Genomic DNA, 56,734 nt, shown 5'->3' on the forward strand with positions numbered 1-56,734 from the left:
CGACGCTTCCGGCGAGCGGCGCGGGGATGCCACAGAAGTCGACGAGACAGACCTGCGTGCCCCCGAGGTCAAGGACGGTCCCGCCACCGACGCCGCCGGGTGCGACGAAGACCCCGAACACGACGAGTATTGCGACCGGCCAGCCGTCCACCGTGAAGCGCAGTGCGGTCTCCGCCGAGGTCGCTCGGGCGAGAGGTGTCCAGACAGCGTCTGCCGCGAGCTCCGGGTTGGCACGCGGCCGGAGACGGTTCGAGCGTTGCTCGATCGAGGTGAGCGACGAAGCGAAAAGAGACCGACCGTCGGCGGGGTGTTCAGAAGGACTGCGGGGTCGGACCGTTCTCGCCGAGCGTGTACGCGTCGCGGTCGCTGTAGAAGCGTCGACCGATGGCACCGTGGGAGACCGCCGTGTACAGCGCGGTCGTGATGTCGTCCGCACAGGTGTAGGTCTCGGGCCCCATCCGACCGAGCACCTCGGCGACCGTCTCGCTCCCGTTCGCGTGCTCGATGACGTGGTCGCCGTGTTCGGAGACGAACTCCTCGCTGCTCAGTGGGTACTCGGTCGCGTCAATGATGGCCTGGGTGCCGTTGAATCGCATTGTATTCGTCCGAAATCCCCGCTCAACTATAATGGTTTTCCATGTATGACCTTAGTCCGTGGGGTGCCCCTTATCGTCTTAAAATGTCATGGACTGTCATGATGTAGTTTCTCTCACCGAGTGGAGACGTGAGATATTCGTCTCGGCCGACCGACACAAAGCGCTTTGCGTGCCGACGCCGGACGGTCGGCATGAACACGGCAGGAGGGCCGGAGCTGGACCTCCACGTCCACACGACCGCGTCGGACGGAACGCTCGACCTCGACGAGGTGCCGGCCGCGGCGCGGCGGGCGGGCGTGACGACGGTCGCGGTGACCGACCACGACCGGCTCCACCCGGGGATCGACACGCCCGTGACGACCCGCGACGGCATCCGTCTGATCCGGGGTGTCGAACTCCGCGTCGACGCCGGCGACCAGCGCGTCGACCTGCTCGGCTACGCCGTCGAGACGGGAACGGGACTCGACGACGAACTCGCCCGCCTCCAGCGGAACCGGATCGAGCGTGGTCGCGCCATCGTCGACTGCGTCGAGGACGAGACGGGTGTGACCCTCGACGTCGACCTCGCCGACGGGATCGGCCGACCCCACGTCGCCCGCGCGGTCGAGGCGAGCGAGGCACCGTACGACTACCAGGGCGCGTTCGACCACCTCATCGGGAACGACTGTCCGTGTTACCGCGCCCGCGACCTTCCGACGTTCGAGTACGGTCACGAGCTTCTCGCCGAGGCGTGCGCCGTCGTCGCGCTCGCCCACCCGTTCCGGTACCCGGACGTCGCCGGCGCGCTCGACCTCGCGCGCGCCGTCGGGGGCGTCGAACGATACTACCCGTACGACCGGCCGGTCGCGACCGAGCGCGTCGAGCGGGTGGCACGCGAGGCGGGGCTGGTGCGGACCGGCGGGAGCGACGCACACGACCGGGTGCTCGGTCGCGCGGGGCTCGACGGGGAGGAGGCGCGGACGTTCCTCGCACGGCTCGACGAGTGAGCCGGGAGCACCAGCCTCGCGCGCCCGCCGGACGAGGGAAGTGCCGGAGAAGGCAGACTTATCTTTCGTCGGGTCCGACGTGAAAGTATGCGCTGTCACTACTGCGACCGCGAGGCCGCATACGCCGCCGAGAAAGACGGTGTGAAGGTCGGCCTCTGCGAGGAACACTTCCGCGAGCGGCTCGAGACGCTCGCGGAGTCCGACGAGCTCTCCGCCCTCCAGGAGCAGCTCGACATCGACCGGACCGAGTGAAGGGTCGCGGTCCCGTTCGCCGGCGACGTACTGTCCCACCCCGCTCTCTCCCCCCGTTCCGAGCGTCTCTCCGTCCGCCGTCCCACCGTGTGATCGTGCGACGTCGCCCGGCGTCACGTACGAACGTTTTACACGCTGGCCGGTGTGTACCCTGCCAATGTGTCCAGGCAACGCCGGTGAACCCCCGACCATCGGACGGAGACGGCCGGACCGCGGCGACCGCCAGGAGCCACCTGGAGACGGTCGGACCGACCACGGGGCGCTGGTGTCGCCGTGGTAGCCGTCACGTTCTGGGCGCTGGTCGTGCTCGCGACGCTGACGGGACTCGCGACGGCGTGGGCGCTGGGAGCGAACAGCAACTCCCCACCCTTCGCGCCCGCCATCGGCGCGAACGCGATCTCGACGATGCGAGCCGCGTTCCTCATCGGGATCCTGGCCGCGCTGGGCGCGCTTACACAGGGTGGCAGCATCTCCGAGACGGTCGGTGCGGGGCTCATCAACGGCGTCTCGATCTCGTCGCTCGCCGCCACGGCGGGGCTGTTGAGCGCGACGGCGTTCATGGCGTTCGGCGTCTACACGGGCTACCCGGTGCCCGCCGCGTTCGCGACCACGGGTGCGATGGTCGGCGTGGGTCTCTCGCTCGGCGGCGACCCGGCGTTCGACACCTACCGTCGGATCGCGACCTTCTGGGTGCTGGTGCCGCCGGTCTCCGGGGGACTGGCGTACCTCACCGCGACGCTCTTGCGGCGCGACGACATCCCCGAGACGGTCGGCGTGCCCCTCCTGGCCGCGGTCGTCGGCGGGATCGTCGCGAACGTCCAGCTGGGGGTGATCCCGTCACCCAGTGGTGGTGAACAGGGCTCTCTCGCGGCGTTCTTCGGAGGGTTCGTCGAGACCCCCGTCGTCGCCGCCGGGTTCGAACTCGACCACGTGCTGGTGACGCTCGTCGTCGCCGCCGTGAGCTTCCAGTTCATCCGCCGACGAACCCAGGAGTCCGTCGACCGCGGCGTCCGGACCTTTCTCGTGTTGCTCGGGAGCGTCGTCGCCTTCTCCAGCGGGGGGAGTCAGGTCGGCCTAGCGACCGGGCCGCTCGAGAACCTCTACCGGGCCGAACTCGGACTCCCCGGGATCGCGCTGCTCGCCGTGGGCGCGACCGGAATCCTCGGCGGGGCGTGGATGGGTGCGCCGCGGCTCCTCCAGGCCACGTCGAGGGAGTACGCCCAGTTGGGCGTTCGGCGGTCGATCGCCGCGCTCGTCCCCGGCTTTATCATCGCCCAGACCGCCATCGCGCTCGGCATCCCCATCTCGTTCAACAACATCATCATCTCGGGGGTCATCGGCGGGGGGCTCGCCGGTGGATCGGCAGGCGTGTCGCGCCGGAAGATCGGGGTGACGCTCCTGTTCTGGGTGCTCACGCTCGTCACGTCCGTGGGCGTGGGGTTCGGCCTCTACCGGCTGTTCGCGACGCTACTCGGCGTCTGAGTCGGGGTCGGACCCGGCGTGCGACGACCGTCGTCGCCCGAACACGCACTTCGCCGACGGTGGACGCTGTTCTCCCGAGTTCAGGCGTTGTGGACGTTGATGCGGGCGGGGAGTTGTCTACGTGTGGATGGGAAACCGTCTACGTGTGGGTGACCGCTCTGATGCCGTCGGAAACGGCACGTGGTATGTATGTAGTATCTAAAGAAGCGGTTATTATTACGTAGATTATGTTTTCGGACGATGGAGGACCCTTCTGATCTACACCGGCGCGCACGGACGTCCACCGGCGAGAGTCCCGGTGATCCGGAGGGGCTGACGCGTCTCTTCGAGGCCGCGATCGAAGAGGTGGACGACGTCTTCCTCGTCCTCGACCGGAACGGGGAGCTCGTGGTGTGGAACGCCCGGACCGTGGCGGCGACCGGCTACTCGGACGAGGAACTAGCCAGCATGGCGCCGGCCGACCTCTTCGTCGGGGACGGGTACGCCCGAATCGAGGAAGTGATCCGGGGAACACGCACGGACGGCACCGGGTTCGTGCAGGCCGACCTTCGGAGGAAAGACGGGGCGTCGGTCCCCAAGGAGTTCACGCTGAGCCGGCTCGACACCGATGACTCGCACAGGGTCGTCGCGGTCGGACGGAACCTCGACAAGGGGAGTCGCTACCAGCGTCAGTACTACCGCCTGCTCGACCGAATGACCGACGGGTTCTGCGCGCTGGACGCGGAGTGGCGGGTCACCTACCTCAACGAGCAGGCGTACGCGGCGTACGGCGAGACCGACGACGATCCGATGGGACGGGTCATCTGGGAGGTGTTCCCCGACATCGTCGGCACCGAACACGAGAGCCATCTCCGGGCGGCCATGGAGGAACAGACGACCCGACAGTACGAGACCTACTACGAACCCCACGACCGGTGGTACGACATCCGTCTCTACCCCGACCGCGAGGGCGTCTCGATCATGTTCTCCGACGTCACGGAGCGCCGCGAGCGCGAGCGGGAACTCGACCGGGCGAACGAACTGCTGTCTACGCTGCTGAACGGGCTGCCGGTCGGTGTCCTCGCCGAAGACGAGAACCGACGTGTGGCCGCCGTGAACGAGGAGTTCCTCGACCTGTTCGACGTCTCCGCTGATCCGGAGGCGATCGTGGGTGCGGACTGTGCCGTCTTCGCCGAAGAGGAGAAGGGGACGTTCGCCGACCCGGACGGGTTCGTCGCCGGCATCGATGCCAGGATCGACGCCGGCGACCACGTCGCCGGCGAACAGCTCGAACTCGCGGACGGCCGGGTGTTCGAGCGCAGCTATCTCCCCGTCGACTTCCCCGAGAGGGATGGACACCTGTGGGTGTACCAGGAGACGAGCGAGCGGCACGAGTACGAGCGGACGCTCGAGCGGCAGAACGAGCGCCTCGAGCGGTTCGCGAGCGTCGTCAGCCACGACCTGCGGAGTCCACTGGAAGTCGCGCAGGGACGGGTCGAACTCGCCCGAGAGGAGTGCGACAGCGAGCATCTCGAGGCGGCCGAGGAGGCGCACGAGCGGATCGGACACCTCGTCGAGGATCTGCTCGTGCTGGCTCGACGGGGAGAGGCGGTCGGCGACGGGGAGTCGGTCGAGGTGGCGGAGGCCGTCCAGCAGTGCGCGAGAACGGTTGGGATCGACAGCAGTCGTCTCAGAGTCGACAGTGATCTGACGGTGCGTGCGGACAGGAGCCGGTTCCGGCAGTTGCTGGAGAACCTCCTCCGCAACAGCGTCGAGCACGGCGGGGAGGCGGTGACGATTACGGTTGGAGACTCCGAGGGGGGGTTCTACGTCGAGGACGACGGCCCGGGAATCCCCCCGGAAGAGAGGGACCGGGTGTTCGACGCGGGATATTCGACGAACTCGGAGGGGACCGGATTCGGGTTGAGCATCGTCAGCGACGTCGCCGAGGCACACGGCTGGAACGTCACCGTGACCGAAGGCCGCAGTGGTGGGGCGCGGTTCGAGATAACCACCGAGTAGTCAGTGCCCGGAGAGACCGACGGGAGAGACGACGGTCTATCGGCCGGAGCCCGTGAGCGAGGGTCAGCGAACGACCGTCACCGTCACGGCCGCCTCGCCCACGACCGCGGTCGCCACCGTCCCGAGGAGCCGTCGGGCGAGTTCGCTGCGATCGCCACCGTGTCCGCCCATGACGACGTGGTCGACGTCGTGGGCGTCGACGTACGCGAGGATGACGTCGGCGGGGTCGCCCGTCTCGACGGCGGTCTCGATCCGCCGGTCGGCCTCGGCGGCACGCCGTTCCGCGCGGTCGACGAGCGTGTTCGCGCGCTCGCGGGCGTCCGCTCGCCGCGCCTCGCCGGCGTCGAGGACGCCACCCTCGCTCATCGACGCGTCGAGCGGCTGGACCACGTTCAGCACCGTCGTCCGGCAGTCGAACGTCTCGAGCGCGTGCACCAGCGCCTCGTCCGCGAGGGGTGAGCCGTCGAGCGGGACGAGCACGTGCGAGGGAGCCATGCCGGTGAATGGAGGCGCGAACACAAGGCAACACCGCTTTCGGTGGAGCCGAGAGCGAGTCAGAACAGGAGCGACGACCCTGCGAGGTAGAGGCCGGCGAGCGCCGCCTCGAAGACGAGCGTGCCCGTGGCGGAGTAGAGGAGAAACCGGCGGTCGTCCATCTCGGCGAACCCCGCGGGGACGGTGAGCATCCCGCGCGTGAACAGCAGCGCGTTGCTCACCGGCACCGCGATCGGGCCCCAGCGGTCGAACCAGCGGTCGAACCGGTCGAGCCGGTCGGGCGAGATCCGGAACCACCGCTTCTCTTCGAGGTAGGCGCGGCCGCCGCGCTTCGCGGCTAGGAAGAGCGCGTACTGGCCGAGCGTCGCGCCGAGGACGGCGACGGCCAGGACGGGGACGAGCGCGTCCGTCCCGAGGAGGACGATCGAGCCGGGGACGATGAGTTCGCTCGGCATGAAGTACATCAGCATGGCCCCCTCGAGCACGAACACCCCGAAGAGGGCGACGAGCGCCCACTCGGAGTCGAGCAGCGAGCGCAGGAGGGAGGGCATCTCGTCGACCTGTGCGACGACCGCGACGGAGTTCATCGTCGGTGGTCTGTGGGCCGAGTGGCAAATCCGTTGTGGTCCGGGACTCGGTTCTGCGAATCACGCTGGAGCCGATCGGGTGGCTCTGGGCGGTGGACGACGGCGGAGTCGAGGACGGCGTCGGCGGACGAGCGTTCACCGTGAGACGACAGCGGACGGGACGGCGGCGATCGACGAGACGAACACGGTCGTGGCAGAACGGTCGCGGCACCGTCGCCCGGTTCGGATCGATTCGAGTGGGACGACGCGGTCGTGGGACGTCGACGTGGATCGAGGCACGTCGAAGGCGGGGGCGAACGGCGTCGCGCACGGAACGATGCGCCTTTGACGCGCTCTCTCCAATCCGAACGTATGAATCCGACAGACCGCCCGCGCCGGCTCCGGACGGACGGGATCCGTCCGGTCGTCTCGGAGACGAGTCTGGACGCCACGGACCTCATGGCGCCGGTGTTCGTCGATGCGACCACGGACGAACGGGTCGCCATCGAGTCGATGCCGGGCCACGAGCGCGTCCCCGTCGAGGAGGCCGTCGCCCGCGTCACGGAGGTCCAGGAGACGGGGGTCGAGGCTGTCATGGTGTTCGGCATCCCCGCGTCGAAGGATCCGGAAGGGAGGCGTGCGTGGGCCGAGGACGGCGTCGTCCAGGAGGCCGTCCGTCGGATCACCCGCGAGACCGACGTCTACGTCGCCACGGACGTCTGCATGTGCGAGTACACCGACCACGGCCACTGCGGAATCCTCGAGCGGGGCGCGCGCGAGGACGCCCACCTCACCGTGGACAACGACGCCACGCTCGACCACCTGGCGCGGATCGCGCGCTCGCACGCCGCGGCCGGCGCCGACATGGTCGCCCCCAGCGGCATGATGGACGGGATGGTCGGGGCCATCCGCGAGGAACTCGACGCGACCGGGCACGCGGAGTGCGCGATCATGTCGTACGCCGCGAAGTACGAGTCCGCCTTCTACGGCCCGTTCCGCGACGCCGCCGACGGCGCGCCCGCGTTCGGCGACCGCCGGCACTATCAGATGGATCCCGCGAACGCCCGCGAGGCCCTTCGGGAGGTGCGCCTCGACGTCGAACAGGGAGCGGACGTGCTGATGGTCAAACCCGCCCTGCCGTACCTGGACATCGTCCGACGCGTGCGCGAGACGTTCGACCACCCCGTCGCCGCGTACAACGTCTCCGGCGAGTACGCGATGCTCCACGCCGCGAACGAGAAGGGGTGGCTCTCGCTGGAGGAGACCGCCCTCGAGTCGCTGCTGTCGATCAAGCGCGCCGGCGCGGACCTGATCCTGACGTACTTCGCCGAGGACGTCGCCGACCACCTGTAACGACGGTTGCGGGGTCGACGGCGCCTGGCCGTGGTCCAACTGTCACCACGGTATCTTGAATGCCCCCGTATGGTCGGGGTAATACTCTTACACGGGAGTCGTGAGAATCATCACTATGGATCGTGATAGATTACGATCACTGACGCGACAGACGCAGCGACGGGCGTTTCTCCGGCTGCTCGGCGCTGGGGGCCTCGCCGGGCTGGCCGGCTGTGGCTCGCAGCAGTCGGAGACGACGGAGACGGCCGCACCGACGGCCGAGCCGACGGACACGGCGACGGCGACCGAATCGCCGACCGCCACGGAGACGCCAACCGAGGAGCCGACAGAGACACCCGAGCCGGTCGGCGACCTCGCGTACCTCGCGCCCCGGGAGGCCGACGACTTCGACGCCGTCGTGGAGGAGCGGAAACTGGCGGCCCTCAGACAGATGCTCGCCGTCGACGACGTCGCCTCGCGGATCGAGAGCGCCGTCTCCTCGACCGCGTACCACCGCATCCTCCAGGGGTACGACTTCGTCGAGATCCTCGCGCCGCAGGAGATGACCGTCGAGGGGAGCCTCGACCCCGACGCGGAGAACCCCGGGAGCCACACCATCGAGTTCTCGGAGATCACGAGCGTCCGGGCGCTCGTCGACCGCGACGCGGACCAGCTGGTGAAACTCCACACGTCCACGCGCGAACCGCACGTCATCGAACGGTCGTACGAAGGGCTGAACATGAACACCGTGAAGGCGGCGATGGCGAACGAGCGGATCCAGTCGGCGCTCGAGGGCAAGGACTGGTACCTCCTGGCGGCGGACTACTCGATCATCACGGCGTACGACGAGGAGCACCCGATCGGCGTCGTCACGCCGGTCATCTTCAACTGGAACGACAGGGGCGACCAGTTGCGGGGGATCTCGGCGGCGGTGACCACGACGACGCTCAACGACGTCGCCTCCGAGAACGAGGTGCTCGACGTCTACACGCCGACGCAGGAGTCGCCGGACCCGCTGACGGGGCTGATCTCGGAGGCGTCGGGGAACGACCCGGGCACCTACCGGACCGGGAGCATCGACGTGCCCGGCGAGATGGACGACACCGACTGGCAGCTCCGTCGCCCCCCGCAGACCATCGAACAGGACGACTGGACGGTCACGTGGGAGAACACGCTCCACGACGCCTACAGGATCCAGGCGAACTACAAGGGGAAGCCGGTGCTCGGCGACGAGTCGAAGGTGCCGTGGATGCTGAGCGACTACGAGCCGTTCGGCATGTCCAGCCCGGGCACTCCCTCGGGCCGGCGCAACTGGCACTTCTGGGACACGCTCGGCTTCACCGGGCCCGGCGTCATCGAGAAACACGACCTCTCCGACGGCTTCCGGATCCGCGGCTCGTATCACACGGGATCGCTCGACCACTGGGAGTGGCGTTTCGGGCAGAACTGGGGACCCTACCGATACCTCATCGACTGGAACTTCCACGACGACGGAACGATCGACGTCACCTCCCGGCACCCCACGACCGGCTTCAGAACGACGAACGGCTACCCGAAGTACACCTTCCACTTCACCGCCGAGCCCGCGTTCGACGCCGCGACCGTCCACACCCACGACGGGAGTTCGTGGTCGAAGGTGGCGAGCGAGGGGAAGATGCGGTCGGGGGACGTCGAACGCGTACGGATACAGAACGCCGACGGGCCCGAACGGCTGGTGGTCGAGCGCCCGGGCGACGTCTGCTACGCGCTCCAGTACGACACGGAGACGATCGAGTACGAGCAGACGCTCGACGGCGTCGTCAGGGAGATGATCCAGCACAAGCAGTACCTCGACGGCGACAACTACCTGCAGGGCAAGTCGATCGACGGCGAGCGCGTCTTCCTGCGGATGTACGCCTCACGGGACACCGGAGAAGGGACGCACGCGACGACCGACCCGTTCGCCTTCCGCTTCACCATGCGGGCGGAGAACTACTGAGCCGTGTCGGCCGCCCGCGACGCCCGGTCCCGTTCGGCGACGCGGGAACGGCCGCTCCCGAGACGACCCGCGGAACGATCAGCGAGACAGAACGACGACACGTGACAGGACTACGATACGTGACAGGACTACGATACGTGACAGACGCAGACGATCCGACACCGACGACGAGACGAACCGCACTCAAGCGCCTGGCGGCCGTGGCCACCGTCGCGAGTCTCGCCGGCTGTGCCGGCGGGTCGGGAGGGACCGAGACGGCCGGGAGCGATGGGTCGGAGGCGGCCGGTGGCGGTGGGGCCGACACTGCCAGCGGCGGTACGGCCGAGACGACGACACCCACCCCGACGCCGACCCCGGAGACGACCGACAGCCCGACGCCGACGAACACCGACGCCGGGGGAGGAACTCCCGGACCGGCGACCGAACGGGGCGACTACACCGTCGGGATGTACACCGAGCTCTACTTCGACCCCGTCGGACTCCACGTCGAACCCGGCGAGACCGTCTCCTTCGAGCTGGTGAGCGGTGCGCACTCGGCGACGGCGTACGATCCGTCGAACGCCAACGCACTGAGCCGGCGGATCCCCGAGGGGGCGCCCGCGTGGAACACCGGGACGTTCGGTGACGTCGGTCAGTTCCGGAACGTCACGTTCGAGACCCCCGGCACGCACGACTACTACTGCATCCCCCACAAGATGGTGGGGATGATCGGTCGGATCGTGGTCGGCAGCCCCGACGGCCCGGCCGAGGACTCCGAGAACCCCGACCTCCCGCTGCCCGACTCGGCGCGGATCGTCGAGGAGGGCGAGATCGCGTGGGCGGACTGGGAGTCGAACGTGTAAGCCCGTCCGGAGTCGGATGCGCGCGAGCGACGGCCGTCGTCGTCGTCGAACGAGGGTGGACGCGCGTCAAGATACTCGCGCAACATTTGCGCGGAGACGCCACAGAGAACGACCTTATACACATTGTATTGTACCCCAAATCTGACGATCGTCTACCGAACAGTAGCAATACGCGCATTTGTTAACCCAGTAATTTATATATTACCTGTTCTTTCCGTCGAACCGTGATGTGGTACACTGACCAAAGCCAAATCGGCGTAGAAGTAGACAAACGTGTGAGACGGAGGGCAGGTTCATGACGGTCGACCTGCTCTTGCAACTCGACGCGGGGACCATCGCCAACGGCGTCAACAACGTCTGGATCCTCGTCGTCTGTTTCCTGATCTTCTTCATGCAGCCGGGCTTCGCGCTGCTCGAATCGGGGCAGGTGCGGGCGAAGAACGTCGGCAACGTCCTGATGAAGAACATGACCGACTGGACGCTCGGCGTCCTCGTGTTCTTCATCATCGGGGCCGGCATCAGCTCCATCGTCGGCGGGCTGACCAGTCCCGGCGGGTTCAGTATCGGGAGCGCGTTCGCGTACATCAACGATCCGACGGCGTACATCGGCTGGTTCTTCGGCGCGGTGTTCGCCATGACCGCCGCCACCATCGTCTCCGGTGCCGTGGCGGGCCGGATGAACTTCTCGGCGTACGTCTTCATCGCGGCGGCGATGACCGCAGTCATCTACCCGGTCGTGACGGGGATGACGTGGGCCGGTGGCCTCCTCTCGGGGGGTGGGTACATCGGTCAGGCGCTCGGCACGGGTTACCTCGACTTCGCCGGCGCGACCGTCGTCCACATGGTCGGCGGCCTCGCGGGGCTCGTGGGCGCGAAGATGGTCGGTCCGCGGAAGGGCCGCTTCGACGCGAACGGAAACTCCCAGCCCATTCCGGGACACTCGATGCTCCTGGCCGTGCTGGGGACGCTCTTCCTGGCGTTCGGCTGGTACGGCTTCAACGTCGGGACGCAGGCGACGGTGCTCTCCGCCAGCGACGGCGGCCTCACGTTCATGGGTGGCGCGCTCGGCCAGGTCGTCCTGAACACGACGCTCGGCATGGCCGCTGGCGGCGTGGCCGCCATGATCGTCTCGGCCAGCTGGCAGGGCAAGCCCGACCCCCTGTGGACGGCCAACGGCCTCCTGGCGGGACTCGTCGCCGTCACCGGCGCAGTCCCTCACGTGACGTGGTGGGGCGGCGTCATCCTCGGCGGGATCGCCGGTGCGCTTGTGCTGCCGACGTTCCGCTGGGTCGTCGACTCGCTGAAGATCGACGACGTCTGTGGCGTCTTCGTCGTCCACGGCAGCGCGGGTGCCATCGGCACCATCCTCATTCCGGTGTTCGGCGTCACCGCGACGGGCGGCTACACGTTCCTCGGTGTCAACCAGCTGATCATGCAGGTGGTCGGTGTCGTCGTCATCGGTGTCTGGACGGTGCTCGCGACGATGGTCGCGTTCTCGATCGCCGAGGCGCTGTTCGGGCTCCGCGTCTCCGACGAGGAGGAGGAGATCGGGCTCGACGAGAGCGAACACGGCGTCTCCGTCTACCCCGAGTTCACCGTCGGCAGCACTGGCGGCCGCGAGGGGCCGGCCATGAGCGCCGACGGCGGGACCCGCACTGACGGGGGTGTCGACGAATGAGCGAGAACGACAGTGGCATCGAGATGGTCGTGGCGATGATCCGTCCCGAGAAGCTCGGCGCGGTCAAACAGGCGCTCGCCGAAACGGGCGCACCGTCGCTGACGGTGACGAACGTCTCCGGTCGCGGCTCACAGCCCGCGAAGAAGGGCCAGTGGCGCGGCGAGGAGTACACGGTCGACCTCCACCAGAAGGTCAAGGTCGAGTGCGTCGTCGCCGACATCCCCGCCGACGACGTCGTCGACGCCATCGCCGACGCCGCCAACACCGGCGAGAAGGGCGACGGCAAGATCTTCGTCCTCCCCGTCACCGACGCCATCCAGATCCGCACGGGAACCGGCGGCGTCGACGCGGTCTGAAGCCGCGAGACCGACGGGACTCCTTTTCGGAGCGGTCGTGCGTCGTTCGGAGAACCACGTGTCGTCGCCCGGAACCGGGCGAGCCCGGGCCGACCGCTGTTATCCGGTGGATCGAGAGCGAGCTGTCGCTGTCTGCGGATCGACTGTTCGGCCGGTGGGATCGGTCCACGTCGTCACCGCCGGGACACACGGAGTGGAACGAAGCGGCCGCGACGAACCCGGGCGTCGGACCCACGCGGCGAGGGGCGCGACGAGCGGGCGATCCGTGTCGACAGCCCCGACACGCGCCGCGAGCCGGGATCGACGACCGTGTACGAACGTCCAGTTCTGTGGCAACACCTGCCGTGAGAGTGCGAGGAATATGACCTTATACACCATATATTTGATTCCAGATTAGACGGATGACCATTAAGGGAGAGATATATCCACGTTTGTAAAGACTAACCCTTATATGCCCCGATGTGAATAGCTACCGACGTGATCCGCGGGAGAAAACCGCGGAAATCAGTGTAAATCATGAACGACTGTCCAAGCACCACCGTTGCACCACTCGCGGAGGTATCGTCCGAATGAACGAACTCCTCATGCAGTCCGACCTGTCGGCCGTCGTCGAGGCGGTGAACCTCGTGTGGGTTCTCACCGTCACGTTCCTCATCTTCTTCATGCACGCCGGCTTCGCCATGCTCGAAGCCGGACAGGTGCGCTCGAAGAACGTCGCCAACCAGCTGACGAAGAACCTGCTCACCTGGTCCGTCGGCGTGATCGTGTTCTTCCTCGTCGGGGCCGGGGTCTCGACCCTCGTCGGCGGACTCACCGGCGGCGGATCGTACTCCGTCATGGGATCGTTCACGGACGTCTGGTACCCCGGTGAAACCACGGCGTGGGTCGGCTGGCTCTTCGGTGCCGTCTTCGCCATGACCGCCGCGACCATCGTCTCGGGGGCGGTGGCGGGCCGCGCGAAGCTCCGCGCGTACGTCACCTACACCATCCTGCTCGCGGCTGTCATCTATCCGGTCGTCACCGGTCTCACGTGGGCCGGCGGCTTCCTGGTCGACTTCCACGACTTCGCCGGCGGCATGATCGTCCACGGGATGGGCGGCATCGCCGGCCTCACCGCGGCGTGGGTCATCGGCCCGCGGATGGACCGCTTCAACGAAGACGGCTCCGTCAACGTTATTCCCGGTCACTCGCTGACGTTCGCCGTCCTCGGCACGCTCGTGCTCGCGTTCGGCTGGTACGGCTTCAACGTCGGCACGGCCGCCGCGCCGCTCGCGATGGCCGACGACGGCAGCGTCACCCTCGGCTCGTTCTCGTACGTGGGCCGCGTCGCGCTCACGACGACGCTGGCGATGGGTGCCGGTGCCATCGGCGCCGCGGCACTCTCGACGATGAAGACCGGCAAGGTCGACACGCTCTACGTCGCCAACGGTCTCCTCGCAGGGCTCGTCGGCATCACCTCGGTGACCGACGCGGTCATCTGGCCCGGCGCGCTCGTCATCGGCCTGCTCGCCGGTGCGCAGCTCCCCATCGTCTTCGAGTTCGTCGAGAAGCGCCTCAACATCGACGACGTCTGTGCGGTCTTCCCCGTCCACGGCTCCGCTGGTGTGCTCGGTGCGCTGCTGTTCCCGTTCTTCAGCACGAGCGGCTTCTCCGTGGGGACGCTGGTGAACCAGGTCACGGGCGTCGTCGTCATCGCCCTCTGGACGTTCGCCGCGACCGCCGTGGTCTTCACGGTCCTCAAGTCGATCGGACAGGCGCGTGTCACCCCCGAACACGAACAGGCCGGGCTGGACTCCTCCGAGCACGGCGTCGACACCTACCCCGAGTTCGGCAAGCCAGACGTCGCTGCTGACGGCGGTAGCTTTGAGTTCGACTCCAGCGTCCGTCCCGACGGAGGCTCAGAAGAATGAGCGAGATCGAAATGGTGGTCGCGATGATCCGTCCCGAGAAGCTCGGCGACGTGAAGAAGGCGCTCGCCGAGGTGGGCGCACCCTCACTGACGGTCACGAACGTCTCGGGACGAGGGTCTCAGCCGGCCAAGAAGGGCCAGTGGCGTGGCGAGGAGTACACGGTCGACCTCCACCAGAAGGTCAAGGTCGAGTGCGTCGTCGCCGACATCCCCGCCGACGACGTCGTCGACGCCATCGCCGACGCCGCCAACACCGGCGAGAAGGGCGACGGCAAGATCTTCGTCCTCCCCGTCACCGACGCCATCCAGATCCGCACCGGCAAGCGCGGCCCCGAGGCCGTCTGAACGGAACCGCGACCGACCCCCTCGTTTTCTTCCACCGCCGCGCCGTCAGCGACCGCACCCGCGACGCGTGACGTGAGAGGAGATCCATCGACGGTACGCGGACGCGCCCGACACTACCAAGTCGGGGCCCGTCGAAGCGGGGATCATGAACACGTCCCATCGAACCGGCGGTGTCCGCCAGTGAACCACGACCGTTCACGAGCGCTGTACGACCGGGCACTTTCTGTGATCCCCGGCGGGGTGAACTCGTCGGTCCGCGCGACCCGACCGTACCCGTTCTTCGTCGACCGCGGCGACGGTGCCCACGTCGTCGACGCCGACGGCAACCGCTATCTCGACTACGTGATGGGCTACGGCCCGCTCCTGTACGGCCACGACATGCCCGACCCCGTGCGCGCGGCGGTCCAGTCGTACGCCTCGGAGGGACCGATGTACGGCGCTCCCACGGAGATCGAGGTCGAACACGCGGAGTTCGTCGCCCGCCACGTCCCGTCGGTCGAGATGATCCGGTTCGTCAACTCCGGGACCGAAGCCACCGTCTCCGCCGTGCGCCTCGCGCGTGGCTACACGGGACGGGAGAAGATCGTCGTCATGCAGGGCGGCTACCACGGGGCCCAGGAGTCGACGCTCGTCGAGGGCGGCCCCGACAACCCCCGACCGTCGACGGCGGGCATCCCCGAGTCGTTCGCCGAACACACCCTCCCGGTGCCGTTCAACGACGAGGCCGCGATCGAGGCGGTCTTCGAGGAGCACGGCCACGACATCGCCGCCGTCCTCGTCGAACCGATCCTCGGCAACTACGGCATCGTCCAGCCGATCACGGGCTACCACGAGACCCTTCGAGAGCTCTGTGACGACCACGGCTCGCTCCTCGTGTTCGACGAGGTCATCACCGGCTTTCGCGTGGGTGGCCTCGGCTGTGCGCAGTCGAAACTCGGTGTGACCCCCGACGTCACGACGTTCGGGAAGATCGTCGGCGGCGGCTTCCCCGTCGGCGCCATCGGCGGCCAGGCCGAGATCATCGAGTCGTTCACGCCTGCAGGCGACGTCTTCCAGTCCGGCACGTTCTCGGGCCACCCCGTGACGATGGCGGCGGGACACGCCTACCTGACGTACGCCGCCGAGAACGACGTGTACGACCACGTGAATCGGCTGGGCGAGACGCTCCGGGCGGGGATCACGGACCTCTGCGAGGAGCGCGCCCCCGAGTACACCGTCGTCGGCACCGACTCCATGTTCAAGACCGTCTTCACGCGCGAGGGGCCGAGCAGCCTCGGCGACCAGTGTTCGAGCGGGTGTGAACAGCGGACGGACTGCCCGCGGTACGACTACTGCCCCAAGACCGGACACGACGTCGCCGACGCCGAGACCGAGCGGTGGGAGCGGATCTTCTGGCAGGAGATGAAGGATCGAGGGATCTTCCTCACAGCGAACCAGTTCGAGTCGCAGTTCGTCTCCTACGCCCACACCGACGAGGACGTCGAGGCGACGCTGGAGGCGTACAAGGAGGTGCTCTGAGGTCGGCGACTCGGCGGTCGGAGACGAACCCGCGCCCGCGCTTCGAATCCGGACTGGAGACGGGCTACCCACGAGTCGGTTCGTCTCGCTCCGACCGTTCGGCGATCATCGCCGTCGCCGTCTCCGCCCAGCCGCCACGACGGAACCCCACGACGACGACGACGGCCCAGCAGACGTACGAGAGCGCGAGTCCGGCCAGCACTCCCGGCAACCCGTAGCCGAGCGTGACGCCGAGGAGGTACGACGTGCCGAGCAGGAACACGGCCGAGCCGAGCAGTCTGGCGTAGAACGGGGTCCGCGTGTCGCCCGCACCGCGGAGCGCGCCGGCCAGCGGGAAGAACACTCCGAACGAGACCGTCGAGACGGCGAAGACACGGGTGAACGCGACGGCGTGGCGGATCGTCGTTCCGTCGCGCGTGAACAACCCCACGAGCGGTTCGGCGGCCACGAACAGGACGACGCCGGCGGTGCCGAGCGTCCCGAGGCTCAGCGCGAGGATGCCGCGCGCGGCGGCGCGTGCGCCGTCGACGTCGCCCTCGCCCAGCGTCTGGCCGACGACGATGCTGGTGACCGTGCTGAACGCGCGGTAGAACGGCCCCGTGAGCTGCTGATAGAGCCGGCGGCCGATGTGATACGCCGCGTTCACCTCGGTCCCGAAGAGCAACAACAGCGCGTTGAACGGGAAGTTCGCGACCGAGGTGCTCATCCCCTCCGCGAAGGTCGGGACGCTCACGGCGACGAGCTGTCGGGTGATCGTGAGATCTCGCGGGCGGGACAGCGAGACGGGGGTTCGGTCGCTGGCGATCGCCGCCGTGATCGCGACCGCTTCCACGGTCCGGCTGACCGCGGTGGCGATGCCGACACCGACGATCCCCAGCGCGGGGGCGAACCAGAGTCCGAGCCCCAGCCCGACCGTCAGGAGGATGTTGAGCACGCTCGCCCCGCCGTTGACGAGCATCGGCGTCCGCGTGTCGCCCGCACCCTGCAGGGCGCGCGCACCGACGAGCCCGAGGATGCGCATCGGTGCGGCGACGAAGACGATCGTCAGGTAGGTCCCCCCCAGTCGGACGACCGTGGGTTCGGCGCCGAGCAGGTCGATCAACACGGGGCCGAACACCACCCCGATGACGACGAACGGGAGCCCCGCGAGCGCGCCGATGAGGAGCGCCTGTGTGACCGCACGGTCGCGGCTGAGGTCGGCACCGCGTCCCGTGTCCTGGCTCGAGAGCGCGATCCCGCCGGCACCGATGCCCAGTCCGATGCGGAGCGGGATCTGTGCGTAGAGGTCGGCCAGTCCGATCGCGGCGACGGCGGCCGGCGAGAAGAAGCCGGTGACGACGATGTCGACCGTCCGCATCAGCGTGTTGAGCGTCTGCTGGACGGCGATCGGCCACCCCAGTCCGATCGTTCGCCGCCAGAGGGCGCGGAGCCGCGTCGAGAACGGGACCATCCAGTTCGTCGGTCGGGAGCGACGCGCAACAAGACGCCGGTAGGAGCAAACGAGACGGGCGGGAGACGAAACGGAGACGCGCGGTGGACGAAGAGGATGACGGCGCGTCCGACGACGTGATCCGACCGGAGACCGTACGACGATGCCACCGTGAGAGTTGAGTACCGCCGCGTCGTGAAGTCGGACGTGAGCCCTCCAGCCGACGAACCGGACGACATCGACGACGGCGGCGTGAGCGACGGGACGGACCACCCCGTCGAGTTCGACGCCCCGACCGGAGCGACCGACGACGGCGGCACGGTCGACGACACCGGCGGGGACGGTCCCGACGCCGTGTCCGCGTCGACCGACACAGCCGGGTCCGACGCGCCGGAGACGACCACCGAGAGCCTCCGGCGGACGCTCGACGACCTCCTCCCCGAGGCCGACGCCGACTCTCGCTGGTGGTACTGGATCGCGGCGGTCCCCGTCTACTTCCTCATCGCGCTCGTCGGCGGGGCGGTCGCCGCCGGGCTGTTCCTCTTCGCGGGGCTCCTCGACGTCGTCGGACTGAGCGGCCTGGCGAGTTTCTCGACGTTCCTCGTGCTCGGCACGGTCGCGAGCCTGTTCGGGATCGTGGGACTGGTCGTCGCAATCATGTTCCCCGTGGCGACGTATGTCGACGCCAGAGCGATCGAGGCGCTCGACGGCGAGTGGACACCCGACCCCGTGCTGTGGAGCCTCCTGGCCGTGGTCGCCGTGCTCGTGACGAACTTCGTGGTGAGCGTCCCGCTCTCGCTGTACTACCTCTACCGCCGACACGAGGCGCTCGGGACGCCCTGACGACGAGGGAGAAGCGGTGGAACCGACGGGAACGGATCGAAGCGGTCAGGGCGCGACCGCTCGCTACGACCGTGGGCGAACGAGCACCCGGTCGCGGGCCCGCCGCCACGCGGTCGGCGAGGTGAGCACGACGGCGAGGCCGAGCGAGAGGAGCCACCAGCCGAGGACGACGGCGCCGGTGACGAGCCCCGTGCCCGCGTCGAGCGAGAGGAAGACGAACCCGACCGCCGAGAGGACGGCGACGGCGATGCCGACGACCCAGACACGCCCGACGAGCCGCCAGGAGACACGCCCGGCGACCCAGTAGACGGCCGTCGCAGCGACCGCTGCGCCAACCGGCACGAGCCACCGCGGGGCCTGTCCACCGGTGAGCGTGCCGACGACGGTCTGGAGCGGGACGACCGCGGGCCCGAGCCCCGCCCAGAGGAGGACGAACCGGAGGAACTCGCCGACCTCCCGGGCCACGGGGTCGAGCCAGTCAGGCGCCATCGCGGATCGGCGGACGACGGGACGTGATCACGCGGCGGGACACGGTCGGGAGTCACGACGGGCCGACAAGAACGTACCGACCCGGCCGCCGACCGAAGTGGTGCGCTTTTCACGGTCGGTCGCACATCCTCGCGTATGAGTAGACGGACGCTCCGACTGGCGACACGCGGGTCGGACCTCGCCCTGCGGCAGGCGGCGAGCGTACGGGAGGCGCTCAAGGACCGCCGGTACGAGGTCGAACTCGTCGAGGTGGAGACGGAGGGCGATCGGATCACGGACGAACTCATCCACCGGCTGGGGAAGACCGGGGCGTTCGTCCGCGCGCTCGACGAGCGGATCCTCGCGGGAGAGGTCGACGCCGCGGTCCACTCGATGAAGGATATGCCCACCGACGCGCCGGACGAGCTCGTCGTCGCCGCCGTCCTCGAACGCGGCCCCGCCAACGACGTGCTCGTGACGCCCGACGGCGTCGACCTCGACGAGCTTCCCGAGGGGGCGACGGTCGGGACGTCCTCGCTCCGCCGCCGGGCACAGCTACTCGACGCTCGCCCCGACCTGACCGTCGAGCCGCTCCGGGGGAACGTCGACACGCGCGTCGAGAAGCTGCTTGCGCCGTCGTTGCAGGCCGAACACGAGGCGCGCGTCGAAGCCGACGAGGACCGGAAGGGGCACATCGGTGAGGACGACTACGAGCCCGCGTACGACCGGCGGCCAGAGGAGTGGTTCGACTCCCTCACGGAGCTCGAACGGAACGCCCTCGGCCGCGAACCCGACGTCGAGTACGACGGCATCGTCCTCGCGGAGGCGGGCCTCCGGCGGAGCGGGCTCGACCACCACGTCGAGTTCAGTCGCCTGCCGACGAAGACGTTCGTCCCCGCGCCGGGGCAGGGGGCCATCGCCGTGACGGCCACGGCACGCGCCGAGGAGCTCAACGAGCAGCTCGACTTCCCGCGAACGCGGGTCGAGACCACGGTAGAGCGGACTCTCCTCGCCGAGCTCGGTGGGGGCTGTATCGCCCCGATCGGCGTCTACGCCGTCCTCCAGGGGTCGTACGTCCACGTCCGGGCCCAGGTGTTCGGCCCCGACGGGGAGCTGGTGGAGGGGTCGCGCGACCTCCCCGTCGAGAAACACGCGACGGCGGCCGCCGACTTCGCCGCGGCGCTCCGCGAGCGCGGGGCGGCCGACCTGATCCAGCGGGCGGCGGAGGCGAACGAATGAGCGACCGGACGTCGGCAGGGTCGAAGGAGTCGGGCGCCTCGGCGGGATCGAGAGAGTCAAGCGCCGCAGAGGGATCGAGAGAGTCAAGCGCCGCAGAGGGATCGAGAGAGTCGAACGCCGCAGAGGGATCGAGAGAGTCGAACGCCGCAGAGGGATCGACGGCGACCGGCCACGTCTCGCTCGTCGGCTCCGGTCCCGGCGATCCCGAGCTCATGACCGTGAAGGCACGCCGCCTGCTCGACGAGGCCGACGTCGTCCTCCACGACAAACTCCCGGGGCCGGAGATCATCGCACTCGTCCCCGAGGACCGACGCGAGGACGTCGGCAAGCGCGCCGGGGGCGAGTGGACGCCACAGGAGTACACCAACCGGCGATTGGTCGAACTCGCCCGCGAGGGCAAGCACGTCGTCCGGCTGAAAGGTGGCGACCCCTTCGTCTTCGGGCGCGGTGGCGAGGAGATGGAACGGCTCGCGCGCGAGGGGATCCCGTTCGAGGTCGTCCCCGGCATCACCTCGGCTGTCGCGGGCCCCAGCGTCGCCGGCATCCCCGTCACACACCGCGACCACGCCTCGTCGGTGTCGTTCGTCACCGGGCACGAGGACCCGACGAAAGACGAGTCCGCCGTGAACTGGGAGGCGCTCGCCGCCACCGGCGGGACCATCGTCGTGCTGATGGGGGTCGGGAAACTCCCCGACTACACGACCGCACTCCGCGAGTCGGGGATGGCCCCCGAGACGCCCGTCGCGCTGGTCGAACGGGCGACCTGGCCGGAGATGCGGGTCGCGACCGGAACGCTCGAGACCATCGTCGACGTCCGCGACGCGACGGGAATCGAACCACCGGCCATCACCGTCATCGGCCCGGTCGCGGCGACGCGCGATCGGGTGAAGGCGTTCCTTCGCACCGGCGACACCGACGCGCCGACAGACGGGGAAGACAGATGAGCCAGGAGGTGCGCGTCGCGGTGTTCCGCCCGGCCGACGAACGACTCGCCGACGCGGTCGAACTGCTCGAGTCGCTCGGGGCGACGCCCGTGGCCGATCCGATGCTCGCGGTCGAACCGACCGGAAACCGCCCCGAGGAGGCGTCGTACGTCGTGCTCACGAGCAAGACGGGTGCGGAGCTCCTCGCCGAGGCCGGCTGGACGCCCGGAGAGGCGACGCTCGTCTGTATCGGGCCGACGACGGCCGACGCCGCCCGCACGGCGGGGTGGCACGTCGACCGCGTCCCCGCGGAGTATTCGTCGGCGGGCCTCGTCGACCTCCTCCGAGACGAGGTCTCGGGCGAGCGCGTCGCTGTCGCCCGATCCGATCACGGGAGCGACGTGCTCCTCGATGGACTCCGTGCGGCCGGCGCGGAGGTCCACGAGACGGTGCTCTACCGGCTCGTACGACCAGAGGGAGCCGGAGCGTCGACCGAGATGGCCGCCGGGGGCGAACTCGAAGGGGTCTGTTTCAGTTCGTCGCTCACGGTCGAGAACTTCCTTTCGGCGGCGGCGGAGCGGGGGGTCCGCGAGGCGGCCGTCGCGGGGCTGAACGACGCCGTCGTCGGCGCGATCGGTGAACCGACGCGAGAGACCGCGGCGGCGAACGGGATCGACGTCGACGTCGTTCCCGACCGTGCCGCGTTCGACGCGCTCGTGTGTCTGGTCGTCGAACGGGCGGCACCGACGTACCACGACTGAGCCAAAAAACGGAGACTGAGGGCCGAGCCGGACGTCAGGGGTGGGGACTGACGGCGTGTCTCGTCAGGCCGAGTCGTCCGTCGTCGTCTCGGTGGTCTCTGTCGCTGTCTCGTTTATCTCTGTCATTTCGGTCTCGGTCGCTGTCTCCGTCTCCGTCTCTGTCTCTGTCTCCGTCTCCGTCTCTGTCTCCGTCGCTGTCTCTGTCTCCGTCGCTGTCTCTGTCTCCGTCGACTCCCCGCCAGACGATCCACCGGACGAACCACCGCTGCCGTCTTGGTTCGCCGCGGTGCCGTCCTCGGTGCTCGTCACGCCGGTACTGTCGTCGCCCGTGCCCGAACAGCCGGCCACGGCTGCGGCCAGTGTGGTAGTTACGCCGGCAGCGAACGTCCGTCGAGAGATGATTTTCTCGGTCATGTCGCAGGCGAGACCGACAGACGGAGCGGGTAAAAGCCGGGGCGATCGTCCCGACTGTTCTCTCGATGAAACGGGACTGTTTCGGCGGTTTCGGGCGAGAACGGTCGAGCTTAGCCGCTCGATAAACGAACCATTAAATCACGTGTAATTGAATATACGTTGAGGGGGGTCGAATGAGCACACGAACTGCCGTTTCGTCCCGAGTGACCGCGATAGTCGTCGTGGCGCTCGTGTTAGCTGGTGCTGTCCCGGTCTCGGGTGCCGGTCCGGTGGTGGTCGATCGCATCACAGTGGCCGGTCCGGGCGTCGTCACCGGTGGGGACCAGCCGTCGGTCGCAGCGTGGCGACCGGTGGACGTCACCGCGTCGATCGAGACGGGTTCCGACGCGTACGACGTCTGTTTCGGGGTGACGAGCACCGGACAGTCGATCGACCTCGGCTGCCAGCGCATCATCGGCACGGACACACGGGAGAACGTCACGGTGGGGCTCGACAGGATGCCGGAGAACGTCACGGGGACACAGCGACTGACCGTGAGCGTCCGCCGGGCGGACGTCACGACGTCGCGGAACGAACCCCTTGTGCAGGCCAGCCGATCGATTCGGGTGCTCACCGCCGCCGGCGACATAGACGACGACGGGCTCGGCAACCGACAGGAACTGACGATCGGAACCGACCACACCGTGCCGGATACCGACGGCGACGGCCTCGCCGACGGTCCCGAAGTGAACACGTACGAGACCGATCCCACGAACACCGACACGGACGGCGACGGCCTCGCCGACGGTGTCGAGGTGAACGATCAGGGTACCAACCCGATGGAGATCGACACCGACGGCGACGGTCTCGACGACGGCGTCGAGGTCACGACCCACGGAACCGACCCGATGAACACCGACACGGACGACGACGGCCTCGCCGACGGTCCCGAAGTGGACGTCCACCAGACGTCCCCGACGAAGGCCGACACGGACGGCGACGGCCTCCACGACGGCCCCGAGGTGAACGTCCACGAGACCGATCCCACGGCGCCCGACACGGACGGCGACGGCCTCGACGACGCGGCAGAGGTCGAAAGGTACGGGACCAACCCGACGGAGGCCGACACGGACGGCGACGGTCTCGTCGACGGACGCGAGGTGAACCAGTTCGGAACCGACCCGACCCGGGCGGACACCGACGGCGACGGTAAGAGCGACGGCGCGGAGATCGCGAACGGGAGCGACCCGGTCTCCGGCGGCTCGGACGGGTTCGGCACGCCCGACGTCGATCCGACCGTCATCGTCGCGCTGGTCGTCGGCATCTCGCTCGCACTCGGTGGCGTGTTCGTCCACCGACGGGGCGAGTCGTTGCTGGGCAACGGCGACGACGGATCGGCGGATGACACCGAGGACGCGACGGTGCGGGACACGTCGATGCATCCCTCGGACGCGCTGAGCGACGAGCAGCGCGTCCACGCCATCGTCGACGACCGGGGTGGCCGAGTCCGACAGTCGGTCATCGTCGAGGAGACCGGCTGGTCGAAGTCGAAGGTGAGCCGGGTTCTCTCGGAAATGGCCGACGAGGGCTCGATCGAGAAGATCACCATCGGACGCGAGAACCTCATCGCCCACCCCGACGCGGTGCCGGAGGGAGCAGGGTCGCCGTTCGAACCGACGGAGTCGGAGTGACCACCGGCGAAAGTCTCGTCGGCCGCCGAGCCGGCGCAAACGCGACGGAGTCCGAGCCCGAGTAGCGTCACTGACCGGGAGGTAGGAACCGCAAAGGCGGTCGAGCGGGGAGACAGAGGTTTATACGTGATCCCGCAGTAAGGAGCGTCTATGAACGCCGACGTCGACGTCGAGTCGGAGCGCGGGCCGGTCCCGGCACTCCACGACCGGGCGGTTGCCTGTGCTGATCACCTCCACGACGCCGACCGGGTGCTCCTCGCGTCACACATCGACGCCGACGGGCTCACGAGCGCAGCCATCGCGTCGCGTGCGCTCGAACGTGCGGGCATCGCCGTCGAGACGGTGTTCGAGAAGCAGCTCGACCGGGCGGCGATCGAACGGCTCGCCGCCGCCGACTACGACACCGTCCTGTTCACCGACTTCGGCAGCGGCCAGCTCGACATCGTCACCGAGTTCGAGGCCGACTTCACGCCCGTGATCGCCGACCACCACCAGCCAGCCGACGCCGACACCGAGTACCACCTCAACCCGCTACTCGAAGGGATCGACGGGGCCTCGGAGCTGTCCGGCGCGGGCGCGAGCTACGTGCTCGCGCGGGCGCTCGGGGGCGAGTCGAACCGGGACCTGGCCGGGCTGGCGGTCGTCGGTGCCGTGGGAGACATGCAGGACGGCGACGGGGGACTGTCGGGGGCGAACGAGGCCATCGTTCGAGAGGGGGTGGCAGCCGGCGTCCTGTCGGAGGAGACGGATCTGCTGCTGTACGGCCGACAGACCCGACCACTCCCCAAGCTCCTCGAGTACGCGAGCGAGGCGCGCATCCCCGGCATCTCGAACGACGAGGCGGGGGCGGTGTCGTTTCTGGCCGATCTCGACCTCGACCTGAAGAGGGACGGAGAGTGGCGGCGATGGGTCGATCTGACCGGCGAGGAACGACGGACGCTCGTGAACGCGCTCCTCCGGCACGCCATCTCGCGGGGCGTCCCCGCCGACCGGATCAACGCGCTCGTCGGGACGACGTACGTCCTGCCCGACGAGGAGCCGGGGACCGAACTCAGGGACGTGAGCGAGTTCTCGACGGTGCTGAACGCGACCGCCCGGTACGAGCGAGCCGACGTCGGCCTGGCCGTCTGTCTCGGCGACCGCGGCCCGGCGCTCGACCGGGCGCGACACCTCCTCCGGACCCACCGACGCAACCTCTCCGAGGGGTTGCAGTGGGTGAAGACCGAGGGCGTCACCGTCGAGGAGCACGTCCAGTGGTTCGATGCGGGGTCACGAATCCGCGAGACAATCGTCGGCATCGTCGCCGGGATGGCAGTCGGATCGAGCGGCGTCCGGCACGACCTGCCGATCCTCGCCTTCGCCGACGCCGGCGACGGGGAGCTCAAGGTCTCCGCACGCGGGTCGCACGCGCTCGTCCGCCGGGGGCTGGATCTCTCCGCCGTGATGCGCGAGGCGTCTCGCGCCGTGGGCGGCGACGGCGGCGGACACGACGTGGCTGCCGGCGCGACCATCCCGGCCGACGCACGCGAGGCGTTCGTCACCCACGCCGACCGCATCGTCGGCGAACAGCTGTAAGCTCGTTCACGCGACGGTGTCGTGCGTCCGAGACCGCGCGACGTGACGGGGACAGGGCGAACCGGAGACGGGACGAGTGGAGACTACTGGCGCGCGCCGACCGAGAGAGTAACTGCATTTGATTACAACAAGCTTTTTTGTGAATCACATCCGGTTCACAGTATGGAACAGCCGTCGGCCGGTCGTCGACACGTCCTCGCCGGAGTCGCCGCGGGGATCGGCGGAATCGCCGGCTGCACGGGCGTGCTGAACGTAGCTGGACCCCGCTCGGAACGGGTGTCGATGCTCGCCGCCGGGAGCCTGAACAACGCCCTGGAGAACGGGCTCAGGGGAGACGTCGACGCGACGCTCGACGTCGAAGCCCGCGGCTCCGCGACGGTCGCACGGCTCGTCGCGGAGGGACAGAAGGACCCCGACATCGTCGCCCTGGCCGACATCGCGCTCTTCGACTCGCCGCTGCGACCGTCGTGGTACGCGGAGTTCGCGACGAACTCGGTCGTGATCGCGTACGACTCCGACTCCGACGGTGGCCAGCGGCTCGCGGCCGCCGGATCCGACGAGTGGTATCGGCCGCTCCGAGACGGCGAGCTCTCGCTGGGTCGGACGGATCCGGATCTCGACCCGCTCGGCTACCGCACGCTCTTCGTGCTCGAACTCGCGACCGACTACTACGGAACCGCGGTCGACCTCCGGGAGGCGATCCCCCGCCGCGACCAGGTGTACCCCGAGACGCAGCTCGTCAGCCAGTTCGAGACCGGATCGATCGACGCCGCCGTCACCTACCGGAGTATGGCGGTCGAACGCGGGTACGACTACGTCGAGCTGCCGCCGGAGATCGACCTGAGCGACCCGGCGTTCGTCGATCGGTACGCCACGGCGACGTACCGGCTCCCCGGTGGAAAAGTCGTGCGCGGCGGCCCCGTCAGCTACGGGGCGACGATCCGACACCGGTCGCCGACGGTCGACGACGTGTTCGAGGCGGCGACGACGGGAGCGTACCTCCGCGAGTTCGGTCTCGTGGTGCCCGACGACTACCCACGGTACACGGGGAATGTTCCGGACGGGCTCGCGGGCTGAGGCCGCGACTGGGCGGTTCGACTGGCTGTCCGTCGCGTTCCTCCTCGGCGCGGTGTTGCTCTGTTACTACGTGGTGCCGCTGGTCTCGCTGGTCGTGACACAGCCGCCCGGTGCCGTCGCCGCGCGACTGGCCACACCCGAGGTCCGCGCCGCCGCCTGGACGTCGGTGCTCGGGGCGACCGCGAGCACGCTGATCGCGACGGTGTTCGGCCTCCCGCTGGCGTACTGGCTCGCCCGGACGGACGGACGGATCACCACGTTCGTCACCGCGCTCGTCGTGCTCCCGCTCGTGCTCCCGCCGATCGTGAGCGGGATGGTGCTCCTGACCGTGGTCGGACCCAACACGCTCGTGGGCAGCGCGGCCGCGGCCAGTGGGCTCTCGCTGACGCGGTCGTTGGCGGGCGTCGTGCTCGCACAGACGTTCGTCGCCTCGCCGTTCGTCGTCGTCACCGCGAAGGCCGCAATCGAGGGCGTCGACCGGCACCTCGAGTACGCCTCGCGCTCGCTCGGCAAGCACCGGTTCACCACGTTCCGTCGGGTGACGCTCCCGCTCGCGTGGCCGGGGGTCCTCGCGGGGATCACGCTGGCGTTCGCGCGGGCGATGGGCGAGTTCGGGGCGACGATCATGCTCGCGTACTACCCGCGGACGATGCCGGTGCAGATCTGGGTCTCGTTCACGACGCTCGGGCTGGACGAGGCGTTCCCGATCGCCGTCGTACTCGTCGGCGTCGCCGTCGCGACGCTCGTCGTCCTCAACGCGCTCGGGAGCACGCCCGCATGAGCGGACCGCTCGATGTGACGGGGCTCGCCAGGTCGTACCCCGGTTTCGACTTCGGCCCCGTCGACCTCTCGGTCGCAGAGGAGGTGCTCGCCGTGCTCGGACCCTCGGGGAGCGGGAAGACGACGCTCCTCTCGCTGATCGCCGGGATCGTCCAGCCCGACGCGGGGACCGTCTCGCTCGGGGGCCGATCGCTGGTCGGGCGGCGGCTCGAAGCGCGACGGGTCGGAGTAGTGTTCCAGGACGGTGCGCTCTTCCCGCACATGACCGCCCGGGAGAACGTCGCCTACGCGGCCACGGATCCGGAGCGAGTCGCCGACCTCGTGGCGCTGCTGGAGATCCAGGACGTGCTCGACCGGCGGCCACCGTCGCTGTCCGGTGGGGAACAGCGCCGGGTCGCGCTGGCGCGGACGCTCGCGGCCGATCCCGACGCGCTCCTCCTGGACGAGCCGCTGTCGAGCCTCGACGCGCCCATCCGCCGCCGACTCCGCGACGCGTTCCACGACCTGTTCCGGACGCTGTCGATCCCGGTCGTCTACGTCACTCACGACCAGCGCGCGGCGACCGTCCTCGGCGACCGGATCGCGGTCCTCCGTGACGGTCGCGTCGAGCAGGTCGGGACGCCGACGGAGATCCTCGACCGTCCCCGAAACGCGTTCGTCGCCCGGTTCACCGGCAGCGAGAACGTGTTCGAGGCGCGGGTGACGACGCACGAGGGTGAATCCGCGCTCCGCGTCGGCGACCACGTCCTCCGAGCGGAGACCGACCGGCCGGTCGGAACGTGGGTGACGGCGTGCGTCCGCCCGTCACGGCTGCGGCTCGTCGGGGAGCCGCGTGCGGGCGGCCTCGAAGCGGCGGTCACGCGCCGTCTGAACGAGGGTGACGAGTACCGGCTGTCGCTCGCGGTCGCGTCGAGCGACGTCGAACTGACCGCGCGGGTTCGCCCCCGAACGGTCGAGCGCCTGGGGCTGGAGCCGGGAACGACGGTCCACGTCGCCATCGCGCCGACGGCAGTACACGTGTTCGACTGACCGTCGACCGAGGGGCCGCGCGACGCCCGACGCCTGACCAGATCGATCGCGCTCTCGGTGGATCGCGACAGCAGACGGCTCGTGGCCGTTCCTCCGTAGACCGTTCCTCGCGCCAGCGCGCCACCGTTCGGGTGCCGAAAGCACGACTTCGGGGAGCGTGCGCGGAGAGTGCCATTACTCGATCTCGGGTGTCCGTCCCACGGACCGAAGAGGGCGGCAACGGGAGGAGACGAGTCACAATCCGACCCCAGGCGTGGCCCGGGAGCGGTTTGATATCGCGATCGATGGTTTATGACAGCTGCTCCCCGGGACCAGTCCAGACGGGAAAATCGACGGACCGAGCGACCGGGTATCGGCTCACTTTTGTTTCTGTCCCGAGAACAGCGGCTATGGCCGCGTTCGACCCCGAGAAGTTCGAGGACAAGTACGCGAACTACTTCGCCGAGCTCCAGCGGGCGTACAAGAACGCCTTCGAGACGATGCGGGAGTCGTACGACTCGGATCTGGTGCACGCCATCGACCAGCGCGTTCTCAACGAGTCCGAACCGTTCTACGAGGACGGAACGTTTCGAGTGGAACTCCCCGACGACCCCGCGAAACGGCTCGAGGGGAGCGGCGTCCCGGTCGACGAGGAGACGCTCAGCGCGGCGCTCGACGACTACACGGCCGCGATCGAGGACGAACTCTACCGGATGCTGGGCGTCGACCGCGAGGAGTGAGTCGGATCGGTGGTGTGAGCGTCCGCTTGGTGTGACGAACAGCGACCCGGCAGCGTGAGGAACAGGGGGCCGAAAGCGGCGAACGGCGACCGACAGGAGCGACCGCGCGGTCCCCGGTGCGCACCGAGCAGCTTCGTGCCTCCACAGCCGTACGGGCCGGCCGGTGGGAGGGGAGTCGGTGGGTTCGACGCCGGCGTGCCACGCGCGGTGGGACAGTTCGGGACGCCACTCGAACCGGTCGCGCACCGCTCGGCGTCCACCGTCCGGCGGTCTCCGCGTGAAGTGGTCGCGTCGACACACCACCGGGTCCCCGGATGGGGGCCGACCCGGACGCGTGAACCAAAGGCATAAGCACCGCCGTTTCCTACCTCCTCGCATGAGCACGGACGCCCAAGAGGCCGACGACGACCTGAAAGAGCGGGTGTCGAACTTCCTGCGCCGGAACTTCCCGCAGATCCAGATGCACGGCGGCAGCGCCGCGATCCAGAACCTCGACCGTGAGACGGGTGAGGTCACCATCATGCTCGGCGGTGCCTGCTCCGGCTGTGGCATCTCCCCGATGACCATCCAGGCGATCAAGAGCCGCATGGTGAAGGAGATCCCCGAGATCGAGGTCGTCCACGCCGACACCGGGATGAGCGGCGGCGGTGGCCACGGCGGCGGGATGTCGCCCTCGTTCCCCGGCGACACCGCCGAGGACTCCGACAGCGACGAAGGCCCGCAGGCGCCGTTCTGACGGCGCGATAGCTGCTCTTTTCGCGAGCGACGCGACCGTTTCGATCCGATTCTGCCGATTCGTCAGTCGAGACGCATGGTTACGGCCGATGCCGTGATCCGATCCGATCCAGCCGTAAACTGTATGTCGCGATACGAAATCGGTGGACCGTCGCCGTGAGTGCTCGGAGAGACCGCTCGACTCGAGACACCGCCCGGAGTCACGCCGTCCGAACGTCACGTGCTCGAACGCGGGCGGCGGTGAACGGCGGGGTTTTATTCTCCGGAGCGCGGAAGGGTCGACATGCCAACCGAGTCGCCCACGAACGTCCTCTTCGTGGTGATGGACACGGTCCGGAAGGACCGGCTCACGCCCTACGGCTACGACCGGCCGACGACACCCGGGCTAGAGGCGTTCGCGGCCGAAGCGACCGTCTTCGAGCAGTGCGTCGCCCCCGCACCGTGGACGCTGCCGGTGCACGCGTCGATCTTCACCGGCATGTACCCGAGTCAGCACGGGGCCGACCAGGAGAACCCCTACCTCGACGGCGTGACGACGCTGGCGCAGACCCTGTCGGAGGAAGGGTACGACACGGCCTGTTACTCGTCGAACGCGTGGATCACCCCCTACACCCACCTCACGGACGGCTTCGACGACCAGGACAACTTCTTCGAGGTGATGCCGGGCGAGTTCCTCTCGGGCCCGCTGGCGAAGGCGTGGCAGACGCTCAACGACAACGAACGCCTGCGCGCCATCGCCGACAAACTCGTCAGCATCGGCAACACCGCACACGAGTACCTGGCCGGCGGCGAGGGGGCGGACTCGAAGACGCCCGCTGTGATCGACCGGACACAGGAGTTCGTCGCCGACTCGCAGTCGGAGTCCGGCTGGTTCGCGTTCATCAACCTGATGGACGCCCACCTCCCGTACCACCCGCCCGAGGAGTTCGCCGCGGAGTTCGCTCCCGGAGTGGATTCGACCGAGGTGTGTCAGAACTCCAAGGAGTACAACTCCGGCGCACGCGACATCTCCGACGAGGAGTGGGCGGACATCCGGGCGTTGTACGACGCAGAGATCGCCCACATCGACGCCGAACTCACTCGCCTGTTCGACTTTCTCGAACGGGAGGGCGAGTGGGAGGATACGATGGTCGTCGTCTGCGCCGACCACGGCGAACTCCACGGCGAGCACGACCTCTACGGTCACGAGTTCTGTCTCTACGACCCCCTGATCAACGTCCCCCTCATGATCAAACACCCGGCGCTCGACGTCGGCCGGCGCGACGACCAAGTGGAACTCGTGGACATGTACCACACCGTGCTCGACGCGCTCGGCGTCGAAGGAGCGACGCCGGTCAGCACGGGCGACGAGGTGGTGTCGCTCGACCGGACGCGCTCGCTGCTGTCGGAGTCGTACCGTCGGTTCGACGGGCTCGCGACCCCCGACCCCGGACAGCGTGCGGCTCCCGGCGGAGAGTACGCCTTCGTCGAGTATTCGAGGCCCGTGGTCGAACTCAAGCAACTGGAGGAGAAAGCCGCCGACGCGGGCATCTCCCTCCCCAGCGAGTCGCGCTTCTACTCGCGGATGCGAGCGGCCCGCCGCCCGGACGCGAAGTACGTCCGCATCGACCGCATCCCGGACGAGGCCTACCGCCTCGACCGCGATCCCGGCGAGACCGATCAGATCGACGACGACGACGAACTCGTGGCGGCGACCGAAGCGGCGCTCCGCCGGTTCGAGGAGGACGTCGGCGGGGCGTGGACCGACGCGCTGGACGACGAAGTGCGCGACGACACGGTCGCGGAGATGGACGACGAGGCACAGGACCGCCTGCGCGACCTGGGCTACCTCGAATAACGGCTATGGGTGGCCGAACGAGCCGCTCGAACCGTCGAAGGATCGACGAGGCAGACCGCTGGACCGGTCCGAACCGGGATCTCTCCCTCGTGTCACAATTCGAATCGTTGGACTCTGAGCCACGAAACGGGCATCGAAGGCCGCTGCGACGAAGACGACGACTCCCGTGTCGAAGACAGGTGGTGACAGTGCAGTGCCGGACCAATTGTCGAGCCCGAGCACACTTCGAGTGTCGAAGTTAGTCGTCGATCAGTCCTCGGCCCAGTAGTACAGTTCCTCTCGGGCGGCACCGCACGCGGGACACGAGTCGGGGAGGTCGCCCTCCAGACGACCCATCTCGCCACACTCCCAGCAGCGCCACATCACGTACGCCTTGCCGAAGACGTCGCGCGCCTCGTCGAGACCGACCCGTCCCGTGCCTTCGACCGAACGGACGTAGAAGCCGACGTCGTCCAGTCCACGGACGGTCCCGAGTTCGTTGCCCGCCTCGTCGTACACCGTCGTGCCGATCTCGACGTCGACGATCGCGTCGTCGGTCGGTTCGGACGCTGACTTCTCGGACATGCGTAGTTATAGGACCGCTGACGACAAAAACCGTGGTATCTTCTGTCACGCTGACTGGAGAACCGCGGTCGTCGACCGACGGCGGGCCGCCGTGAGCGGGCGACGGGCGCGCCGCCCGTCCAGCGTGAGGCGGTCGGGTCTTACATGAAGTCCGCGATCCCGCTCTGTTTGTTCTTGTCGTTCTCGAAGACGCTCTCGATGGACTTCTTCAGCACCTCGAGGCGCTGTTTCGTGTACGGTCGGCAGTCGTACTCCTCGGCGACTCTGATCGCCGGCTCCATGTACTTGTTCACGGACCCCTGGTGGACCGTGAGGTTCACGCGGCCGCCACAGTCGCGGCAGTCCCCCGTCAGCGGCACGCGCCGGTACTTCGTGCCGCAGTCGAGACAGCGCGTCTCCTGTCTCGAGAACGCACGCAAATTACCGATCAGATCGGGGAGGAAGTGGTACTCGATGACGCGCTCGGCGACGTCGGTCTCGTCGACCGCACGGAGCTTCCGCGCGAGTTCGAGCTGGGCGTCCATCTTCTCCATCATCGAGCCGAGCGTCTTGTACGCCGAGAGGTCCGGCCCCAGGGCGATGTTCGAGGTGTCGTGGCTGTGTTCGAAGCCGTGGTACTCGTGGTCGGTGTCGAGCGTCTCCTCGGCGATCGTGATGTCGACGGACTCGGGGTCGGCCAGCTCCAGCGAGGCGAGGTAGAACTCCCGGGGATACTCGCGGACGATGTCGACGTTGTGCGCCTCGTCGTCGATCTCGGTCGGGTCGATGCGCGAGGACATCACGAGCGGGGCGTCCATGCTCCCCCCACGCTTGTCGGGGAGGAACTCCTTCGAGAAGTTGAGCAGACCGTCCATGAGGAGCATGACGCAGTCCTCGTCGCCGTCGCAGTTCCGCCGCTTCGCCGCGTGGAAGTACGGGTGGGCGTATCCCACCGCCGCCGAGGTGAAGCCGACGACGCGGCCGACGACGGCCGCAGAAGTGTGAGGAGCCATCCCGAAGACGAGTTCGCCGACGAGGTCCTCGCGCTCGTCGACCCCGTAGAACGGCGGGAGGTCGTAGAACTTCGTGAGGAGGTCGTCGACGAAGTCGGCGGTCTTGAGCATGTGCTCGGCCGCGCCGTCGGAGAGGACGACATCCTGCACCTTCAGCTCGACCAGCTGGTCGTCGAACCGGAGCGGATCGCCGTCGACGTCCGTCTCGTAACCCAGTTCGCGCAGGTCGGCGGCCGAGACGTCCAGTTCGGCGGGGCGGACGGCCGTGACGGGCAGGTCCGTCATGTCGTAGCGGACGGTGCCGTCCTTGAACGAGGTGACACCGTGTTTCGCCCGGAGGACGCCCTTCTGGATGGGTTCGGGCGTCTTGTTCGACGACATCAACCCCTTGACACCCTTGAGGATGTCGAACGACGACTCGCGCTCGCCGACGTCCGCGAGCGCCGCGTCGAGTTCTTTTTTGAGCGCGACCGACTGCCACCCGGCCGCGGTGACGTCGCGGTCGCACCGGGTGCAGTGGACCCGCCCGGCGTCGTCGGGTTCAACGACCTGTCCGCAGTCGTCACACTCGTAGTGTGGCTCCGTGTGGGTCGCGCACTCGGGACAGCGCGACTTGTACGTGTGCCCCCCACAGCCCGGACACAGCCGACGGCCGAGCTGGACGTCGACGCGACCGCGGCGGCCGTCGTCGCTCCGTTTCCGTGCCGCGGCGCTCACGTCGCGCTGACTGCCGCCCGCCTCCGAGATCGGGAACAGCGTGTGGACCGCCGGCGAGAGGTCGCGGCTCTCCGACTTCTCGGGACGGCCCATCCGGGCACCGATGCGGGTCGGTGCCCGCTCGCGGATCCGGAAGGGAGCCACCTCGTTGACCGCCGCGACCGCGTTGTCGCCGTCGGCCCACGTCCGGGCCTCGGCCGAGAGCGTCTCCCAGGTCCGCTCCAGGTCGGGCGAGAAGCCCAGCGACCGGACGAACAGCCCCCACGTCGGCACGCGGAGTTCCTCGTCGGTCTGTCGGTGTTCGACGAGGAGCGACTCGAACACCCGCGTCGTCGACTCCGTGCGCGGGAGGACGAGCACGCCGCCGAGGTCGGTTCCGTCCGGCTGGAGGGCGACGCCACCGTCGGTCGTCGCCGCGTCGTCCGCGCTCGTCGATTCGACGTGGCCGGCGTCGACGGCGTCGGCGAGCGCCTCGAACTCCTCGACGGAGACGTCGTGCCACAGATACGTGTACGCCGGGTGGAGTGGGCAGTCGTAGTCGGTCGCCCACGCGAACGCCTCCGCCTCCGTGGGGTTCGCGAGGTCGACGTGCGGGTCGTCCTCGAGCGCCTGGAGGTCCCCGCCCGCGTGGGCGAAGTCCTGTCGCCACCACTCCACGGTGTAGGAGGCGGGTGCGAGCGGGTGGTTGTTCTCGACGAACTCGCCGTAGTTGACGAGGTATTCGCCGAGGTCGAGGATGGCCTCGACACCGTTTCTGATCGCGAGCGCCTCGGCGGGGTCGTCGATGCGGCGGACGTCGCCGTTCGCCAGTCGCACGGTCGGTCCTTCGATGGAGTCGACCGGGACGACACCGGCAGCCTTGCCCGGCCGTTCGGTCTTGATCTGCGTGCCGGTCGCGAGGAAGTCGTCGACGAGGTGCATCGTCGCGGGGTGGACGCCTGCAGTGGCGAAGCCGTGGTTGCGGGCGCGACCGTACCGGAGGCGGAACCCACCGGACATGGACGGATGCCCGAAGACCGGACGGCCGGCGATGAGGTCGCGGAGGAACTTCGTCGCGGGTTCGACCCGGGGCGGACCCGCCGGTTCGTCGTCGGCCGCGTGGTCGTCGTCGGTCGCATCGTCGGGGTCGGCCTCCGCCGAGTCGGGCTCCGCGTCGTCGTCGCCGATGGTGCCGTCGATGAGGTCCTGCAGCCACGGCCAGTCGACCTCGTCGAGTTTGCGGGTGTAGCGCTGGATCTTCGGCGCTTTCAGCGCGATCCCCTCCGCCAGGACGAGACACATCCCGCCGCGGGGGTTGTTGGTGTCGACGCGCTCGAGGTCTCGATACCCCGAAACCTCCTCGTCGCCCGTCGCCTCGCCGTCGAGCATGATCGGCATGTTGCGCGCGATGAAGCGCGTCTCCTTGTCCTTCGGCGAGTACTGCAGCCCTGTGTCCTTGTCGTAGAGGGTGACCTCCTCGACGTAGCGTTCGACCTCCTCGGTGCGGGCCTTGTACTCGTCGATGTCGAGGAGCGTCCGGGCGTAGTCGGCCACGAGCACCGAGAGCGCCTGGGCGGTGCCGCCCGCCGAGCGGATGGGACCGGCGTAGTAGACGTTGACGAACTCGGAGCCGTCGTCGTTGTTCAACACCTCGACCCGGTCGATCCCCTCGATCGGTGCGGCGACGACCCCCTCCGTGAGGAGCGCCACCGCCGTCCGGACGGCCCCCTCGATCTTCCCTGCTTTGGATTCGTACTCCCCCACGCTTCCCTCGACGAAGTCGGTGACGAGCGCCAGCGCGGCCTCCTCGCGGGACATCTCCGCTTCGAGCTCGCGGACGCGCTCGGCCACGCCGGAGATCTCGAGGATGTTCTCGACGCGGTCGGCCATGTCCTTCGCGACGGGGATCTCGACGTCGACCTGCGGATCCCACCCCTGCGACCGGGCCGCCTCGGCGCGCTCGAACGCCTCGTCGAGCCGGGACTCGATGCGCTCGAAGTAGCGTTCGTCTTCGGCTCTCATCCGTCCACTCCGCTCACAGCCAGAGGTCCAGGTCGGTCACCGCGTCGTGTTCGCGCTCGAGCGGCTCCTCGAACGCCCGGAGGTACACCTCGCCGGCGAAGACCGTGCCGGCGTTGAGGTGGCCCGCGAGCGACTGTCCCGAGGGGCGCGAGAACACCGCGTGCGTGTGGGCGAACGGTTCGCCGTCGAGGAGCGCGACGTTGCCGACGCAGGCGGCGACCTCGAGTGGCTCGTCGAACCGGACGGACTGGTACTCCGTCTCCGTCTGGTCGTAGAACCAGATCTCGGCGTCCTGGACGGCACCCATCGCGGTGAACCACGCCGACTCGATCCCCTCGCGCGCGGCGAACTCCTCGATCTCCTCGCGCCAGTCGCTCCCGTGCTCGAGCGAACAGAGGAACTCGCGCGTCGGGGTGACCTCCCGGTAGTTCATGCTGACAGGGTGACGGGGTGAGGGCAAAAGTCTTGACGCTCGCGGAGTCGGTGATGGGGTCGGAGACGGCCCGCTTCCCTGGCCGGTCGCACGCGAGGACGGTAAGCGTCGCCCGACCACGGGCGATCCCCAGTCACAGCGCGTCGAGGACCTGCGTCCCGCTCACCTCCCTCGTGGCTTGCCACCTCGTCGGCCCCGGCGCGTCGCGCGAGCGACTCGCGCAGTCTCGTCGGCGACGCCGACGTGCAGTTCGGTGCCGTGAGGTCGAGGGATCAGAACAGTGCGTCGACCACGCCGGCGTCTCCGAGCGAGGTGACGCCGACGACGTCGGTGACCACGTCGTGTAGGAAACGCTGTGGAGGACGAAACCCGATCGAGTCGGCGTGAACCGTCGTGCGAACTCTGCCGCCGGCCGCGACACCGACCCCCGAGCGAGTCACCGGCCACGGACCGGCGACAGTGCGGGGAACCCACCCACAGCCGACCCTACCGACTCCATCCACAGCCGACACCAGGGTCGGAAGTTTTTGGTCCAGCTTTTTCTGGCTCGACCGCGGCTCCGCCGCGTGTCGAGCCCCGAAAAAGGTGGGGGTTCAGCGCCACTCCGGAAGCGCCGATGCCTCCTCGAGTCGGACTGCCATCCACGCGTCGTCGCAGGTTACGTCCGCGATAATGAACTGCGACCGACCGGGGGCAGAGTCCACCGAGGCCATGACCTCGGTGCTCGAGGCGTCGACGGGAGTGGTCGCATCCGTCATGTTTGGTACGAGGTGACACTCACATATAAACGCGTCGATGTATCGAGTAGAATCTGCCCAAACGGGGACGAGTTTCCAGACAAGCACTCGTATATCTATCGAAGCTTTATCTGAATCTAAACAAATTTACGGTGTACTCGGCTACTCGTCTATTTCGCCCGGGGTGAGGCGGTGATCGGTCGGCCGGACGACGAGGCACGGTGGGTGGAACGTGAACCGGTCCGCTCCACCTGGTCGACGGACACCAGCCACCGGATGCGCCGACACGGGAGCGACGGTCGAGACACCCGATCGATCGGTGGGGTGCAGATCGATCGGTGGGGTGCAGCGAGACGACCCCGTCGGCGCGAAAGCCGAACCGGGCGGGTCTCGGTCTGTAGCAGAGGCATATCGCTTCGCAGAGTACAAGAGGAGGGGGCCTGTAAGCGGGGGTATGAACGTAGCCGACGCGATGACTCCACGGTCGGAGGTGGTCACGGTGGAACTGCCCGGCACCCGTGACGACGTTCTGACCTACCTCCAGGAACGTGGCTTCTCCTCGGTTCCCGTGATCAAGCAGACCGACGACGGGGAGGAGTACCGCGGGCTCATCTCCCGGGAGGATCTCATCGAACACCCGGACGAGGACCAGCTCGCGCTCTTGCTCCGGGAGGTCCCGACGACGTCGCCCGAGGCGACGGTCGAAGAGGTCGCCAAGCTGATGGTCGACGCCGGGACGCGGCGCGTCCCCGTCGTCGACGGAGAGCTCGTCGGCATCATCACCGTGACCGACGTCGTCCACGCCATCGCCAGCGGGGAGGCCGACGGTGACGCCGCGGTCGGTGAGCTGGCGGCGAAGGACGTCAACACGACCTACGTCGGCACCCCCCTGACGGTGGCCGAGCGCGAGCTCTACTACGCCAACGTCCCCTACGCCGTGGTGCTCGACGACGACGGCCGGATGTGCGGCATCCTCACGGAGGTCGACATCATCGAGGTCGCGCGCGTGGTCGAGGGCGAGGACGACACGGGCGACTCCATCGCCAACCAGGACAACGACTGGATGTGGGAGGGGATCAAGGCGGTCGGCAACCGCTACATCCCGACCCGGAACGTCGAGATCCCCGCCGAGCCGGTCGAGACGTTCATGACGACCGACCTCGTGACCGTCTCGCGGACGCGCACGGCGAACGACGCCGCGAAGATGATGATCTCGAACGACATCGAGCAGATCCCGCTCGTGAGCGGCGACGAACTCGTCGGCGTCGTGAGAGACATCAATCTGCTGGAGGCGCTCTGACGATGCCGGCGTCCGAGGGCGAGAAGATCGCCGAACTCGCCAAGCGGCGTGGCTTCTTCTTCGGTGCTGCCGGTGCCTACGGCGGGGTGGGTGGCTTCTACACGTACGGCCCGCAGGGCGCCTCGCTCAAACGCAACGTCGAGGACGCCTGGCGCGAGCGCTTCGCCGTCCAGGAGGGTAACCTCGAGATCGACGGGCCCACGGTGATGCCCGAACCCGTCTTCGAGGCGTCGGGCCACCTCGACGGCTTCGACGACATGCTCGTCGAGTGTCCCGGCTGTGGGGAGTCCCACCGCGCCGACCACCTGATCGAGGACTCGACGGGCATCGAGGAGGCCGAATCCATGCCCATCGAAGAGGTCGAGGCGCTGATCGCCGAACACGACCTGGCGTGTCCGAACTGCGGTACTCCCCTGAAAGGCGAGGCGGTCGAGGAGTTCAACCTCATGTTCGAGACCACGATCGGTCCGGGGTCGTCGACGCCGGGCTATCTCCGCCCGGAGACGGCCCAGGGCATCTTCGTCGAATTCCCTCGGCTGAAGGAGTACGCCCGGAACCGGCTGCCCTTCGGCGTCACCCAGATCGGCCGCGCCTACCGCAACGAGATCTCCCCCCGCAAGAGCCTCGTCCGCACGCGGGAGTTCACCCAGGCCGAACTGGAACAGTTCGTCGACCCCGAACGCGACGAACCGGAGCTCGCCGCCGTCGCAGACATCGAGGTGCGGCTCTACCCCGCGACCGAACAGACCGCAGACGACGGGGAGATCGTCGAGACGACGATCGGTGCGGCCGTCGAAGACGGGGTGATCGCCAACGCGTGGATCGGCTACTACCTCGGCATCGCCTACGAGTGGTACGAGTCGGTGGGAGTGGACATGGACCGGTTCCGGTTCCGCCAGCACCTCTCGGGCGAGCGCGCTCACTACGCCGCCGACTGCTGGGACGCCGAGGCGGAGGTCGACGGCGACTGGATCGAGATCGCCGGCTTCGCCTACCGGGGCGACTACGACCTCTCGAAACACGCCGAACACGCCGACGACGACTTCACCGTCTTCCGGCAGTACGACGAGCCGAAGACGGTCGAGACGGCCGTCGTCGACCCCGACATGAGCGTCCTCGGTCCCGAGTTCGGTGGGGCTGCCGCGGGGGTCGCCGACGCCTTGCAGCGGCTGGCCGAGCGCGAACCAGCGGCGTTCGAGGGGGAGGAAGTCACCGTCGAGGTCGGTGACAGCGAGTACTCCGTCCCCACGGCGGTGGCGAACTTCCGGATCGAAGAGCAGACCGAGTCCGGCGAACACGTCACGCCACACGTCGTCGAGCCCTCCTTCGGCGTGGACAGAACGGTGTACACCCTCGTCGCCCACGGGATGCGCGAGGACGAAGTCGACGGCGAGACGCGGACGTACCTCGACCTCTCGCCGACCGTGGCCCCGACGGACGTGGGCGTCTTCCCGCTGGTCTCGAACGTGGACTACCTGATCGAGCACGCGGAGACGGTCGCTGCGGACCTCCGTGGGGCCGGCTTTTCGGTGGCGTACGACGACTCCGGCAGCATCGGCCGGCGCTACCGCCGGCAGGACGAGGTCGGCACACCGTTCTGCGTGACGGTCGACCGCGACGGCCTCGAAGGAGACGGGCCCGACTCCGTGACCGTCCGCGAGCGCGACTCGGCCGCACAGGTCCGCGTCCCCGTCGACGACCTCGTCTCCGTCCTGCTGGACCTCCGGGGTGGCGTTCGAACGTTCGACGACGTCCTCGACGAGTACGACGCCGTCTCCACGAGCGCCGAAGCGTAGAGAGAAGACGTGAGCGAACTCCAGCGGCGTCTCGTCCACGCCAGCGGGAGCCTCCTGCCGCTTTCGTACCTCGTCGGGCTCCTCCCGTGGGGCGCAGTCGTCGGCCTGTTCGTCGTCGGAGCCGTGGTGGCGACGGTGCTGGAGATCCTCAGACTCGGTGTCGGTCTCGACTGGGCCATCTACGACCGGCTCACCCGCGACTACGAACAGGACAACCCGGCGGGATACGCGCTGTACATGTACAGCATGGCCCTCGTCGCGCTGGTCTTCTCGCCCCCCGTGGCGGTCTCGGGCATGCTCATGCTCGCCATCGGCGACCCGATCTCGGGGTTGATGGGTTCGCGGAGCGTCGGCGAGGTGAAGCGGGTGACGACGCTCCTCGCCATGTTCGGGGTCTGTCTCGCGCTCGCGCTCGTGGCGTTCGTCGCAGAGGGCGTCGGGCCGCGTTCTGTCGTGGTCGCCGCAGGCGTCGCGGGCGCGGCGGGCGCGACCGTCGCCGACGGGGTGAAGCCAGTCGTCGCGGGCTACGTCGTCGACGACAACCTCTCGATCCCACCGGTTGCGTGCGGGGCGATGTGGGTCGTGTTGTGGGCGGTCCGGTGAGCGTGTCGGGTTTCTCGACCGTCTGAGAGGAACGGAATACGGCAGACGGGGCGCGTCTCGGTCGCAGCGTTCTCTCGTGCTCGTGCGTGGTGGGCGCCACACGTGGAGAGCTGCTCCACAGGGGACTTATTCCACTCCACACAGGTGGATAGCGTAATGTCTGAAACGAACGACGAGCTCGTCTCGTCAGTCTCGGAACTCGCTGTCGCGATCCCGAACGCGGGCGAACTGACAGCTAAAGACCTCTCTGATGGGTTGCGCTCCCAGTTCGACGACGCGACGGTCATCGGACTGGGCGAGTCCTAGCATGGCACCCAGGAGTTCTTCGACTTGCGGTTCGGACTCATCCGCCTCCTCGTCGAGGAGTTCGGCGTTCGGGCAGTCGGGTTCGAGGCCCCTTTCGATCCGCTGCACCGGATAGACGATCTCGTCGCCGCTGGCGAGGGCAACATCCGACACCTCGTCGCGGAGATAGACATCTATCATCCGATCAAAAGCGAGACCATGGTCGAGCTCTTCGAGTGGCTGCAGTCGTTCAACATGTCGCGGCCGCCCGAAGACCGAGTCCACGTCTACGGGTTCGATATGACCATCATCGAGGCTGCGACCAACGAGATCGGGCCGTATCTGGAGCAGGTCGGTGCCGATGTCGACGCGTCGCTCCACGAGGACCTCGACACCACGACGAGCGGTTACGGCTCCGACGACGAGCGCCAGGCGCTGCTCGAATGCGCACGGCGGGTACACGCGACGCTAGAGCCGATGTTCGACGCAAACGAGTCGGCGTGGGTCGACGCGATATCGCGCCGGGCGTACGAACACGTCCGACACCGACTCCACCTCGTCGACCGCCAGATCAAGGCCCACGAGCGTGACTATGAGGGGCGGATGGCACTGCGAGACGAGACAATGGCCGAGAACGTCGAGTGGATTCACCGTCGCTCGATGAGCCCGGTGATCATCTGGGGAGCCAACAGTCATCTCAACCGCGGCAGACACGTCCTGGCCGGTGCTGGATGGGATGTGGACGTGCAATCGATGGGCGAGTGGCTCGCCGACGCGTACGGAGAGAGCTATTGTCCGGTCGGATTCGAACTCGGTGGCGGGAGAGTGAGCGCGCTGGACGGCGAGACCGGAGACGTCGTCGACTACTCTATCCCTGACCCACCGTCGGCATCGATCCCCGACGTGTTTCGGCAGGTCGGCGAGCCGCTGTTTTACGTGTCGATCGACGGCCTCTACGACGCCCCGTCGACCCGGAAGTGGCTTCGGAAGCGACCAGGGCGACACAACATCTGGGGCGGTCATCCTGACGGCGACAGTCCTGTCCACTACGTCCCCTCGGACCTCAGCGAGTTTGACTGGGTCTTCTTCGTCCGCGAGACGTCCCCGCTCGTCTACCTGGACAGAGGCCAGAGATAGCGCGTCTCCGGTATCGTGCCGCTGTGTGCAGGTAGACGGAGACAGGAAACGCGCCCGGCAGATACGATCCGAACGTCCGGGTTCATTCAGAGCGAGCGTCCCGAAGCGAACAACCGGATAGTGCGGAACCCACACTCTGTGCGCAGCAGACCGACGAACAGTCGGCGTTCGAGCAGTTCGAGGGAGTCGCGAGTATTTATTAACCACTCGGCCGAAGCCCGCTCATGACCGTCTACGAGAGCGACCTCCCCGGCGTGGGCAAGAAACACGAGATCGAACTCGGCGACGGTTCGCGGCTCGTCGTCGTGACCCACAACACGGGCAAGCGCGAGGTGTTCCGCCGACCCGACCCCGACGCCGACTCCGAGAAACTGTTCGAGCTCCCCGACCAGCTCGCCCGACAGGTCGGAACCATCCTCGAGGGGGCGTACTTCCAGCCGGTCCGTTCGCGGAGCATCGAGACGCTGCTGGGGGGCGATACGCTCATCGAGTGGGTCGAGGTGCCGGAGAACTCACCGCTCGCTGGACAGACGCTCGGGGAGACGGACCTGCGGCAGGAGACGGGAGCGAACGTGATCATCGTCCAGCGGGGCGATCTCACCATCACTAACCCCGGAGGGGACACCGAGATTCGGGCCGGCGACACGCTTCTGGCGGTCGGTCCACGGGAGGCCTGCCGGACGTTCCAGTCGGTCGTGACAGACACGAACCAGACGGAGTAAGATGGTCGAGTTCTCCCTGCTAGAACTCGGCGAACTGTTCGTCACGGTCGCCATCGCGGGGGCGATCGGCGCGCGGTTCGGGATCTCCGTGATCCCGCTGTACGTCGTCGGCGGCATGCTCGCCAGCCCGTTCGTCGCCGGGCGGCTCGGGGCTCCGTACGTCCTGCCGGGCGAGGCGCTCACGCTCCTCGCCGAAGTCGGGATCGTCCTCCTCCTCTTTTTCCTGGGGCTGGAGTTCAGCCTCGACCGCCTGCTCGCCGCGCGGACGAACATCACCCGCTCGGGCCTCATCGACATCGCCGTCAACCTCCCCGTCGGGATCGCCATCGGCCTCCTCCTCGGGTGGTCGATCGTCGAGGCCCTCCTGCTCGGCGGGATCGTCTACATCTCCTCCAGCGCGATCATCACGAAGTCGCTCATCGACCTCGGCTGGATCGCCAACGCCGAGTCCGAACCCATCCTGGGGACGCTCGTCTTCGAGGACCTCGTCATCGCCGTCTACCTCGCGATCGTCACCTCGCTGGTGCTCGGTGGCGACGGGGTCGGCTCGCTCGGACGGAGTCTCGCGATCGCCTTCGGCTTTCTGGGTGCGCTCCTGATCGTGGTCCAGTACGGGACGCGCTTTTTCACTCGACTGCTCGACGTCGACACCCCCGAGCCGTTCGTGCTCCGGACGCTCGGCGTACTGATCCCGGTCGCGGGGTTCGCGCTCTCGATCGGCGTGAGCGAGGCCGTCGCGGCCTTCTTCGTCGGGATGGGGTTCTCGACGACCGAACACCGCGAGCGGATCGAGCGGCGGCTCGTCGGCATCCGCGACGTGTTCGCCGCCGTGTTCTTCTTCTGGATCGGCGTCAACACCGACCCCCGGCTCGTCGTCGCCGCGGCCGTCCCGCTGGCGATCGCGGTAGTGGTCACCACGCCAACGAAAATCGTCTCGGGATACTACGGCGGGCGCGTCTACGACCTCCCGCCGAAACGGTCGCTCCGGGTCGGAGTCGGGATGGTCTCGAGAGGGGAGTTCTCGCTCGTCATCGCGGCGCTCGCGGCGGGTGGCACCGGGCGAGTGATGACCGAGCTCATCCCGGCGTTCGCCGTCGGCTACGTGCTCGTGATGAGCATCCTCGGCACCGTGCTGATGGGCGAATCCGACCGGCTCGAACGGCTGGTGTTCCGTGACGGCTCGACGGTGAGCGAGTAGCGCAGAGCCGGGGACAGCGGACGGGAGACGGGCGAAACGAGCGAGATGGACGAGACGGTCGACGTCGGCGTGGCGTCCAACGGGCGAGGGGAGACGCGTGGAGCGATGTGAGAGAGACGGTGCAGGCAGCGGACGGCGACCGAAGAGACGGCACGACCGGGCGCGACCGCACGGACGCGGTGCGCAGCGAGCAGCCACCGTCCTCCCCAGCCGACTGCGGTGCTCACCGCTCACGTCGTTCGCGGTTGCGCTCCTCGTCCCTCGCGCGGCGGGACGACCGGCGTCGTCCCGGCCACGCCACCGCAGGGCTGGTCGGCGCGCGGGAGCGAGCGAGCACCGCGAGTGAGCGACTCGTGCGAGGGCCTCGGCCGGGCTCCGTCCCGGCCGTACCGGCTGGGGAGGAAGAGGCTCCGTCGCGCACCGTGTCCGTCGCCGTATGGCCCTGATGTCCGACGCTCGATTGCCCGAACGAGCCACTGTCCCGATGTCCGACGCTGGTGATCGCCCACAACAAGACCACTCACACCGCGAACAGCAGGAACCGGACGCTCACGAAGACGAAATACGCGATCACGAGCCACGCCCCCTCGCGGCGGCGGACGACCCACCCCTCCCGGCGAGCCACGACCAGGAGGGCGACGCCGACGAGGAGTTTGAACGGGAGGTCCCACCGGATCACCGACGGGGGGACGGCGTACGTCGAGATGGCTCCTCCGAGACCGAACCCCACCAGCGGGTTGACGACGTTCGAGCCGACGAGGGTGCCGAGCGCGAGCTCGGGCGTCTTTCGTCTGAGCGACTCGACGACCGTCGTGAGTTCCGGGAGCGCGGCCGCGAGCCCGATCGTGACGACACCGACCATCGACCCGTTCAGCCCGAGCGTGACCACCAGGTCGTCGACCACCCGGAGGACGACGAACGCGCTCGCGAGGACGAGGAGGAAGCCGACGAACGCGCGGGCGGCGTCGCGTTTCGGTCGCGTGCTGGCGGATTTCGGGAGCGGTTCGGTCTTCCCGTGCGTCGAGACGGTCCAGTAGGCGTACACGGCGAACGCGACGAGGAGCGCGAGGCCGTCGAGCCGGGAGACGCGGCCGTCGAACGAGACGACGAGCGTGAGGCCGAACGCGGCGAGCATGGGGTAGTACGTCGCACGGCGGAACGCCTCGGAGAGCGTGACGCGGCCGAACCCCACGAGGAAGAGGCCGACGAGGAGCGTCTGCTGGACCGTCGACGACCCCATGTTCCCGCCCAGGACGGTCGCGCTCGCCACGACCGGGTCCAGCGTTCCCGAGACGATGCCCAACGAGGCCACGAAGTGCGAGCCGAGTTCGGGCAGGCTGGTCCCGACGGCGACCAGGGTCGAGGCGACGACGGCGTCGGGGACATCGTAGTGTCGCGCCAGCGCGATGAGGCTGTCGACGGTCGCACCGGCGGCCTTGACGAGCACGGCGAGCGCTCCGGCCGCGAGGAGCAACGAACCGAGGAGCTCGGGCGTCAGTGGCGCGGTCGTCATCGTGTGGTCGACCGCTCGACGCGAACCAACCTGACGCTTGTGGTGACAGATTCCCGTCGACGCCGCCTTCGACGACCCGACGGCGGACGTCCGCGAGTCGCTGGCGGGTCGACAGGTGACCGACGAGATGCGAGATCAGCTGGTCGCGCTCGGCGACTACTGAACCGTGGTCTCGTCAGACCACGCGGTCGCGTCCGTCGAACGTGTTCCGGGGGCGTCCTCGACGACCGCGCGGGCGGTGCGTTCGCCGCTGACGAGACACATTGGCATCCCGATGCCGGGGGTCGTGTACGCCCCCGTGTAATAGAGTCCGTCCGGGCCGGCGCGCCGGTCGGGACGGAACGGGCCCGTCTGGAAGAGGGTGTGGGCGAGTCCGAGCGCCGTCCCCTGCGGGTCGCCGTAGCGGTCGGCGAACTCGCTCACACAGGCGGACTCTTCGACGACGATCCGGCCGCGGAGGTCCACGCCCGTCCGTTCGGCGAGGGCGCCGAGGACGAACTCGCGGTAGCGGTCGCGCATATCGGGTCCGTCGTCGAGACCGGGCGCGATGGGGACGAGGACGACCACCGCGTGGTGGCCGTCGGGTGCGACGCCGTCGTCGGTCTTCGACGCCACCGACAGGTAGTACGCCGGGTCCTCGGGCCAGGCCGGACGGTCGAAGATGCGCTCGAAGTGCGCCGACCAGTCGGTGGGGAGGACGAGCGAGTGGTGGGCGAGCGGGTCGACGTCGCCCTCGACGCCGAGATACAGCATGAACGCCGACGGGGCGTACGTCCGGTCGTCCCACGCCTGCGGGGAGCGCTCTCGCGCGTCGGGCGGGAGGAGTTCCCGCTCCGTGTACGCCGGGTTGGCGTTGCTGACGACGACGTCGGCGTGTTCGACGCCGGCGTCGGTCTCGAGCGTGAACGCCCCCCGGTGGCCGCGGACGGCCTGCACCTCGACGCCCGTCTCGATCGTCGCGCCCTGCTCGCGGGCCACTCGCGCGAGCGCGTCGACGACGCCCGCGATACCCCCCTCGGGGTAGAACACGTTCTGGTTCAGATCGACGTGGCTCATGATGCTGTAGAGCGCGGGGGTGTTCGTCGGGGAGCCACCGAGGAACACCAGCGTGTACTCGAGGAGCTGGCGGAGTTTCGGGTGTTCGACGTAGCGCGAGACGTAGTCGTCCATGCTCCCGAACAGCCGGGCGCGGGTGAGCATCGGAAGGAGGTCGGTGTCGACATAGTCGCGGAGGCGGTCCCGACCCGGGTAGACGACCCGCTCCATGGCCAGTTCGTAGTTCCGCTCGGCGGCCGCGAGGTAGCGGTCGAGGGCCTCGCCGGCCCCCGGCTCGTACGACTCGAACAGCTCGTGGACGTTCCGCCGCTTCGGCTCGACCGTCGCGCGGTCGCCGTCCTTCCAGAACACCCGGTACTGCGGGTCGAGCCGTTCGAGGTCGTAGTACTCCTCGGGCGTGCGGTCGAAGTGGCCGAAGAACCGCTCGAAGACGTCCGGCATCAGATACCACGACGGTCCCGTGTCGAAGCGGAACCCGTCTCGTTCGAGCACGCCGGCGTGCCCACCGACCCGGTCGTGCCGTTCGAGCAGTCGGACGTCGGCCCCGGCGCGGGCGAGATACGCGGCCGTCGACAGGCCGCCGAAGCCGCCGCCGACGACCAGGACGCTCGTGTCGTCGGACAGGACCTCACGCATGGACGCGACTAGCGACCCGGGTGATAAGACACCGGCAGCCGTTCCCAGATCCCTGGAACGCGAATCCTCGTTTATGAACGGCTCGTCCCTAGAACCGAGACGACGCGTATGAGCACGCCAGACCTCGGGACGGTCCGACGGTGGCACCGGCAGGCCGACGCACACCCCTCGCTCGTGCTGTCGCGAGCCGCCCTCGTCGCGCTGGCGATCGGCTTCGGCTTCGTGGGTGTCGCCGGGATAGACGTGCCGCTGGAAGCACAGATGGTCGTCTACCTCATGGGAATGGTCGCGCTCAATCTCCCGCACGGCGGCTACGAACACTTCGAGAACCTCCGACGGCGGCGGCCGACGTTTCGCTGGCGGTACGTCGCCGCCTACCTCGGCGTCATCGCGGGGTTCGTCGGCCTCTTCCTCCTGGCACCGGTCGCCGGGCTCGCGCTGGCGCTCTGTGTCGCGATGGCGAAGGGCGGCATCGGCGGCCTCCACGTGATGGACGCGACGACGGGGACTGACCACCTCGAGACGTGCGTCCAGCGCGCGCTCGCCGTCGCCGTGCGCGGTGGTGCGGTGATGCTCGTCCCCATCGTGTTCTGGCCGGAGACGTTCCACGCGTTCAGCGCCCTGATGGTCGGCCTCGTCGACCCCGGCGGTCTCGCGCCCTACGCCGCGTTCTTCGACGTGACTCGTCCCCTGATCGCCGGAGGGTACGGCCTCGCCCTCGCGACCCACGTCGGCCTCGGCTACCTGCGGGGAGGGGGACGGTCGTGGCTCGTCGACGCCGGCGAGTCGCTCCTCCTCGCGGCGTACTTCGCCGCCGTGCCGGTCCTCGTGGCCGTCGGGCTCTACTTCCCGTTCTGGTACTCGGCCCGTCAGGTCGCGCGGACCCAGACGGTAGACGACTTCGACGGCGGCGGCGAGGGCTGGGACCTCGTCGGCGGCGAGTCGGCCTCGACCGTGGCACTGCGGGCGTGGCTGGTCCTGATCGCCGGCGCGCTCGCCACCTTCTCCGTGCTCGCCGCGGTCTACTGGGCGTTCCCCAACCCGCTGGCCGGGAGTTCGCTCCTGCCGGGGGCCGTCGCGTTCTGGAGCGTCTTCATCAGCATCGTCGCCCTCCCGCACGTCGTCGTCGGGTCGATGCTGGACCGAGAGCGAGGGATCTGGTACGTGCCGTAAGGGTGGTCGAGAGCCGCTCCACGAAACACCAGTGCCGGCGGATCGCAGGACCGAGACGTGCCGCGTCGTCCGCGGGTGGCAGCCGGAGACGAACCGTCGGAAAGAACGTGCGAGTGGCGGCACCAGTTAGCCCGTTCGAGCGGTCGGGTACGGTTTCCAACCGTCGAGCCCCACCGGAAATCCGACGGGGACAGTTTCCTCGTCAGTACTGTGGGTCGAAGTCGAGGTCCTCGTTCGCGAACGTGTACGACCTGATACCGGACTCCGCACAGTACGACTCGAGTTCCGATGGCGGGACGTACGCCCGGCCGTTCGAGTGCTCGTCGAGCTGGTGCTGGAAGACGACGGTGATCTCCTGATCGCCGTCCCGCTCGTCACCGGCCGCGACGACGACCGCCAGGTCCGGATCGCTGTAGTCCGGTTTGATGACGTAATCCCCCGGTGTGAAGGGGTACTCGGCGGGAGAGAGGTTGGAGTGCTTGTACGTGTAGAGTGTGACGCCCTGGTCGTCGCAGTAGGAGGCTAGCTTCGCCGGGTGTATCTCGCGCCAGTTTCCGGGTCCTGCGTCGAGCGTGCTCGGAAAGGCGACGCTGACCGCCTCACCGTCCATCGACTGCCCGTAAAGACTGACGTCCTTCTCGGGGGGGAGGACCTCTACGACGATGGCCACCGACGCGTCGTCGTCATCCGGTTTTACGACACGGTCGCCGGGGGCGAACGGGTTCTCCGGCTGCTGATTCAGATGGACCGTGTTCGGGCCCAACTCGTGCAACTCGTTCATCGAGCGCACGGCGAGGTGTGCCAGTTTCTCCGGCTCCTCGCCCGAGTACGCGTCCTGCGTTCGGACCTTCGATTCGAGCGTTTCAGTCCGTTCCCACCCGAGGAGGATGAGCGCGTCCTCGTTGTCACGACGCCAGACCATCACGACGATATCGTCGTCCGGGTCGCTGTCGAGAAGGTTCTCAGGACGGAACGAAGAGACGTCACGAGACGTCTTCACGTCGACCGCGTAGCCGAAGACCTCGAAGTCGTGGCCACAGAAGCTCTCCGGGTTGCACCGACGGATGGCTTCCTCGTTCTTCCACTCCCACAGTTCGACCGGGAGGTACTCGCGACAGAACTGCTCGAAGGCGAGTTCACCGAGGTTGCCGGCGCGTTTCGCGTCCAGGTGGTCCGAACCCTGGATGACCGCCTGGTGGTGGGCGCGTTCCCTGTCGATCTCGTCCGGCGTGTACAGGTACACTGAAGCTAGGAGTTCGATCAGAGATAACAGTCTTTCCGCGGAGATACACTGTTTGATAATCGAACGTCCCGACGAGGAGCCGGTAGCCGTGCCGCACCGACGACGTACTCCTCGGCGGCGGCGAGGACCGAGTCGTTGACGAAGACGGTTCCGTCAGGCCGCCCGGATCGCGTCCAGCACCGCCTCGTAGTCCGGTTCGTTCGTCGGGTCGTCGGCCACCCACTCGTAGACGACCGCTCCCTCGTCGTCGAGGACGAACACCGCGCGGTTGGCGATGCCGTAGAGCCCGAGACCCGGGGCGTCGAGGCCGACCCCGTACGCCCCGATGGCCGCCTCGCCCATGTCGCTCACGAGATCGAAGCCGAGGTCGTACTCCTCGGCGAACGCCCCGAGCGTGAACGGCGAGTCGGCGCTGACGCCGAACAGCGTGGCGCCGGCGGCCTCGATCTCGTCGGCGTGTTCTTCGAACGTGACCATCTCGTTCGTGCAGACCGGCGTGAACGCGCCCGGGAAGAACGCCAGCACCACCGGCCCGGAGCCGAGGTGGTCGGACAGGTCGAACGGTTCCGGCTCGTCGCTGCCGAGCGTCGCGGTGAACGTCGGCGCGGAGTTGCCTTCGAGTGACATAGACCGCAGTACGCCGGGAGCGGTATAAAGTGTTTCTTCGATTATATTTTTGGGTCGTGGAGGTGTCGGACAGCCCCGGCCGGTCCGGACGGTGAAGCGATTCCGGAACGGGGCGTTCCGCGACGGACGGCACCTGACGTCATCCCGAGAACAGCGAGTTGTGCACGGGCGCGTAGTCGCTCCCGTTGTCTTCCTCGGGAGCCGTATCGTGGACCGCCGTCCCGTCGACCCCCTCGGCGAGGAAGTCTCGCAAGGGCGGGCCGACCTTCTCGGGTTCGACGAGGAACGCGTCGTGGCCGTGGTCGGAGTCGACGACGTGGTGCGCGACCGGGACGTCCACACTTCGAAACGCCTCGGCCATCTCCTCGCTCTGCTCGACGGTGAAGTGCCAGTCACCCGTGAAGGAGAGCAACAGTGCCTCGCCCCCGAAGGCGGCGACGGCGGCGGCGTCGGACTCGTACCCCTCGGCGAGGTCGTAGTCGTCCATCGCCCGCGTCAGGTAGAGGTAGGAGTTGGCGTCGAATCTCTTCGTAAACTTCTCGGCCTGGTAGTCGAGGTACGACTCGACGTCCCGGTAGGGGAAGAAGGAAGCGGCGGGGTCGACGGGGAAGGTGTCGCGGATGGCGTCCCTACCCGCGGAGCGACGTCCGAACTTCTGTTGCATGGAGTCCTTCGAGAGGTACATCACGTGGCCGATCTGCCGGGCGAGCGCGAGACCGTCTCGCGGCGGCTCACCGCCGTAGTAGTCGCCGCCGTCCCAGTTCGGGTCGGTCGTGATGGCACGACGGGCGATGGCGTCGAGCGCGAGACACTGCGGGTCGAGCCGCGCGGCGGCGGCGACCGGGACGATCCGCTCGACGTCGTCGGGGTACGCCACCGCCCAGTCGAGGACGTTCATTCCTCCGACCGAGCCGCCGACGACGGCGTGGAGCCGACCGACGCCGAGTTCGTCGAGGAGCGCGCGCTGGGCGTGCGTCCAGTCGCGCACCGTGACGGGGGGGAAGTCGGTCCCCCACGGCTCGCCGTCCGGTCCCTCGCTCGGGGGACCGTCGGTTCCGTAACAGGAGCCGGGGACGTTCGCACACACCACGTAGTACTCCTTCGTGTCGACGGCCTTGCCGGGGCCGACGATGTCGTCCCACCACGCACGGGCCTGTCCCGCGGTCCCCTTGGTCTGCCGCCCCGAGACGTGCTGACTGCCGGTGAGTGCGTGACAGACGAGGACGGCGTTCGAGCCATCGAACTCGCCGTACGTCTCGTAGGCGACGGTGAAGTCGTCGATGACGTCGCCGCACGCGAACTCGAACCGGCCGATCGACCGGCGGTCGCGGGTGGTCACGAACGGTCCGCCTCCGCGTCCCTACCGTCCCTGCCGTCCCCGTTCGGCACGGTGGCGAGCCCCCGTTCGAGATCCGCGACGATGTCGTCGGGGTCCTCGATCCCGACCGACAGGCGGAGCATGTCGGGAGCGACTCCCGCGGCGCGCTGTTCGTCGGCCGAGAGCTGGGCGTGCGTCGTCGACGCGGGGTGGATGATCAGCGTCTTCGCGTCGCCGATGTTCGCGAGGAACGACGCGAGTTCGACCGACTCACAGAGGGCCTTGGCCGTCTCGTACCCACCCGCGAGGCCGAACGTCACCATCCCGCCGTAGCCGCCCTCGAGGTACCGCGTAGCGAGATCGTGCGTCTCGTGGCGCTCCAGTCCCGGATACGACACCCACGCGACGGCCGGATGCGCGTCGAGGAAGTCGGCGACGTGGGCGGCGTTCTCGCAGTGTTTCTCCATCCGCAGCGGGAGGGTCTCGATCCCCTGGAGCGTCACCCAGGCGTCGAACGGCGACTGCTGGTTCCCCAGCGAGCGGACGGCGCGCTGGCGGGCGCATTCGGCGAACGCACGGTCGCCGAACCTCTCGGAGAAGTCGACGCCGAACGCGGGGTTCTCCCCCGAGAGTTCGGGGTACTTGTCCGTCGCGCTCCACGGGAAGGTGCCGCCGTCGACGAGGATCCCGCCGACGGTCGTCCCCGAGCCGTGGAGCCACTTCGTGGTCGACTCCCAGACGACGTCCGCACCGTGTTCGAGTGGGCGACAGAGCGAGGGCGTCGCGAAGGTGTTGTCCACCACGAGCGGCGTTTCGTTCGCGTGGGCGACGTCCGCGATGGCCGCGAAGTCGGGCGTCCGGAGCGAGGGGTTGGCGATGGTCTCGACGTGGACGTACGCCGTTCGCTCGTCGACGGCCGCCTCGTACGCCGAGACGTCGAGCGTGTCGACGACGCGGCACTCGATCCCCCGCCTCGACGCCATCTTCGAGAGGTACGTCGCGGTGCCGCCGTACATGTCGGCGGCGGCGACGACGTTGTCGCCGCTCTCCGCGAGAACGCTCGTCGCGGAGTCGAGCGCGGCCATCCCCGCCGCGGTGGCGACGGCGTCCGTGCCGCCCTCGAGATCGGCCATCCGTCGTTCGAGGACGCGCGTCGTGGGGTTCGCGATGCGCGAGTAGACGTACCCCTCGGCCTCCAGCGCGTAGAGGTCCGCCGCGTAGTCGGCGTCGTCGAAGACGTAGGAGGTGGTCTGATAGATCGGTGGTGCGCGGGCACCCGTCGCCGGATCCGGATCCTGGCCGGCGTGGAGGCTCCGGGTGTGGAAGCCACGGGTCATGTATACTACGCATATTTCTCGAATTCCTTATAACCCGCAGTTACGGCAAGGACTGCAGCCGTCGGGGCACATCGTCGTGTGATCGGGCGAACGACGCGGTTTCGGGGGCGCGTGGGTCGTGTGCACGAGACGCGGACGGTCAGACACGAAGCAGGCGTACTCGGAGACAGAGAACAGCACAGTGAACGACACCCACACCTGCACCACGACGACGGCGTTCAGCGCGTACGGGTACCCGACGGGAACGATCTCATCCAGCGGACGTACCACGAACTCACGGACGGAACGACCGAGACCGACGCGTCGCGGATCCGGTTCGGCGAACTCGACACCGCGTTCCGGTGAGCGTTCACCGGACTCACGACGCTGGGAGAGCTCCCGCCGGTCGTCGAGGCGGCGCTGGCGGACGGGCTCTACTTCACTCGCGAACAGTACGAGGGGACCGACGCCGACCTCCGGCCGGTGGTCGTCCCCGCGTTCTACCGCGAGGTCACCGGCTTCCGCTGCGCGTACCGCTGACGACCTTCCGCCGCTCCGACGACCGGTTCAGAGGAGAGACAGCCCGGTCGAAACGCTATACGAGCGACCATCACGGAAGCGGTCAGCACTGCCCGGACCGCAGTCGGTGACGCGCGGGCGGTACGTTAACGACAGGAGCGTCCGTTCGTGAGCGGCCGCGCCGGAGCGGTCAGACGTTCGTGGCCGGACCGATCTGTTCGGTGTCGGCCACCAGCGCAGAGACTGTCTCCTCGAGCGCGTCTACTCGACCACACAACCGTTCGTTCTCGTCTTGGACCTCCTGGATCGTCGTCCGTAACCGTTCGTTCTCACGGGCGAACTCGTCGACGAGTCGCTGCTGTCGTTCGGCGCTCGTTTCGACGGCGGTGAGACGGTTGTGGTAGGTGTGGAGTCGCCCGGCGACCGGTTCGAGGTCGTGCAACCCGACCGCGACCGTCACTGTCGTCTCTTCGGGGCCTCCCTCCTCGACACCGGCGAGTGCACGCCCGATCATCAGTGGGTGTTCGAGCGGGTCCCACGCGGCCGGGTCGACGGCGCTGGCGACTCCGTCGTCCGCGTCCGCAGGGACGAGGAGATCGCCGGCGTCGACCGGCCCGCGAACGCGAACCGCCACCTGTCCGGTGAGCGCGAGCGGAAGGTGAGCGTGTTCCTCCCCGTCGGGCGGGGTGTTCCCGAGGACGACGTAGCGGTCCGAGACCACCAGCACAGCGTCGGCTCCGGTCGTTTCGCGGACGACCTCCCCTGCACGGAGTCCCACGACCGCGCCCGGCTCGAACTGGTCTGCAGGGTCCGCTTTCGGGAAGAACTCGGCGAAGTCACCGAAGCCGCTCGCGTACGCGATCCCACCGCCACTGCCCTCGATGCGGCCGACGACGGTGCCTTCGTCCATGAACGTCACGAGGTTCTGACTGCTGTCGGGAGACGGGTCGTTCACCTTCAGCGCCAGGACGTTACCGTCTCCGTCCGAACTCGTGTTCTCGATCGCGACCACGTGATTGCCCACCACGTGGGCGCGTCCACTGACACCGTCTCTGACGTCGAGCCTCGTGCGAGCGTCGGTCTCGGAGTCGGTTCCGACACCCACCGTCCCCGCGAACGTAGCCGCGTCCTCCGTGAGGTCGAGAGTATCGAACGTCGGGCGGCGTCCGGTAGACGTCAGCGCCGTCCAAGAGGAACCGTCGCCGACGTACACCCGCTCGGTGTCGGTGGCGAGGAACTTCGCTCCGTCCTTGGGTTCGTACACCACCTTGCGCTCGTCACGGTCACGGATCTCGATGTCGGTGTCGTACTGTTCGAAGTTCTCGTTCAGCGGGACGTGCCAGTTCTCTTCACCCTTCGCCGGAACGTTGTATTGGTGGTTCTGTGTTGGAGACATGGGTCCACTCTTCGGTTGTCGTCGGCGCTACCCGCCGTAGGTGTGGTGTCCGTACCGTCGCTCGCCGTAGTGGGTCTCGAGGACCGATGGTGTCACCGACTGATCGGGAGGCGTGTCCGTCGCCGTCGTCGTTCCATCGGACGAACCGGGAGTCCCGCCATCTGACGACGAATCCGGGAGCAGCGGCGGGACGCGGTCGGCCCCGACGAAGTGCCAGAAGCCCCCGACGACGGCGACGAGAGTTCCCACAGCGGTGACGAGGGTTCGACGATCGGGCGACGGCGCAGACCCGGAATTCGAGGGGAAGTTGAACGTGACGCCGACGACGGGAACCGTCACGCTCTCGATCCACTGGTAGTAGGCCAGTAAGACGAGAAAGATGCTCAGTGGCGCGGCCAGAAGCAGCACGCGTGCCTGCTGGGGATACCGGTCGAACAGTCCGAACCGGATCAACACCCAGAGGACGACGACGAACGCGACCACCCATCCGATGGTGCTCACGGCGAATCCCCACCAGGAGCGGCCGACGGATTCACCCCCTCGACGATCGGCAGGCATACTATACGATCGTCGATATTAGTGTTAATAATACATCACTTTTTTGCCGGATAGCCGGACGTTCTGTGGACCTCACGAATCACCGCGTCACTCGGCCGGCCACTCGCCAGGACGGCTGTCCGTCGTCTCGACGTCGGTGCCGGCGTCATCCATCGTCTCGCCGACCGTGCGAACCGGCGGGGCACCTGTTCGGGCGCGAGGGGCCCATGTTCGACACGCGGAAGATCTACCCGCCGAGGTGGGCCGACCCGCCGGGGCTGCTGACGTTGCGCTCCGTGGCGCCGTTGACGACGAACGTGGCGTCGTGCTCGCGGGCGACCTCGCAGATATCGGTGCCAGGGGTGAGCAGGCGCGTCGAGGTCTCGTTGTGGACCAGCGTCACGACGTCGGTGTCGTCGGTGACGGCCGCGGCGACGTCGTCGACCGCGATGGACTCGTCCCACTCGACGCGCGTACACAAAGGCGTGAGCGGTCGGCGATCCGGGCGAATCGACGGCCGAACGTCCCGCTGACGAGCGAGACGACCCGCCCCGGTCGTCGGCTCCCCCGGAGAGCGACGAGTGCTCGAAGACGGAGTCGAGTCCGTCCCGGGCGCGCTCGTACACCGCCTCGAACTCGGCGGAGCGGTGCGACACCATCGGCTCTGCCATCGACGGGGGCACCTCGTCTGTCACCGGCACGGGGTTGGGGTTGAGGAGCATGAAGTCCTCGGTCATGGAAGGGAATTCGGAGCCGTCGGGACAAGCGTCGCGGAACGCTCGTGACTGCCGGAACCGGACGAGTCGTGTCGGATGGGTGTACGGAGCTGGGAGTGTGGCCAGCAGAGTCCACGTGCACGGTCGTCGGGACTGTCTGCTCGACCATCAGAGTCGTCCGACGAACGGCGTGATCGTACGGACCCCGGTGCGCGGCGAGCGGCCACACCACCGAAGCGACGCAGTCGCGTCGAACCTCTGTTCACTCGCTCCGCTCGTTCACGAAAACCTCCCCGTCCAGTGTGTCCGGGCCGGAGTCCAGGCACGGTCCCTCGCGCGACAGGGCTGGCGACCGGAGCCGCCA

At 68.2% G+C, this 56,734-nt stretch carries 53 protein-coding genes and 1 pseudogene (1 of these 54 cut by a window edge); 34 read left to right on the forward strand and 20 right to left on the reverse strand.

The annotated features are described in order from the left end of the window. Both FZP69_RS00250 and FZP69_RS00255 read right to left on the reverse strand, forming a co-directional pair. Positions 1 to 151 carry the 5' portion of a hypothetical protein gene (locus FZP69_RS00250; RefSeq protein WP_152039400.1) on the reverse strand. 95 nt of this gene lie to the left of the window's left edge, so only the first 151 of its 246 coding nucleotides appear in the window; its start codon is at positions 149 to 151; its stop codon lies off the left edge, out of view. 160 nt (positions 152 to 311) lie between these two features. Next, a complete protein-coding gene (locus FZP69_RS00255) occupies positions 312 to 596 on the reverse strand; it encodes a DUF5789 family protein (protein ID WP_152039401.1) in 285 nt (94 codons plus the stop codon). A 191-nt stretch (positions 597 to 787) separates the two neighbouring features. Between FZP69_RS00255 and FZP69_RS00260 the strand changes: the two genes are divergently transcribed. The 5 genes from FZP69_RS00260 (at position 788) to FZP69_RS00270 (ending at position 5,317) form a co-directional block, all read left to right on the forward strand. Continuing rightward, positions 788 to 1,582 (forward strand): PHP domain-containing protein, encoded by a 795-nt coding sequence (locus tag FZP69_RS00260; protein WP_152039402.1) that lies wholly within the window; start codon positions 788 to 790, stop codon positions 1,580 to 1,582. 87 nt (positions 1,583 to 1,669) lie between these two features. Next, the gene (locus tag FZP69_RS22200) at positions 1,670 to 1,834 is read left to right on the forward strand and encodes a DUF6757 family protein (RefSeq protein WP_192918401.1); all 165 of its coding nucleotides are present in this window, start codon (positions 1,670 to 1,672) and stop codon (positions 1,832 to 1,834) included. Positions 1,835 to 1,991: 157 nt separating this feature from the next. Then, the gene (locus FZP69_RS23165; RefSeq protein ID WP_275689328.1) at positions 1,992 to 2,114 is read left to right on the forward strand and encodes a hypothetical protein; all 123 of its coding nucleotides are present in this window, start codon (positions 1,992 to 1,994) and stop codon (positions 2,112 to 2,114) included. Next, positions 2,108 to 3,316: an inorganic phosphate transporter gene (locus tag FZP69_RS00265; protein WP_152039403.1), complete on the forward strand. Its 1,209-nt coding sequence runs from the start codon at positions 2,108 to 2,110 to the stop codon at positions 3,314 to 3,316. Before FZP69_RS23165 ends, FZP69_RS00265 begins: the two co-directional genes overlap by 7 nt. A gap of 240 nt (positions 3,317 to 3,556) precedes the next feature. Beyond that, positions 3,557 to 5,317 carry a PAS domain-containing protein gene (locus FZP69_RS00270; protein WP_152039404.1) on the forward strand — a complete coding sequence of 587 codons (1,761 nt, stop codon included), beginning with the start codon at positions 3,557 to 3,559 and terminating at the stop codon, positions 5,315 to 5,317. 63 nt (positions 5,318 to 5,380) lie between these two features. On the opposite strand, the gene FZP69_RS00275 is transcribed toward FZP69_RS00270, so the two are convergent. Both FZP69_RS00275 and FZP69_RS00280 read right to left on the reverse strand, forming a co-directional pair. After that, positions 5,381 to 5,812 (reverse strand): universal stress protein, encoded by a 432-nt coding sequence (locus tag FZP69_RS00275; protein ID WP_152041470.1) that lies wholly within the window; start codon positions 5,810 to 5,812, stop codon positions 5,381 to 5,383. Positions 5,813 to 5,871: 59 nt separating this feature from the next. Further along, positions 5,872 to 6,399, reverse strand: a complete 528-nt coding sequence (locus FZP69_RS00280) for a DedA family protein (protein ID WP_152039405.1) — start codon at positions 6,397 to 6,399, stop codon at positions 5,872 to 5,874. A gap of 351 nt (positions 6,400 to 6,750) precedes the next feature. Here FZP69_RS00280 and hemB point away from each other — a divergent pair, with 351 nt between their 5' ends. The 8 genes from hemB to hemL all read left to right on the forward strand — a co-directional run bounded on the left by hemB (position 6,751) and on the right by hemL (position 16,336). After that, on the forward strand, positions 6,751 to 7,731 hold the full coding sequence (hemB, locus tag FZP69_RS00285) for a porphobilinogen synthase (RefSeq protein WP_152039406.1): 981 nt from the start codon (positions 6,751 to 6,753) through the stop codon (positions 7,729 to 7,731). 115 nt (positions 7,732 to 7,846) lie between these two features. Then, positions 7,847 to 9,688, forward strand: coding sequence for a hypothetical protein (locus tag FZP69_RS00290; protein ID WP_152039407.1), 1,842 nt, complete (start codon positions 7,847 to 7,849; stop codon positions 9,686 to 9,688). 137 nt (positions 9,689 to 9,825) lie between these two features. Beyond that, positions 9,826 to 10,530, forward strand: coding sequence for a plastocyanin/azurin family copper-binding protein (locus FZP69_RS22930; protein WP_240137402.1), 705 nt, complete (start codon positions 9,826 to 9,828; stop codon positions 10,528 to 10,530). A 295-nt stretch (positions 10,531 to 10,825) separates the two neighbouring features. Continuing rightward, complete coding sequence (locus tag FZP69_RS00300; protein ID WP_152039408.1) at positions 10,826 to 12,208, forward strand: ammonium transporter; 1,383 nt, start codon at positions 10,826 to 10,828, stop codon at positions 12,206 to 12,208. Beyond that, positions 12,205 to 12,564, forward strand: a complete 360-nt coding sequence (locus FZP69_RS00305) for a P-II family nitrogen regulator (protein WP_152039409.1) — start codon at positions 12,205 to 12,207, stop codon at positions 12,562 to 12,564. Before FZP69_RS00300 ends, FZP69_RS00305 begins: the two co-directional genes overlap by 4 nt. 584 nt (positions 12,565 to 13,148) lie before the next feature. Further along, positions 13,149 to 14,474 (forward strand): ammonium transporter, encoded by a 1,326-nt coding sequence (locus FZP69_RS00310; RefSeq protein WP_192918551.1) that lies wholly within the window; start codon positions 13,149 to 13,151, stop codon positions 14,472 to 14,474. Further along, on the forward strand, positions 14,471 to 14,818 hold the full coding sequence (locus FZP69_RS00315) for a P-II family nitrogen regulator (RefSeq protein WP_152039411.1): 348 nt from the start codon (positions 14,471 to 14,473) through the stop codon (positions 14,816 to 14,818). The genes FZP69_RS00310 and FZP69_RS00315 overlap by 4 nt, the downstream gene beginning before the upstream one ends. Before the next feature lie 180 nt (positions 14,819 to 14,998). Beyond that, positions 14,999 to 16,336, forward strand: a complete 1,338-nt coding sequence (hemL, locus tag FZP69_RS00320) for a glutamate-1-semialdehyde 2,1-aminomutase (RefSeq protein ID WP_152039412.1) — start codon at positions 14,999 to 15,001, stop codon at positions 16,334 to 16,336. A gap of 64 nt (positions 16,337 to 16,400) precedes the next feature. Here hemL and FZP69_RS00325 read toward each other — a convergent pair whose 3' ends face one another. Beyond that, a complete protein-coding gene (locus FZP69_RS00325; protein WP_152039413.1) occupies positions 16,401 to 17,786 on the reverse strand; it encodes an MATE family efflux transporter in 1,386 nt (461 codons plus the stop codon). Positions 17,787 to 17,972: 186 nt separating this feature from the next. On the opposite strand from FZP69_RS00325, the gene FZP69_RS00330 reads away from it, so the two are divergent. Then, positions 17,973 to 18,608 carry a hypothetical protein gene (locus tag FZP69_RS00330; RefSeq protein ID WP_152039414.1) on the forward strand — a complete coding sequence of 212 codons (636 nt, stop codon included), beginning with the start codon at positions 17,973 to 17,975 and terminating at the stop codon, positions 18,606 to 18,608. 63 nt (positions 18,609 to 18,671) lie between these two features. On the opposite strand, the gene FZP69_RS00335 is transcribed toward FZP69_RS00330, so the two are convergent. Beyond that, positions 18,672 to 19,097, reverse strand: coding sequence for a hypothetical protein (locus FZP69_RS00335; RefSeq protein WP_152039415.1), 426 nt, complete (start codon positions 19,095 to 19,097; stop codon positions 18,672 to 18,674). Between the two features lie 135 nt (positions 19,098 to 19,232). Between FZP69_RS00335 and hemC the strand changes: the two genes are divergently transcribed. From hemC to FZP69_RS00350, 3 genes are read left to right on the forward strand one after another with little or no spacing between them, the layout of a single operon-like run. Beyond that, positions 19,233 to 20,315: a hydroxymethylbilane synthase gene (gene hemC / locus FZP69_RS00340; RefSeq protein WP_152039416.1), complete on the forward strand. Its 1,083-nt coding sequence runs from the start codon at positions 19,233 to 19,235 to the stop codon at positions 20,313 to 20,315. After that, positions 20,312 to 21,259 carry a uroporphyrinogen-III C-methyltransferase gene (gene cobA / locus FZP69_RS00345; RefSeq protein WP_275689329.1) on the forward strand — a complete coding sequence of 316 codons (948 nt, stop codon included), beginning with the start codon at positions 20,312 to 20,314 and terminating at the stop codon, positions 21,257 to 21,259. The genes hemC and cobA overlap by 4 nt, the downstream gene beginning before the upstream one ends. Further along, complete coding sequence (locus FZP69_RS00350) at positions 21,256 to 21,999, forward strand: uroporphyrinogen-III synthase (protein ID WP_152039417.1); 744 nt, start codon at positions 21,256 to 21,258, stop codon at positions 21,997 to 21,999. The genes cobA and FZP69_RS00350 overlap by 4 nt, the downstream gene beginning before the upstream one ends. Before the next feature lie 63 nt (positions 22,000 to 22,062). Here the strand turns inward: FZP69_RS00350 and FZP69_RS22205 are convergent, their stop codons facing one another. Further along, positions 22,063 to 22,413: a hypothetical protein gene (locus FZP69_RS22205; protein ID WP_192918402.1), complete on the reverse strand. Its 351-nt coding sequence runs from the start codon at positions 22,411 to 22,413 to the stop codon at positions 22,063 to 22,065. A 173-nt stretch (positions 22,414 to 22,586) separates the two neighbouring features. Here FZP69_RS22205 and FZP69_RS00360 point away from each other — a divergent pair, with 173 nt between their 5' ends. The 8 genes from FZP69_RS00360 to FZP69_RS00395 all read left to right on the forward strand — a co-directional run bounded on the left by FZP69_RS00360 (position 22,587) and on the right by FZP69_RS00395 (position 31,835). Beyond that, positions 22,587 to 24,083, forward strand: coding sequence for a helix-turn-helix transcriptional regulator (locus tag FZP69_RS00360; RefSeq protein ID WP_152039418.1), 1,497 nt, complete (start codon positions 22,587 to 22,589; stop codon positions 24,081 to 24,083). Between the two features lie 150 nt (positions 24,084 to 24,233). Then, complete coding sequence (locus tag FZP69_RS00365) at positions 24,234 to 25,658, forward strand: DHHA1 domain-containing protein (RefSeq protein ID WP_152039419.1); 1,425 nt, start codon at positions 24,234 to 24,236, stop codon at positions 25,656 to 25,658. Between the two features lie 162 nt (positions 25,659 to 25,820). Then, complete coding sequence (locus FZP69_RS00370) at positions 25,821 to 26,735, forward strand: extracellular solute-binding protein (protein ID WP_152039420.1); 915 nt, start codon at positions 25,821 to 25,823, stop codon at positions 26,733 to 26,735. Beyond that, entirely contained in the window at positions 26,710 to 27,516 is an 807-nt protein-coding gene (locus FZP69_RS00375) for an ABC transporter permease (protein WP_152039421.1), read from the forward strand. The genes FZP69_RS00370 and FZP69_RS00375 overlap by 26 nt, the downstream gene beginning before the upstream one ends. Continuing rightward, positions 27,513 to 28,544, forward strand: a complete 1,032-nt coding sequence (locus FZP69_RS00380; RefSeq protein WP_152039422.1) for an ABC transporter ATP-binding protein — start codon at positions 27,513 to 27,515, stop codon at positions 28,542 to 28,544. Before FZP69_RS00375 ends, FZP69_RS00380 begins: the two co-directional genes overlap by 4 nt. Before the next feature lie 389 nt (positions 28,545 to 28,933). Further along, positions 28,934 to 29,263: a DUF5783 family protein gene (locus FZP69_RS00385; protein ID WP_152039423.1), complete on the forward strand. Its 330-nt coding sequence runs from the start codon at positions 28,934 to 28,936 to the stop codon at positions 29,261 to 29,263. Positions 29,264 to 29,639: 376 nt separating this feature from the next. Continuing rightward, complete coding sequence (locus tag FZP69_RS00390) at positions 29,640 to 29,999, forward strand: NifU family protein (RefSeq protein ID WP_152039424.1); 360 nt, start codon at positions 29,640 to 29,642, stop codon at positions 29,997 to 29,999. A 282-nt stretch (positions 30,000 to 30,281) separates the two neighbouring features. Continuing rightward, positions 30,282 to 31,835, forward strand: coding sequence for a sulfatase (locus FZP69_RS00395; protein WP_152039425.1), 1,554 nt, complete (start codon positions 30,282 to 30,284; stop codon positions 31,833 to 31,835). Positions 31,836 to 32,084: 249 nt separating this feature from the next. Here FZP69_RS00395 and FZP69_RS00400 read toward each other — a convergent pair whose 3' ends face one another. From FZP69_RS00400 to FZP69_RS22210, 4 genes are all read right to left on the reverse strand, one after another. Then, positions 32,085 to 32,399, reverse strand: coding sequence for a DUF7130 family rubredoxin-like protein (locus FZP69_RS00400; protein WP_152039426.1), 315 nt, complete (start codon positions 32,397 to 32,399; stop codon positions 32,085 to 32,087). A gap of 140 nt (positions 32,400 to 32,539) precedes the next feature. Further along, complete coding sequence (locus tag FZP69_RS00405) at positions 32,540 to 36,109, reverse strand: DNA polymerase II large subunit (protein WP_152039427.1); 3,570 nt, start codon at positions 36,107 to 36,109, stop codon at positions 32,540 to 32,542. Between the two features lie 13 nt (positions 36,110 to 36,122). Further along, entirely contained in the window at positions 36,123 to 36,542 is a 420-nt protein-coding gene (locus tag FZP69_RS00410; RefSeq protein WP_152039428.1) for a PPC domain-containing DNA-binding protein, read from the reverse strand. 593 nt (positions 36,543 to 37,135) lie between these two features. Beyond that, a complete protein-coding gene (locus FZP69_RS22210; RefSeq protein ID WP_192918403.1) occupies positions 37,136 to 37,300 on the reverse strand; it encodes a DUF7556 family protein in 165 nt (54 codons plus the stop codon). 433 nt (positions 37,301 to 37,733) lie between these two features. Here FZP69_RS22210 and FZP69_RS00415 point away from each other — a divergent pair, with 433 nt between their 5' ends. The 7 genes from FZP69_RS00415 (at position 37,734) to FZP69_RS00440 (ending at position 44,320) form a co-directional block, all read left to right on the forward strand. Further along, on the forward strand, positions 37,734 to 38,579 hold the full coding sequence (locus FZP69_RS00415) for a CBS domain-containing protein (protein ID WP_152039429.1): 846 nt from the start codon (positions 37,734 to 37,736) through the stop codon (positions 38,577 to 38,579). Positions 38,580 to 38,581: 2 nt separating this feature from the next. Next, positions 38,582 to 40,375 carry a glycine--tRNA ligase gene (gene glyS / locus FZP69_RS00420; RefSeq protein ID WP_152039430.1) on the forward strand — a complete coding sequence of 598 codons (1,794 nt, stop codon included), beginning with the start codon at positions 38,582 to 38,584 and terminating at the stop codon, positions 40,373 to 40,375. Positions 40,376 to 40,384: 9 nt separating this feature from the next. Continuing rightward, positions 40,385 to 40,978, forward strand: coding sequence for a dolichol kinase (locus FZP69_RS00425; RefSeq protein ID WP_152039431.1), 594 nt, complete (start codon positions 40,385 to 40,387; stop codon positions 40,976 to 40,978). Between the two features lie 156 nt (positions 40,979 to 41,134). Next, entirely contained in the window at positions 41,135 to 41,284 is a 150-nt protein-coding gene (locus FZP69_RS22215) for a hypothetical protein (RefSeq protein WP_192918404.1), read from the forward strand. 24 nt (positions 41,285 to 41,308) lie between these two features. After that, a complete protein-coding gene (locus FZP69_RS00430) occupies positions 41,309 to 42,400 on the forward strand; it encodes an erythromycin esterase family protein (protein ID WP_152039432.1) in 1,092 nt (363 codons plus the stop codon). 224 nt (positions 42,401 to 42,624) lie between these two features. Continuing rightward, positions 42,625 to 43,122 carry a cation:proton antiporter regulatory subunit gene (locus FZP69_RS00435; RefSeq protein WP_152039433.1) on the forward strand — a complete coding sequence of 166 codons (498 nt, stop codon included), beginning with the start codon at positions 42,625 to 42,627 and terminating at the stop codon, positions 43,120 to 43,122. Between the two features lies 1 nt (position 43,123). Further along, a complete protein-coding gene (locus FZP69_RS00440) occupies positions 43,124 to 44,320 on the forward strand; it encodes a cation:proton antiporter (protein ID WP_152039434.1) in 1,197 nt (398 codons plus the stop codon). A gap of 520 nt (positions 44,321 to 44,840) precedes the next feature. On the opposite strand, the gene FZP69_RS00445 is transcribed toward FZP69_RS00440, so the two are convergent. Then, positions 44,841 to 45,833 (reverse strand): sodium:calcium antiporter, encoded by a 993-nt coding sequence (locus tag FZP69_RS00445; protein WP_152039435.1) that lies wholly within the window; start codon positions 45,831 to 45,833, stop codon positions 44,841 to 44,843. Between the two features lie 156 nt (positions 45,834 to 45,989). Further along, positions 45,990 to 47,525 (reverse strand): phytoene desaturase family protein, encoded by a 1,536-nt coding sequence (locus FZP69_RS00450; RefSeq protein ID WP_152039436.1) that lies wholly within the window; start codon positions 47,523 to 47,525, stop codon positions 45,990 to 45,992. 108 nt (positions 47,526 to 47,633) lie between these two features. Here FZP69_RS00450 and FZP69_RS00455 point away from each other — a divergent pair, with 108 nt between their 5' ends. Further along, positions 47,634 to 48,698, forward strand: coding sequence for a Brp/Blh family beta-carotene 15,15'-dioxygenase (locus FZP69_RS00455; RefSeq protein ID WP_152039437.1), 1,065 nt, complete (start codon positions 47,634 to 47,636; stop codon positions 48,696 to 48,698). 202 nt (positions 48,699 to 48,900) lie between these two features. Here the strand turns inward: FZP69_RS00455 and FZP69_RS00460 are convergent, their stop codons facing one another. From FZP69_RS00460 to FZP69_RS00475, 4 genes are all read right to left on the reverse strand, one after another. Beyond that, positions 48,901 to 49,941 carry a hypothetical protein gene (locus tag FZP69_RS00460; RefSeq protein ID WP_152039438.1) on the reverse strand — a complete coding sequence of 347 codons (1,041 nt, stop codon included), beginning with the start codon at positions 49,939 to 49,941 and terminating at the stop codon, positions 48,901 to 48,903. A 153-nt stretch (positions 49,942 to 50,094) separates the two neighbouring features. Beyond that, entirely contained in the window at positions 50,095 to 50,568 is a 474-nt protein-coding gene (locus tag FZP69_RS00465; RefSeq protein ID WP_152039439.1) for a redoxin domain-containing protein, read from the reverse strand. 139 nt (positions 50,569 to 50,707) lie between these two features. Then, positions 50,708 to 51,907 (reverse strand): homoserine O-acetyltransferase MetX, encoded by a 1,200-nt coding sequence (metX, locus tag FZP69_RS00470; RefSeq protein WP_152039440.1) that lies wholly within the window; start codon positions 51,905 to 51,907, stop codon positions 50,708 to 50,710. After that, positions 51,904 to 53,223: an O-acetylhomoserine aminocarboxypropyltransferase/cysteine synthase family protein gene (locus FZP69_RS00475; RefSeq protein WP_152039441.1), complete on the reverse strand. Its 1,320-nt coding sequence runs from the start codon at positions 53,221 to 53,223 to the stop codon at positions 51,904 to 51,906. The genes metX and FZP69_RS00475 overlap by 4 nt, the downstream gene beginning before the upstream one ends. Before the next feature lie 120 nt (positions 53,224 to 53,343). Here FZP69_RS00475 and FZP69_RS00480 point away from each other — a divergent pair, with 120 nt between their 5' ends. Continuing rightward, entirely contained in the window at positions 53,344 to 53,568 is a 225-nt protein-coding gene (locus FZP69_RS00480) for a hypothetical protein (protein ID WP_152039442.1), read from the forward strand. A 343-nt stretch (positions 53,569 to 53,911) separates the two neighbouring features. On the opposite strand, the gene FZP69_RS00485 is transcribed toward FZP69_RS00480, so the two are convergent. The 3 genes and pseudogenes from FZP69_RS00485 to FZP69_RS23485 all read right to left on the reverse strand — a co-directional run. Continuing rightward, positions 53,912 to 55,117 carry a hypothetical protein gene (locus FZP69_RS00485; protein WP_152039443.1) on the reverse strand — a complete coding sequence of 402 codons (1,206 nt, stop codon included), beginning with the start codon at positions 55,115 to 55,117 and terminating at the stop codon, positions 53,912 to 53,914. 27 nt (positions 55,118 to 55,144) lie between these two features. Further along, positions 55,145 to 55,675 (reverse strand): hypothetical protein, encoded by a 531-nt coding sequence (locus FZP69_RS00490; protein WP_152039444.1) that lies wholly within the window; start codon positions 55,673 to 55,675, stop codon positions 55,145 to 55,147. 274 nt (positions 55,676 to 55,949) lie between these two features. Then, positions 55,950 to 56,391 (reverse strand): annotated as a pseudogene (locus tag FZP69_RS23485) (pyridoxal-phosphate-dependent aminotransferase family protein); the annotation flags it as partial. Between the last annotated feature and the right edge of the window lie 343 nt (positions 56,392 to 56,734).

This window comes from Salinigranum salinum, from assembly GCF_009176545.1.
Classification (GTDB): Archaea; Halobacteriota; Halobacteria; order Halobacteriales; family Haloferacaceae; genus Salinigranum; species Salinigranum salinum.

What these genes read in the sequence shown, in the direction of transcription:
- hemC (WP_152039416.1), top strand. Translation starts at nt 19,233, where the DNA reads ATGAGTAGACGGACGCTCCGACTGGCGACACGCGGGTCGGACCTCGCC.
- FZP69_RS00440 (WP_152039434.1), top strand. Translation starts at nt 43,124, where the DNA reads ATGGTCGAGTTCTCCCTGCTAGAACTCGGCGAACTGTTCGTCACGGTC.
- FZP69_RS00465 (WP_152039439.1), bottom strand. Translation starts at nt 50,568, where the DNA reads ATGTCACTCGAAGGCAACTCCGCGCCGACGTTCACCGCGACGCTCGGC.
- FZP69_RS22205 (WP_192918402.1), bottom strand. Translation starts at nt 22,413, where the DNA reads ATGACCGAGAAAATCATCTCTCGACGGACGTTCGCTGCCGGCGTAACT.
- FZP69_RS00365 (WP_152039419.1), top strand. Translation starts at nt 24,234, where the DNA reads ATGAACGCCGACGTCGACGTCGAGTCGGAGCGCGGGCCGGTCCCGGCA.
- FZP69_RS00490 (WP_152039444.1), bottom strand. Translation starts at nt 55,675, where the DNA reads ATGCCTGCCGATCGTCGAGGGGGTGAATCCGTCGGCCGCTCCTGGTGG.
- glyS (WP_152039430.1), top strand. Translation starts at nt 38,582, where the DNA reads ATGCCGGCGTCCGAGGGCGAGAAGATCGCCGAACTCGCCAAGCGGCGT.
- FZP69_RS00405 (WP_152039427.1), bottom strand. Translation starts at nt 36,109, where the DNA reads ATGAGAGCCGAAGACGAACGCTACTTCGAGCGCATCGAGTCCCGGCTC.
- FZP69_RS00485 (WP_152039443.1), bottom strand. Translation starts at nt 55,117, where the DNA reads ATGTCTCCAACACAGAACCACCAATACAACGTTCCGGCGAAGGGTGAA.
- FZP69_RS00270 (WP_152039404.1), top strand. Translation starts at nt 3,557, where the DNA reads ATGGAGGACCCTTCTGATCTACACCGGCGCGCACGGACGTCCACCGGC.
- FZP69_RS00300 (WP_152039408.1), top strand. Translation starts at nt 10,826, where the DNA reads ATGACGGTCGACCTGCTCTTGCAACTCGACGCGGGGACCATCGCCAAC.
- FZP69_RS00290 (WP_152039407.1), top strand. Translation starts at nt 7,847, where the DNA reads ATGGATCGTGATAGATTACGATCACTGACGCGACAGACGCAGCGACGG.
- cobA (WP_275689329.1), top strand. Translation starts at nt 20,312, where the DNA reads ATGAGCGACCGGACGTCGGCAGGGTCGAAGGAGTCGGGCGCCTCGGCG.
- FZP69_RS00305 (WP_152039409.1), top strand. Translation starts at nt 12,205, where the DNA reads ATGAGCGAGAACGACAGTGGCATCGAGATGGTCGTGGCGATGATCCGT.
- FZP69_RS00310 (WP_192918551.1), top strand. Translation starts at nt 13,149, where the DNA reads ATGCAGTCCGACCTGTCGGCCGTCGTCGAGGCGGTGAACCTCGTGTGG.
- FZP69_RS00255 (WP_152039401.1), bottom strand. Translation starts at nt 596, where the DNA reads ATGCGATTCAACGGCACCCAGGCCATCATTGACGCGACCGAGTACCCA.
- FZP69_RS00395 (WP_152039425.1), top strand. Translation starts at nt 30,282, where the DNA reads ATGCCAACCGAGTCGCCCACGAACGTCCTCTTCGTGGTGATGGACACG.
- FZP69_RS00335 (WP_152039415.1), bottom strand. Translation starts at nt 19,097, where the DNA reads ATGGCGCCTGACTGGCTCGACCCCGTGGCCCGGGAGGTCGGCGAGTTC.
- FZP69_RS00275 (WP_152041470.1), bottom strand. Translation starts at nt 5,812, where the DNA reads ATGGCTCCCTCGCACGTGCTCGTCCCGCTCGACGGCTCACCCCTCGCG.
- FZP69_RS00450 (WP_152039436.1), bottom strand. Translation starts at nt 47,525, where the DNA reads ATGCGTGAGGTCCTGTCCGACGACACGAGCGTCCTGGTCGTCGGCGGC.
- FZP69_RS00350 (WP_152039417.1), top strand. Translation starts at nt 21,256, where the DNA reads ATGAGCCAGGAGGTGCGCGTCGCGGTGTTCCGCCCGGCCGACGAACGA.
- FZP69_RS00380 (WP_152039422.1), top strand. Translation starts at nt 27,513, where the DNA reads ATGAGCGGACCGCTCGATGTGACGGGGCTCGCCAGGTCGTACCCCGGT.
- FZP69_RS00400 (WP_152039426.1), bottom strand. Translation starts at nt 32,399, where the DNA reads ATGTCCGAGAAGTCAGCGTCCGAACCGACCGACGACGCGATCGTCGAC.
- FZP69_RS22215 (WP_192918404.1), top strand. Translation starts at nt 41,135, where the DNA reads ATGTCTGAAACGAACGACGAGCTCGTCTCGTCAGTCTCGGAACTCGCT.
- FZP69_RS00390 (WP_152039424.1), top strand. Translation starts at nt 29,640, where the DNA reads ATGAGCACGGACGCCCAAGAGGCCGACGACGACCTGAAAGAGCGGGTG.
- FZP69_RS00325 (WP_152039413.1), bottom strand. Translation starts at nt 17,786, where the DNA reads ATGGTCCCGTTCTCGACGCGGCTCCGCGCCCTCTGGCGGCGAACGATC.
- FZP69_RS23165 (WP_275689328.1), top strand. Translation starts at nt 1,992, where the DNA reads ATGTGTCCAGGCAACGCCGGTGAACCCCCGACCATCGGACGGAGACGG.
- FZP69_RS00385 (WP_152039423.1), top strand. Translation starts at nt 28,934, where the DNA reads ATGGCCGCGTTCGACCCCGAGAAGTTCGAGGACAAGTACGCGAACTAC.
- FZP69_RS00375 (WP_152039421.1), top strand. Translation starts at nt 26,710, where the DNA reads ATGTTCCGGACGGGCTCGCGGGCTGAGGCCGCGACTGGGCGGTTCGAC.
- FZP69_RS00455 (WP_152039437.1), top strand. Translation starts at nt 47,634, where the DNA reads ATGAGCACGCCAGACCTCGGGACGGTCCGACGGTGGCACCGGCAGGCC.
- FZP69_RS00415 (WP_152039429.1), top strand. Translation starts at nt 37,734, where the DNA reads ATGAACGTAGCCGACGCGATGACTCCACGGTCGGAGGTGGTCACGGTG.
- FZP69_RS00370 (WP_152039420.1), top strand. Translation starts at nt 25,821, where the DNA reads ATGGAACAGCCGTCGGCCGGTCGTCGACACGTCCTCGCCGGAGTCGCC.
- FZP69_RS00260 (WP_152039402.1), top strand. Translation starts at nt 788, where the DNA reads ATGAACACGGCAGGAGGGCCGGAGCTGGACCTCCACGTCCACACGACC.
- FZP69_RS00475 (WP_152039441.1), bottom strand. Translation starts at nt 53,223, where the DNA reads ATGACCCGTGGCTTCCACACCCGGAGCCTCCACGCCGGCCAGGATCCG.
- FZP69_RS00435 (WP_152039433.1), top strand. Translation starts at nt 42,625, where the DNA reads ATGACCGTCTACGAGAGCGACCTCCCCGGCGTGGGCAAGAAACACGAG.
- FZP69_RS22200 (WP_192918401.1), top strand. Translation starts at nt 1,670, where the DNA reads ATGCGCTGTCACTACTGCGACCGCGAGGCCGCATACGCCGCCGAGAAA.
- FZP69_RS00280 (WP_152039405.1), bottom strand. Translation starts at nt 6,399, where the DNA reads ATGAACTCCGTCGCGGTCGTCGCACAGGTCGACGAGATGCCCTCCCTC.
- FZP69_RS00315 (WP_152039411.1), top strand. Translation starts at nt 14,471, where the DNA reads ATGAGCGAGATCGAAATGGTGGTCGCGATGATCCGTCCCGAGAAGCTC.
- hemB (WP_152039406.1), top strand. Translation starts at nt 6,751, where the DNA reads ATGAATCCGACAGACCGCCCGCGCCGGCTCCGGACGGACGGGATCCGT.
- FZP69_RS00445 (WP_152039435.1), bottom strand. Translation starts at nt 45,833, where the DNA reads ATGACGACCGCGCCACTGACGCCCGAGCTCCTCGGTTCGTTGCTCCTC.
- FZP69_RS22210 (WP_192918403.1), bottom strand. Translation starts at nt 37,300, where the DNA reads ATGACGGATGCGACCACTCCCGTCGACGCCTCGAGCACCGAGGTCATG.
- FZP69_RS00360 (WP_152039418.1), top strand. Translation starts at nt 22,587, where the DNA reads ATGAGCACACGAACTGCCGTTTCGTCCCGAGTGACCGCGATAGTCGTC.
- FZP69_RS00410 (WP_152039428.1), bottom strand. Translation starts at nt 36,542, where the DNA reads ATGAACTACCGGGAGGTCACCCCGACGCGCGAGTTCCTCTGTTCGCTC.